Source organism: Blastococcus sp. OS1-29 (assembly GCF_057628075.1).
Genome location: NZ_JBXXJK010000002.1, coordinates 628,929 through 684,944, shown reverse-complemented (window position 1 = coordinate 684,944; position 56,016 = coordinate 628,929). Strand labels below are relative to the sequence as shown.

General features: G+C 73.0%; 59 protein-coding genes (2 of these 59 running past the window's edge). 34 read left to right on the top strand and 25 right to left on the bottom strand.

Going from position 1 to position 56,016, the window contains the following annotated elements; genetic code table 11:
- The 4 genes in view from AC2H4J_RS07895 to AC2H4J_RS07880 are tightly spaced (at most 32 nt apart) and all read right to left on the bottom strand, a layout consistent with a single transcriptional unit that may run on beyond the window.
- Positions 1-203, bottom strand: the 5' portion of a protein-coding gene (locus tag AC2H4J_RS07895) for an amidohydrolase (RefSeq protein ID WP_487464304.1). The gene continues 1,057 nt to the left of window position 1, outside the view; the window shows 203 of its 1,260 coding nt (coding positions 1-203); the start codon lies at positions 201-203; its stop codon lies beyond the left edge, outside the window.
- Positions 200-1,174, bottom strand: a complete 975-nt coding sequence (locus tag AC2H4J_RS07890) for a transporter substrate-binding domain-containing protein (protein WP_487464303.1) — start codon at positions 1,172-1,174, stop codon at positions 200-202. The genes AC2H4J_RS07895 and AC2H4J_RS07890 overlap by 4 nt, the downstream gene beginning before the upstream one ends.
- 32 nt (positions 1,175-1,206) lie before the next feature.
- The gene (locus AC2H4J_RS07885; RefSeq protein WP_487464302.1) at positions 1,207-2,118 is read right to left on the bottom strand and encodes an amino acid ABC transporter permease; all 912 of its coding nucleotides are present in this window, start codon (positions 2,116-2,118) and stop codon (positions 1,207-1,209) included.
- Positions 2,115-2,936, bottom strand: coding sequence for an amino acid ABC transporter ATP-binding protein (locus AC2H4J_RS07880; protein WP_487464301.1), 822 nt, complete (start codon positions 2,934-2,936; stop codon positions 2,115-2,117). Before AC2H4J_RS07880 ends, AC2H4J_RS07885 begins: the two co-directional genes overlap by 4 nt.
- 116 nt (positions 2,937-3,052) lie before the next feature.
- On the opposite strand from AC2H4J_RS07880, the gene AC2H4J_RS07875 reads away from it, so the two are divergent.
- The 3 genes from AC2H4J_RS07875 (at position 3,053) to AC2H4J_RS07865 (ending at position 6,196) form a co-directional block, all read left to right on the top strand.
- The gene (locus AC2H4J_RS07875; RefSeq protein WP_487464300.1) at positions 3,053-3,952 is read left to right on the top strand and encodes a LysR family transcriptional regulator; all 900 of its coding nucleotides are present in this window, start codon (positions 3,053-3,055) and stop codon (positions 3,950-3,952) included.
- Positions 3,953-4,103: 151 nt separating this feature from the next.
- Positions 4,104-4,964: an amidohydrolase family protein gene (locus AC2H4J_RS07870; RefSeq protein WP_487464299.1), complete on the top strand. Its 861-nt coding sequence runs from the start codon at positions 4,104-4,106 to the stop codon at positions 4,962-4,964.
- A 233-nt stretch (positions 4,965-5,197) separates the two neighbouring features.
- Positions 5,198-6,196 (top strand): patatin-like phospholipase family protein, encoded by a 999-nt coding sequence (locus tag AC2H4J_RS07865; RefSeq protein WP_487464298.1) that lies wholly within the window; start codon positions 5,198-5,200, stop codon positions 6,194-6,196.
- A gap of 32 nt (positions 6,197-6,228) precedes the next feature.
- Here the strand turns inward: AC2H4J_RS07865 and AC2H4J_RS07860 are convergent, their stop codons facing one another.
- From AC2H4J_RS07860 to AC2H4J_RS07850, 3 genes are read right to left on the bottom strand one after another with little or no spacing between them, the layout of a single operon-like run.
- The gene (locus AC2H4J_RS07860) at positions 6,229-6,960 is read right to left on the bottom strand and encodes a GAF and ANTAR domain-containing protein (RefSeq protein WP_487464297.1); all 732 of its coding nucleotides are present in this window, start codon (positions 6,958-6,960) and stop codon (positions 6,229-6,231) included.
- A gap of 57 nt (positions 6,961-7,017) precedes the next feature.
- Positions 7,018-7,722 carry a GAF and ANTAR domain-containing protein gene (locus tag AC2H4J_RS07855; protein WP_487464296.1) on the bottom strand — a complete coding sequence of 235 codons (705 nt, stop codon included), beginning with the start codon at positions 7,720-7,722 and terminating at the stop codon, positions 7,018-7,020.
- Between the two features lie 30 nt (positions 7,723-7,752).
- Positions 7,753-8,253 (bottom strand): ATP-binding protein, encoded by a 501-nt coding sequence (locus AC2H4J_RS07850; RefSeq protein WP_487464295.1) that lies wholly within the window; start codon positions 8,251-8,253, stop codon positions 7,753-7,755.
- A gap of 284 nt (positions 8,254-8,537) precedes the next feature.
- Between AC2H4J_RS07850 and AC2H4J_RS07845 the strand changes: the two genes are divergently transcribed.
- Positions 8,538-9,299, top strand: coding sequence for a GAF and ANTAR domain-containing protein (locus AC2H4J_RS07845; protein WP_487464294.1), 762 nt, complete (start codon positions 8,538-8,540; stop codon positions 9,297-9,299).
- Between the two features lie 388 nt (positions 9,300-9,687).
- Here AC2H4J_RS07845 and AC2H4J_RS07840 read toward each other — a convergent pair whose 3' ends face one another.
- Genes AC2H4J_RS07840 through AC2H4J_RS07830 form a run of 3 tightly spaced genes read right to left on the bottom strand, consistent with a single transcriptional unit; the run spans position 9,688 to position 12,917 of the window.
- Complete coding sequence (locus AC2H4J_RS07840) at positions 9,688-10,536, bottom strand: glycosyltransferase family 2 protein (protein ID WP_487464293.1); 849 nt, start codon at positions 10,534-10,536, stop codon at positions 9,688-9,690.
- Positions 10,537-10,554: 18 nt separating this feature from the next.
- Positions 10,555-11,874, bottom strand: coding sequence for a UDP-glucose dehydrogenase family protein (locus AC2H4J_RS07835; RefSeq protein WP_487464292.1), 1,320 nt, complete (start codon positions 11,872-11,874; stop codon positions 10,555-10,557).
- 20 nt (positions 11,875-11,894) lie between these two features.
- Positions 11,895-12,917, bottom strand: a complete 1,023-nt coding sequence (locus AC2H4J_RS07830) for an NAD-dependent epimerase/dehydratase family protein (RefSeq protein ID WP_487464291.1) — start codon at positions 12,915-12,917, stop codon at positions 11,895-11,897.
- Between the two features lie 201 nt (positions 12,918-13,118).
- On the opposite strand from AC2H4J_RS07830, the gene AC2H4J_RS07825 reads away from it, so the two are divergent.
- Genes AC2H4J_RS07825 through AC2H4J_RS07785 form a run of 9 tightly spaced genes read left to right on the top strand, consistent with a single transcriptional unit; the run spans position 13,119 to position 23,168 of the window.
- Entirely contained in the window at positions 13,119-14,777 is a 1,659-nt protein-coding gene (locus AC2H4J_RS07825) for a carbamoyltransferase family protein (RefSeq protein ID WP_487464290.1), read from the top strand.
- Positions 14,770-16,299 carry an HAD-IIIA family hydrolase gene (locus AC2H4J_RS07820; protein WP_487464289.1) on the top strand — a complete coding sequence of 510 codons (1,530 nt, stop codon included), beginning with the start codon at positions 14,770-14,772 and terminating at the stop codon, positions 16,297-16,299. The genes AC2H4J_RS07825 and AC2H4J_RS07820 overlap by 8 nt, the downstream gene beginning before the upstream one ends.
- Entirely contained in the window at positions 16,296-17,318 is a 1,023-nt protein-coding gene (locus AC2H4J_RS07815; protein ID WP_487464288.1) for a glycosyltransferase family 9 protein, read from the top strand. Before AC2H4J_RS07820 ends, AC2H4J_RS07815 begins: the two co-directional genes overlap by 4 nt.
- Entirely contained in the window at positions 17,315-18,283 is a 969-nt protein-coding gene (locus AC2H4J_RS07810; protein ID WP_487464287.1) for a glycosyltransferase, read from the top strand. The genes AC2H4J_RS07815 and AC2H4J_RS07810 overlap by 4 nt, the downstream gene beginning before the upstream one ends.
- Complete coding sequence (locus AC2H4J_RS07805) at positions 18,283-19,518, top strand: glycosyltransferase (protein ID WP_487464286.1); 1,236 nt, start codon at positions 18,283-18,285, stop codon at positions 19,516-19,518. Before AC2H4J_RS07810 ends, AC2H4J_RS07805 begins: the two co-directional genes overlap by 1 nt.
- Complete coding sequence (locus AC2H4J_RS07800) at positions 19,515-20,111, top strand: D-sedoheptulose-7-phosphate isomerase (protein ID WP_487464285.1); 597 nt, start codon at positions 19,515-19,517, stop codon at positions 20,109-20,111. Before AC2H4J_RS07805 ends, AC2H4J_RS07800 begins: the two co-directional genes overlap by 4 nt.
- Positions 20,108-21,409: a PfkB family carbohydrate kinase gene (locus AC2H4J_RS07795; RefSeq protein WP_487464284.1), complete on the top strand. Its 1,302-nt coding sequence runs from the start codon at positions 20,108-20,110 to the stop codon at positions 21,407-21,409. Before AC2H4J_RS07800 ends, AC2H4J_RS07795 begins: the two co-directional genes overlap by 4 nt.
- Positions 21,406-22,392, top strand: a complete 987-nt coding sequence (locus AC2H4J_RS07790) for a glycosyltransferase family 9 protein (protein ID WP_487464283.1) — start codon at positions 21,406-21,408, stop codon at positions 22,390-22,392. The genes AC2H4J_RS07795 and AC2H4J_RS07790 overlap by 4 nt, the downstream gene beginning before the upstream one ends.
- A complete protein-coding gene (locus tag AC2H4J_RS07785) occupies positions 22,389-23,168 on the top strand; it encodes an SDR family NAD(P)-dependent oxidoreductase (protein ID WP_487464282.1) in 780 nt (259 codons plus the stop codon). Before AC2H4J_RS07790 ends, AC2H4J_RS07785 begins: the two co-directional genes overlap by 4 nt.
- An 18-nt stretch (positions 23,169-23,186) precedes the next feature.
- Here the strand turns inward: AC2H4J_RS07785 and AC2H4J_RS07780 are convergent, their stop codons facing one another.
- From AC2H4J_RS07780 to AC2H4J_RS07765, 4 genes are all read right to left on the bottom strand, one after another.
- Positions 23,187-24,188 carry an NAD(P)H-dependent glycerol-3-phosphate dehydrogenase gene (locus AC2H4J_RS07780; RefSeq protein WP_487464281.1) on the bottom strand — a complete coding sequence of 334 codons (1,002 nt, stop codon included), beginning with the start codon at positions 24,186-24,188 and terminating at the stop codon, positions 23,187-23,189.
- Between the two features lie 107 nt (positions 24,189-24,295).
- Positions 24,296-24,958 carry an SRPBCC family protein gene (locus tag AC2H4J_RS07775; protein WP_487464280.1) on the bottom strand — a complete coding sequence of 221 codons (663 nt, stop codon included), beginning with the start codon at positions 24,956-24,958 and terminating at the stop codon, positions 24,296-24,298.
- Between the two features lie 5 nt (positions 24,959-24,963).
- Positions 24,964-25,782: a DUF6544 family protein gene (locus AC2H4J_RS07770; RefSeq protein WP_487464279.1), complete on the bottom strand. Its 819-nt coding sequence runs from the start codon at positions 25,780-25,782 to the stop codon at positions 24,964-24,966.
- A 206-nt stretch (positions 25,783-25,988) separates the two neighbouring features.
- On the bottom strand, positions 25,989-26,993 hold the full coding sequence (locus tag AC2H4J_RS07765) for an SDR family oxidoreductase (protein WP_487464278.1): 1,005 nt from the start codon (positions 26,991-26,993) through the stop codon (positions 25,989-25,991).
- Positions 26,994-27,262: 269 nt separating this feature from the next.
- Between AC2H4J_RS07765 and AC2H4J_RS07760 the strand changes: the two genes are divergently transcribed.
- Positions 27,263-27,685: a MarR family winged helix-turn-helix transcriptional regulator gene (locus AC2H4J_RS07760; RefSeq protein ID WP_487464277.1), complete on the top strand. Its 423-nt coding sequence runs from the start codon at positions 27,263-27,265 to the stop codon at positions 27,683-27,685.
- A 112-nt stretch (positions 27,686-27,797) separates the two neighbouring features.
- Positions 27,798-27,932, top strand: a complete 135-nt coding sequence (locus tag AC2H4J_RS07755) for a hypothetical protein (protein WP_487464276.1) — start codon at positions 27,798-27,800, stop codon at positions 27,930-27,932.
- Positions 27,933-27,936: 4 nt separating this feature from the next.
- On the opposite strand, the gene AC2H4J_RS07750 is transcribed toward AC2H4J_RS07755, so the two are convergent.
- On the bottom strand, positions 27,937-28,368 hold the full coding sequence (locus AC2H4J_RS07750) for a universal stress protein (RefSeq protein ID WP_487464275.1): 432 nt from the start codon (positions 28,366-28,368) through the stop codon (positions 27,937-27,939).
- Positions 28,369-28,647: 279 nt separating this feature from the next.
- Between AC2H4J_RS07750 and AC2H4J_RS07745 the strand changes: the two genes are divergently transcribed.
- Positions 28,648-30,537, top strand: coding sequence for an MFS transporter (locus AC2H4J_RS07745; protein WP_487464274.1), 1,890 nt, complete (start codon positions 28,648-28,650; stop codon positions 30,535-30,537).
- A gap of 33 nt (positions 30,538-30,570) precedes the next feature.
- Here AC2H4J_RS07745 and paaE read toward each other — a convergent pair whose 3' ends face one another.
- The 5 genes from paaE to paaA form a co-directional block, all read right to left on the bottom strand.
- On the bottom strand, positions 30,571-31,647 hold the full coding sequence (gene paaE, locus AC2H4J_RS07740; RefSeq protein ID WP_487464273.1) for a 1,2-phenylacetyl-CoA epoxidase subunit PaaE: 1,077 nt from the start codon (positions 31,645-31,647) through the stop codon (positions 30,571-30,573).
- Positions 31,647-32,165, bottom strand: a complete 519-nt coding sequence (gene paaD, locus AC2H4J_RS07735) for a 1,2-phenylacetyl-CoA epoxidase subunit PaaD (RefSeq protein WP_487464272.1) — start codon at positions 32,163-32,165, stop codon at positions 31,647-31,649. The genes paaE and paaD overlap by 1 nt, the downstream gene beginning before the upstream one ends.
- Entirely contained in the window at positions 32,162-33,070 is a 909-nt protein-coding gene (gene paaC / locus AC2H4J_RS07730) for a 1,2-phenylacetyl-CoA epoxidase subunit PaaC (RefSeq protein WP_487464271.1), read from the bottom strand. The genes paaD and paaC overlap by 4 nt, the downstream gene beginning before the upstream one ends.
- A gap of 105 nt (positions 33,071-33,175) precedes the next feature.
- Positions 33,176-33,544, bottom strand: coding sequence for a 1,2-phenylacetyl-CoA epoxidase subunit PaaB (paaB, locus tag AC2H4J_RS07725; RefSeq protein ID WP_487464270.1), 369 nt, complete (start codon positions 33,542-33,544; stop codon positions 33,176-33,178).
- Positions 33,541-34,497, bottom strand: coding sequence for a 1,2-phenylacetyl-CoA epoxidase subunit PaaA (gene paaA, locus AC2H4J_RS07720; RefSeq protein ID WP_487464269.1), 957 nt, complete (start codon positions 34,495-34,497; stop codon positions 33,541-33,543). Before paaA ends, paaB begins: the two co-directional genes overlap by 4 nt.
- 200 nt (positions 34,498-34,697) lie before the next feature.
- On the opposite strand from paaA, the gene paaK reads away from it, so the two are divergent.
- The 5 genes from paaK (at position 34,698) to AC2H4J_RS07695 (ending at position 40,694) form a co-directional block, all read left to right on the top strand.
- Positions 34,698-36,038 (top strand): phenylacetate--CoA ligase PaaK, encoded by a 1,341-nt coding sequence (gene paaK / locus AC2H4J_RS07715; RefSeq protein WP_487464268.1) that lies wholly within the window; start codon positions 34,698-34,700, stop codon positions 36,036-36,038.
- Positions 36,035-36,637, top strand: a complete 603-nt coding sequence (locus tag AC2H4J_RS07710; protein WP_487464267.1) for a TetR/AcrR family transcriptional regulator — start codon at positions 36,035-36,037, stop codon at positions 36,635-36,637. The genes paaK and AC2H4J_RS07710 overlap by 4 nt, the downstream gene beginning before the upstream one ends.
- Before the next feature lie 44 nt (positions 36,638-36,681).
- The gene (gene paaZ, locus AC2H4J_RS07705) at positions 36,682-38,724 is read left to right on the top strand and encodes a phenylacetic acid degradation bifunctional protein PaaZ (RefSeq protein WP_487464266.1); all 2,043 of its coding nucleotides are present in this window, start codon (positions 36,682-36,684) and stop codon (positions 38,722-38,724) included.
- Positions 38,725-38,904: 180 nt separating this feature from the next.
- Positions 38,905-40,434: a tannase/feruloyl esterase family alpha/beta hydrolase gene (locus tag AC2H4J_RS07700; RefSeq protein ID WP_487464265.1), complete on the top strand. Its 1,530-nt coding sequence runs from the start codon at positions 38,905-38,907 to the stop codon at positions 40,432-40,434.
- Positions 40,435-40,508: 74 nt separating this feature from the next.
- Complete coding sequence (locus AC2H4J_RS07695; protein WP_487464264.1) at positions 40,509-40,694, top strand: hypothetical protein; 186 nt, start codon at positions 40,509-40,511, stop codon at positions 40,692-40,694.
- Between the two features lie 18 nt (positions 40,695-40,712).
- Here AC2H4J_RS07695 and AC2H4J_RS07690 read toward each other — a convergent pair whose 3' ends face one another.
- Positions 40,713-41,489 (bottom strand): alpha/beta fold hydrolase, encoded by a 777-nt coding sequence (locus AC2H4J_RS07690; RefSeq protein ID WP_487464263.1) that lies wholly within the window; start codon positions 41,487-41,489, stop codon positions 40,713-40,715.
- Positions 41,490-41,580: 91 nt separating this feature from the next.
- Between AC2H4J_RS07690 and AC2H4J_RS07685 the strand changes: the two genes are divergently transcribed.
- The 13 genes from AC2H4J_RS07685 to gcvP all read left to right on the top strand — a co-directional run bounded on the left by AC2H4J_RS07685 (position 41,581) and on the right by gcvP (position 53,806).
- Entirely contained in the window at positions 41,581-42,033 is a 453-nt protein-coding gene (locus tag AC2H4J_RS07685; RefSeq protein ID WP_487464262.1) for an SRPBCC family protein, read from the top strand.
- A 57-nt stretch (positions 42,034-42,090) separates the two neighbouring features.
- Entirely contained in the window at positions 42,091-42,291 is a 201-nt protein-coding gene (locus tag AC2H4J_RS07680; RefSeq protein WP_487464261.1) for a DUF1918 domain-containing protein, read from the top strand.
- A 12-nt stretch (positions 42,292-42,303) separates the two neighbouring features.
- Entirely contained in the window at positions 42,304-44,370 is a 2,067-nt protein-coding gene (locus AC2H4J_RS07675) for an elongation factor G-like protein EF-G2 (RefSeq protein WP_487464260.1), read from the top strand.
- A 146-nt stretch (positions 44,371-44,516) separates the two neighbouring features.
- Complete coding sequence (clsA, locus tag AC2H4J_RS07670) at positions 44,517-45,134, top strand: cardiolipin synthase ClsA (RefSeq protein WP_487464259.1); 618 nt, start codon at positions 44,517-44,519, stop codon at positions 45,132-45,134.
- Positions 45,135-45,141: 7 nt separating this feature from the next.
- Positions 45,142-46,047 (top strand): DUF881 domain-containing protein, encoded by a 906-nt coding sequence (locus AC2H4J_RS07665; protein ID WP_487464258.1) that lies wholly within the window; start codon positions 45,142-45,144, stop codon positions 46,045-46,047.
- 3 nt (positions 46,048-46,050) lie between these two features.
- The gene (locus AC2H4J_RS07660; protein WP_029336354.1) at positions 46,051-46,383 is read left to right on the top strand and encodes a small basic family protein; all 333 of its coding nucleotides are present in this window, start codon (positions 46,051-46,053) and stop codon (positions 46,381-46,383) included.
- A complete protein-coding gene (locus tag AC2H4J_RS07655) occupies positions 46,380-47,345 on the top strand; it encodes a DUF881 domain-containing protein (RefSeq protein WP_487464257.1) in 966 nt (321 codons plus the stop codon). Before AC2H4J_RS07660 ends, AC2H4J_RS07655 begins: the two co-directional genes overlap by 4 nt.
- A complete protein-coding gene (gcvH, locus tag AC2H4J_RS07650) occupies positions 47,342-47,776 on the top strand; it encodes a glycine cleavage system protein GcvH (RefSeq protein ID WP_487464256.1) in 435 nt (144 codons plus the stop codon). The genes AC2H4J_RS07655 and gcvH overlap by 4 nt, the downstream gene beginning before the upstream one ends.
- Positions 47,777-47,994: 218 nt before the next feature.
- Entirely contained in the window at positions 47,995-48,513 is a 519-nt protein-coding gene (gene odhI, locus AC2H4J_RS07645) for an oxoglutarate dehydrogenase inhibitor Odhl (protein ID WP_487464255.1), read from the top strand.
- 8 nt (positions 48,514-48,521) lie between these two features.
- The gene (ftsR, locus tag AC2H4J_RS07640) at positions 48,522-49,253 is read left to right on the top strand and encodes a transcriptional regulator FtsR (RefSeq protein ID WP_487464254.1); all 732 of its coding nucleotides are present in this window, start codon (positions 48,522-48,524) and stop codon (positions 49,251-49,253) included.
- A gap of 84 nt (positions 49,254-49,337) precedes the next feature.
- Complete coding sequence (locus AC2H4J_RS07635) at positions 49,338-49,826, top strand: bifunctional nuclease family protein (protein ID WP_487464253.1); 489 nt, start codon at positions 49,338-49,340, stop codon at positions 49,824-49,826.
- Positions 49,827-50,086: 260 nt separating this feature from the next.
- Entirely contained in the window at positions 50,087-50,659 is a 573-nt protein-coding gene (locus tag AC2H4J_RS07630) for a MerR family transcriptional regulator (RefSeq protein WP_487464252.1), read from the top strand.
- Positions 50,660-50,821: 162 nt separating this feature from the next.
- Positions 50,822-53,806, top strand: a complete 2,985-nt coding sequence (gcvP, locus tag AC2H4J_RS07625; protein WP_487464251.1) for an aminomethyl-transferring glycine dehydrogenase — start codon at positions 50,822-50,824, stop codon at positions 53,804-53,806.
- 6 nt (positions 53,807-53,812) lie between these two features.
- On the opposite strand, the gene AC2H4J_RS07620 is transcribed toward gcvP, so the two are convergent.
- The 4 genes in view from AC2H4J_RS07620 to AC2H4J_RS07605 are tightly spaced (at most 22 nt apart) and all read right to left on the bottom strand, a layout consistent with a single transcriptional unit that may run on beyond the window.
- Positions 53,813-54,100, bottom strand: a complete 288-nt coding sequence (locus AC2H4J_RS07620) for a hypothetical protein (protein WP_487464250.1) — start codon at positions 54,098-54,100, stop codon at positions 53,813-53,815.
- Complete coding sequence (locus tag AC2H4J_RS07615) at positions 54,097-54,507, bottom strand: VOC family protein (protein ID WP_487464249.1); 411 nt, start codon at positions 54,505-54,507, stop codon at positions 54,097-54,099. Before AC2H4J_RS07615 ends, AC2H4J_RS07620 begins: the two co-directional genes overlap by 4 nt.
- 10 nt (positions 54,508-54,517) lie before the next feature.
- Positions 54,518-54,982, bottom strand: a complete 465-nt coding sequence (locus AC2H4J_RS07610) for a helix-turn-helix transcriptional regulator (protein WP_487464248.1) — start codon at positions 54,980-54,982, stop codon at positions 54,518-54,520.
- A gap of 22 nt (positions 54,983-55,004) precedes the next feature.
- Positions 55,005-56,016 carry the 3' end of an ATP-binding cassette domain-containing protein gene (locus tag AC2H4J_RS07605; RefSeq protein WP_487464247.1) on the bottom strand. Its footprint extends 1,379 nt past the window's final position, so only the last 1,012 of its 2,391 coding nucleotides appear in the window; the start codon falls outside the window, past its right edge; its stop codon occupies positions 55,005-55,007.

The following is a 56,016-nucleotide window of genomic DNA, read 5'->3' as shown; positions in this document are numbered from 1 at the left end:
CCGTGCATCCCGACGTCCAGGTCGAAGCCGTGCTTTCCGACCAGGTCACGGACCAGCTGGACCGACCGGTGCTCGGCGAACCCGAGCTCGGCGGCGTCGTGGACCTCGTGGCTGAGGCGGACCAGGTCGGCCGCGCTTGCTTCGATGACGGCGCCCGCAGTGGCGGCCGGCGCCGCGACCGTCGTCGCTCCGGTGGCGCTCAACTCGTCGCGCCGTTGACGGTGATCGTGTCCAGGAGGCCCGTCGTGATGCCGTAGGCCTTCATGGTCGTGCCGTAGGTGCCGTCGTCCACGAGCTTCTGGTAGGCCTTCGCCAGCGCGTCGATGAGCTCCTTGTGCTCGCTGTTGAGAAGTACGCCGACGGGGACCTTCAGCTCCTCGACGTAGGCGATGGTGAGCTTGCCCTGTGACTGCTTGACCGCGTTGATGGCGATCGGCTCGCCGGTGACCAGGGCGTCGGAGCGGCCGGCGGTCAGGGCGGAGATCGCGGAGACGCTGGTGTCGGCCTGCACGGGCACCGGAGCGCTCTTGCCGGCGTCCGCGCAGAGCTTCAGCAGCGAGCCGGGGGCGGCGGGGTCGGTGAGCTGGGCGAGCTGCACCGTCCCCACGGCTGCGCCGATGTTCAGCCCGCAGAGGTCCTCGGTGCTCGTGATGTGCTTCGGGTTGCAGGGCTGGGTGAGCGCCGCGCGTGACCCGTTGGAGTAGTCGATGAACGTGCCGAGCTTCTCCCGCTCGAGGGTGTCGGTGAACGCGCCCGCGATGCCGTCGACCTGCCCGGCGCTGTAGGCCTGGAGAGCGTTCTGGCTCTCCTGGAACTGGACCGTGACGCCGACGAGTTCGCCGGCGGCGCGCAGCAGGTCGGCCTCGTAGCCCCGCTGCTCGCCGTCCTTGCCGAAGTTCACCGGCGGCAGGTCCGGCGCGACGCCGATCACCAGAGGCGTGGCCCGGACCTGGTCGGAGACCGCGGCGGACAGATCCGGATCGGCCTTCTGGTGCTTGAGCGCAGGGGCCGCGAAGGGATCGCCGGAGATGTCCGGGTCGTCGCAGGCGGCAGAGCTGCCGGCGGCCGCGCCGGTCTGCTGCGGGTCGTCGACCTGCGCGCCGCAGCCGGCCAGCAGGGCGGCGGCCAGCGCCGCGGGGACGAGAGCGGACAGGGATCGGCGGCGCAGGGACACGTGTGCTCCTAGGGGTGGGGGAGTGCGGGAGGTCAGCGGCGGGTGGCCGAGCGCGCGACGAGGCGCTCCAGACCGATCTGGAGAAGGGTCAGCACAGCGGTCAGGACCAGGTACCAGAACGTGGCGACGAGCAGCAGCGGCGTCTGCTGGAGGTTGCGTGCGCCGATCTGCATGACCGCCGAGAACAGGTCGGTCACCGAGGCGAGGATGACGACGGCCGTCGTCTTGGTCATCGCGATGACGTTGTTGAACAGCGGCGGCAGGACCACGGGCAGGATCTGGGGCGCGAGCACCCGGCGCCGGATCTGGCCCGGCGTCATCCCCACCGCGCGAGCTGCCTCGAGCTGGCCCGGGGGAACGGCCGCGATGCTGCCGCGCAGGATCTCAGCCATGTAGGCCGACTCGTTGAAGCTCAGGCCGATGATGCAGCCGACGATCGGGGCGACCAGGAGGTTCGTGTCGTAGAAGGCGAACTCCGGCCCGAACGGGATGCCGAGTGAGATGACCGGGTAGAGCTGGGCCAGGTACACCCAGAAGATCACCTGGACGATCACCGGCACGCCCCGGAAGAACCAGATGTACCAGGCGGCGATGGTGGACAGCACCCGGCTCGAGGACATCCGAAGCCCGGCGATCACCGAGCCCACCAGCAGACCGCAGACCATGGCGCCGAGCGTCAGGACGATGGTCGTCCCGATGCCGCCCAGCACCGTGTCGTCGAAGAGGTAGGCGCCCACGACGTCCCAGCGCCAGCGCTCGTTGGTGAGCACGCTGTTGGCGAGCATCGCCAGGACCAGCGCCAGCATCGCGTAGCTGACCACCCGCCAGGGGTGCCGGCGGCGGACCAGCGGCAGGCCCGGAAGTGTGGGCTCGGTGCCCTCGCGGGAGATCGAGGTGGGGACGGCGGTGCTCACGGCGGCTCCCGGGACGGTTTCGACGGTCATGCGGACGCTCGCTGGACCCGCGCCAGGAACTCCCGCGTGCGCGGGTGCGTGGGGTTGCCGAAGACCTCGGCGGGGGTGCCGTACTCGACGATGCGGCCGGCGTGCACGAAGGCCACGCGGTCGGCGACCTCGCGGGCGAAGGCCATCTCGTGGGTGACCACGACCATCGTCATGCCGCCCTCGGCCAGCTCCTTCATCACGCCAAGCACCTCGCCGACGAGCTCGGGGTCCAGCGCGCTGGTCGGCTCGTCGAAGAGCATCAGCGCGGGCTCCATCGCCAGCGCCCGGGCGATGGCCACCCGCTGCTGCTGGCCGCCGGAGAGCTGGCGGGGGTAGGCACCGGCGCGGTCGGCGAGGCCGACCCGCGCCAGCAGCTCCTGCGCCCGCCGCCGGGCCTGCTCCTTCGGGACGCCGGCGACGACCACCGGGCCCTCCATGACGTTCTCCAGCGCCGTCCGGTTCGGGAAGAGGTTGAACTGCTGGAAGACCATGCCGATGTGCCGCCGCTGCGCCGCCGCCTCGCGCGGGGACAGCTCGTGCCGGCGGCCGTCGCGCAGCCGCACGCCGATCGGCTCGCCCTGAACCTCGATCACGCCGTCGGTGGTCTCCTCGAGGCCGTTGACGCAGCGCAGCATGGTCGACTTGCCCGAGCCCGAGGCGCCGATGACGCAGACGACCTGACCCCGCTCGATGGTCAGATCGATCCCGCGCAGCACCGCGAGCGGGCCGAACGACTTCCAGACGTTGCGGAACGCGAGCATGGGCGCTGCCCCGCGATCCACGTCCGGTCGTGCCGGCGCCTGCGTCGGCTGTCCCACGATCGGCCACCTCTTCTCTCTCGCACGGCGTTTCCGGGAACAGTGGCCGGGTCGGGCTAGACAGTCCAATGCCGATTTCGCTTTCCCGTCATGCCGATCCGGCATAGGTTGACGTCGTGGACCTGCGGCGTGTCGAGCACTTCCTGGCGGTCGTCGACGCGGGCACGGTCACGGCCGCCGCCGAGCGGATCCGGCTCGCGCAGCCGGCACTGAGCCGGCAGCTGCTGCAGTTCGAGCGGGAGCTCGGCATCCAGCTCTTCGACCGGACCCACGGACGCCTCGCGCTCACCCCGGCTGGGCGCGACTTCGTGCCCGTGGCCCGCGAGCTGGCGGCGCTGGCCGAGCGCACGCACGCCGCGGCGCGGACCCTGGCCGAGGGCGTGCTGCACCGGCTGCTGATCGCCGCGCCGACGGCGACGATCACCGAACTGGTGGCCCCTTTCCTGGGCACCCTGGGCCGCGACGACCCGCTCGTGCTCGTGCGCGAGGCGTCGCCGTCCCGCGCCTACGCCGCCCTCGAGACGGGTGCGGACCTCGCGATCTCACCGGCCCCGGTGACCGGGAATCTGTCGCACTGCCGGCTGGGGGCGGTGCCCCTGCGTGCGCACGTGGCGCCGGACCATCCCTGGGCGGCTCGCCGCACGGTTCACCTGGCCGAGCTCGTCGCCGAGCCGCTCTTCCTGCTGCCCCAGGACAACACGTCCCGCGTCGAGCTCGACCTCGCCGTCGCCCGCGCGGGCCTGTCCTACGACCGGGTGGAGGAGTGCGACGTCGCGCGGGTCATCCAGGCGCACGCCGCCACCGGCCGAGGTGTCGGCGTCGTCACCGACTTCCCGCGGTTCGGCGCGCACAGCCTGTTGATCGCCGACCCGCGGGCGCCCGACTCCGCGCCTTTGCATGTCGTGCTCAACGCGGCCTGGGATCCCGCACACTTCGCCGCCGAGGCCATCGAGTCCCTCGCCGGACGGATCGGGACCTTCCTCGGCACGGTCGCCGGCGTCGCGTCTGGCGAGTGATCCTCCTCGGATGCGCCTGCGAACCCGGAGCAGGTGATGTCTACACCAGGCCTGCTACCCTGCAGCAAGATGTAGAACGTCGTTGTCACGTCAGAGCTCTACGGGAACGGCCCCGCGAGAGCTGAGCCGACGGTCAGGGCAGGATCGACCCATGCTGGATGGACACGTCCTGGTGGACGCGCACGTGCACGTCCCGGTGCTGGGTTCGCTCGCACCCGCCTGGGTGGACTGGGCCCGGCAGTTCGGCCGGGACGGCGTGCTGGAGGAGATCTGGCGAGCCGACGGGACGCCGGAGCCGGCGGCTCTGGACCGGCTGTTCGCCGAGGAGGGCGTGGACGTCGCCCTGCTGTTCTGCGAGTACAGCCCGAAGGCGACGGGGTACCAGTTCTTCGACGACCTGCTGCCGCTGGTCGAGCACAACCCGCGGCGGTTCCGGCCGGTGGCGAACGTCAACCCGCATCTGCACTTCCCGATCGCCCAGGAGCTCACCCGCCAGCTCGACCACGGCGCGGCGGCACTGAAGATCCATCCCGTGCACGGCGGCTTCCGGGCCGACGACGCGGCCCTCTACCCGGCTTACTCGGTGCTCGTCGAGCGCGGCGTACCGCTGGTCGTCCACTGCGGCACGAGCAGCTTCCCTGGGTCGACCAACGCCTACGCCGACCCGCAGCTCCTGGACGCCGTCCTGCGCGACTTCCCCGACCTGAACGTCGTGCTGGCGCACGGCGGGCGGGGCTGGTGGTACGACGCCGCGGCGTTCCTCGCGATGTCACGGCCCAACGTGTGGATCGAGTTGTCCGGGCTGCCGCCCAAGCGGTTGCCGGAGTACTACGCGCGCTTCGACCTGGGTCGCCTGGCGCGGAAGTGGATCTACGGCACCGATTGGCCCGGAGTGCCGGGACAAGCCGCCAACGCGCGGGCGGTCGCCTCCATCGGTGTTCCCGAGGATGTGGTGCCGCTCGTGCTCGGCGGGAATGCCCTGCGGGTCTACTCGGGCCTGGACCCGGCCTGAGGCCGCGCGACCGACGGACGTCGGCGGCTCGCGACGGCGACGCGGCCGGACGGAACGCGGTTGTGCACCGTGTCGCGGGTGTGCGAGCGTTTCCCCGATCGTGATCCATCGGCAGGAGGTGAGCCCCATGAACGCAGGGTCCGTCACCGGTGCTCCCACGCCGTCCACGATCGCGCGACCGAGGTAGTCGCCACCGGGAGCGCCTCTCAGGCAATCCGCGAAAGGCGACTCCCATGAACGCAGCACTCTTCTCGACCCGGCACGTCACGACCACGACGTCCATCAGCGGGAACGGGTCCGAGCACGACCTGCCGCGGCTCGACGCCAGGGGACGCGTGCGTGCCCCCGGTGAGCGGGCGCTGGTCCTCGGTGGTGGCGGCTCGGCCGGCAACGCGTGGGTGATCGGTGTCGTCGCCGGTCTGTCCGCCGCCGGGCTCGACGTGACCGAGGCCGACCTGATCATCGGGACGTCGGCAGGATCGACCGCCGCGGCCCAGCTCACCGGCGCCTCCCCGGCCGAACTGCTGGCCGACATCCTCGCCCGCCCTGCCCCCCAGCCAGGGACGGGACCCGCCGGACCGGGCCGTGGACGCGGGCCGGTCAGACCCGCGACGAACCACCTCGAGAGAACGAACGCGATCATCGCGGCCGCCGTGGATCCGGTCGACATGCGCCGCAGGCTGGGTGCGGCAGCCGTCGGACTGCACGCGGCGTCCGACGGCTCCGGGCAGACGGGGTGGCGCGCCACCGTCGCCGCGCGGCTGCCCAGCCGGCGCTGGCCGGAGCGCGCGGTGCTCATCACAGCGGTCGATGCGCGAACCGGCGAACCGGTGGTGTTCGACCGCCACAGCGGCGTCGAGCTGGTCGACGCCATCGCGGCCAGCTGTGCCAGCGGGTCGCCCTACACCATCGGCGGCGAGCTGTTCATCGACGGCGGTTACCGGCGCAGCAGCGAGAACGCCGACCTGGCGGCCGGCTACGCCCGGGTGCTCGTGCTGTCGCCGTTCGGCGGCAGGTCCCGGGCGCCGGAGGGATGGGGCATGAATCTTGCCGCGCAGGTCGACGAACTCCGCGCGGCCGGCAGCACCGTCGAGACCGTCCTCCCGGACGCCGCCTCCCGCGATGCGTTCGGCGACGACATGATGGACCTCTCCAGGCGTCCGCTCGCCGCTCGAGCCGGCCACGACCAGGGCCGGGCGCTCGCCGAGCACCTCACCCGATTCTGGCGGTGATGCCTGCACCGGCCGCCGTGACGACGTCGGATTCACTGCTCCACGGCACGGTGCAGGTCGCCATGGTGCAGCGTGCCGCCCACGACGGCCTCGGCGACCTTCGTCAGCTGGCTGCCGGTTCGGCGCGCGTGGGCGCGCATGCGGCTGAACGCCTCGGCGACGCTGATCCCGGCGCGCGCCGACAGGACCCCTTTGGCCTGCTCGATGACGATCCGGCTGTGCAGGGCGGTCTGCAGCTGCTCGGCCAGGAGGACGTGGTCCCGGAGCGCCCGCTCGTGCAGCAGGCCGATGGTGGCGATGTCCGCCATGCCTTGGACGACCGCGAGGTGCTCCTGGGTCAGGGCGGTCCGATCGACGCTGAACAGGTTGAGCGACCCGAGTACCTGACGCCGCAGCCGCAGGGGGAGGGCGTGGCTGTAGGTGAACCCGATGCCGAGTGCCGCCTCCGTGAACACGGGCCAGCGCTGCCGGGACTCGGCCAGGTCGACGTTGGCGATGACCCGGCCGGTCGCGAAGCAGTCCAGGCACGGACCTTCGGCCCGCTGCAGCTCGAAGAGCTCGAGCAACCGGGCCGACTCATGGGTGTACGCGACCAGCTGGAGGTGCCCACGCTGGTCGTCGAGCATCAGCCCGGCTGCGTCCGTGTCGACCAGCTCCACGCACCGTTCGGTGAGCATCTGCAGGAAGTCGACGACGTCGAACTCCTCGACGAGCGTGTCGGCGAGTTCGACGAAGACCTCGGCGAGGCGCTGTTCGCGGGCCATCACACCCTCCCGGTCCGGCCGTCGCCTCGCCGCATGTCCAGCCGTCCGGTGCTGCGGTCAACCATCCGCGTCGCCCTCCGAGAACGCGAACGTGCCGGCGAGCACCTCGCGCGCCACGTCGCCCACGGGCCGTCCCTCGGCGAACGCTCGTGCGCGCAACAGCACCAGAGCGTCGGCCAGGCCGACCCCGGCCTGAACGGAGACCACCCCCGTCGCCTGGTGCACCTCCGCCCGGTCGTCGAACACCGCAACAGCGTCTCTCATGGGCCCCCCATCGCGCCCGTGGAGCAGGACCAGGGTCGCTACGTCGGCGTACGAGAGCGCCTCGGCGAGTTGCTCGGGAGACAGCGCGCCCGCACGGTTGCGGTAGAGATCCAGCACGCCCAGCCGGATGGCGCCCACGCGCAGCGGAAACGCGAACACCGCGAGGATTCCGGCTGCGAGAGCTCCTCCGGCGAACGCCGGCCAGCGCCGCGGGGCCGTACGTGCCAGGTCGGGCTGGAGCACCGGGCGCCCTGTCTGCGAGGCGTCGACGCACGGCCCCTCACCGAGGGTGAACTGCAGTTGCTCCAGCTCGACCGCTGCGCCGTCGGTCGCCGCGACGATTCCCGCCGGACCTTCGTCGGTCATCAGGGCCAGGCCCACCCCGGTGATCGGCAGGGATCGGACACAGCAGGCAGCCAGAGTGCCCGGGAGGCCCGCGACGTCCGGAGAACGGCTCCAGACCTCGCGGACGATCCGGTCCACGCGTCGTGATGGCACGTCCGCCTCCTGGATCGCCGGCGCCGGCGATCAGGGTGCCGCACGCTGACCGGGTGACCGTGCGCGATTGCGCAGCACCATCGTCGTGCCCCTCGCCCCGACGGTGAGGGTCGCCTCGGCCAGGGCGCGCATCATCCGCAGGCCCCGGCCGCGGTCACCGACAGCCGGGGCCGTGCGCCAGCGACCGTGGTCCTGGATCACGATGACGGCTTGGTGCTCACTGACATCGCTCAGCACGTCGAAGCACGGCAGGGTCGGGAAGGTGGCGTGCTCCACGGCGTTGGCGGCGGCCTCGACAGCCGCGAGAACCAGGTCGTCGAGCACGTCCTCGGGCAGGCCGGAGAGATCGAGGAACGGGCGCAGCTCCGACCGCATGGCGCGCAGCGATTCCGGAACGGACGGCCAGCGCCACTGCCGATGTTCCGACCACGGTGGTCCGGCGGTCGAGAACCACGTCGGTGTCCACGCTCCGCAAGGTGTCGCCGGGTAGCCGGCGAAGCTGGGGTCGTCGGGGGCATGAGAGGTGGACACGTAACTCTCCCGAAGAAACCGGTCAGGTCGCCGGGTCCGGGGCCACCCAGGAGCGGTCGATCCTGCCGCTCCGTGTGTCAGGCACAGTACGCCCTTGCCGAGCGGGGCGAGAGTCCTTCGGCCGCGGGCGCGGTTCCCGGAAGGCCGCGAGTCCGCGAAGTTCGCGACTGCCCTGCGGGCTCCGTCCTCGGCGTACGTTCAGCGGGAGGTCGAGGGAGCGGCCGCGATCGGTTCACGAACGCGGATGTCGGTGTTCACCGCGACACATCAGGTGAGGTCTCCTCATGTCAACGCCATCTCCGGGAACCTCCGCCGAAGACCTCGTGGACGTCTACACGTCCATGGCTGCGCGGCTGCGGTCCTTCAACGGCGAGGTCGACGCCGCCTCGGCGATGACCGCCACGGTGGTGGCGCTGGTGCCCGGAGCGGAATACGCCGGCCTGACCCGGGCACATTCCGGGGGTTCGTTGACGACGCTCGGCGCGACCGCGCCGCTCGTCGACGAGGTCGACCGGGTCCAGTACCAGCTCGTGAGCGGTCCCTGCGTGGACGTGCTGGTGTCCGAACGGCCGGTCGTCGCCAGAGATCTGCGCAGCTCCCGTGAGTGGCCGGACTTCGGCCGCCGGGCCGCCGAGCTCGGGGTGCTGTCGATGTTGTCGTACCGGCTGCACCTGGAGGACGACGAGGACGACGCCGGGACGCGCGTCCTGGGTGGGATGAACCTGTACGCCCGCCGGCCAGATGCCTTCGACCTGCCTCGGGTCCTTCCGGTGATCCCGGTGCTCGCCTCGTTCTGCGCCCTGTCCATCTGGGGCGGCAGCATGGCCGAGCAGGCCCAGAAGCTGGAGGTGGCCTTGGCCAGCAGTCGCGACATCGGTGCCGCGCAGGGCATCCTGATGGAGCGGTACAAGGTGACCCGCGAGGAGGCTTTCGGCCTCCTGGCGACGGTCAGTCAGCGCACGAATCGCAAACTCCGGGACGTGGCCGTGCAGTTGGTGGACACCGGTGAGGTGCCGCTGCCCCCGCCGCGCCGGCATCGCGGCTGAGGGGCGGCGCCGAGGCCCGTCGCCACAGCCCTGTGCGGGCGCCGGCCCAACCCCGGGTCCGGTCGGCGCCAAGGCCCCGTCCGTCCAGACATCGGGCGGACGGGGCCGACTGCCCTCCGTCGTCCTCGGTCGCTCTCAGCCGTCCCGGCCTGACGCAGCCAGCGGCGGACGGACCTCGGCGAATCCCGGTCTCCGGCCACCGGGAGGACCGCGGCCGAATCGACACCCGCCGGACCGGTCCGGGGGGGAGGGGCGAGCGCCGACCGGGGACGGTACGACGTCCGCCGTCCAGCCTCCCCACCCTGAGCCCTGCACCCGCGCGTCCGAACTCCACCGCCGGCAGCAGATGCGCCACCACGGACCCGACCGGGGCCGGTCATGGACCCCGTCAACCTCCACCCTGGAGTGTGCGGAGGTCGCCGAGCACCGACGGGGGCACCACCCGGCGGTTGCGCAGGGCGGCGGGGACGTCGGCGAGCGATGCGCGGATCCCTGCCCTTCCCGGAGCACCTCCGGCCACCGCCTTCCGGAGCGTCCGCAGGACGTCGGCCCACGGGAGCCGCATCACCGCGGTGAGCAGGCGGCTCCGCCAGATGGCGGCCTGCCGCGCGGCAGGGGAGTGCCGCGCCTGGGAGGGATGGTGGTGGACGGTCACCGAGTCGACGTAGGAGATGCCCCAGCCCGCGGCGGCCAGGTCGAGGGCCAGCCGCTCCTCCTCGCCCGGGAACCGCACTACCCGATCGAAGCCGCCGACCGCCGTGAAGGCCTCCGCCCGGACGAGAGTGCCGCAGGCGATGAAGCCGAGCAGCGCCGGCCCGGGCAGGTCGCGCGGCGTACCCAGGGAGCTCTCGGCCATCTGCGCGCACACGGGGTCGAGGCGCTGCTCGGGTCCTACGAGCACCCGGGCGACCAGCACCGCCAGCCGCGGGTGCGCGCGCATGATGTCGACGGCGCGCGCGAGGTCGCCGGGCGCCCACCACGAGTCGTCGTCGGCGAAGGCGACGAACGGGGTGGCGGCACACGCGACTCCCACCGTGCGCGCCGCGGCCCCCAGGTTGCGCGCCTGTGGCAGCACCGTGACGTCGGGATGGGCCGCCCGGACGGCCGCCACGGTGCCGTCGGTGGAGGCATTGTCGACGAGGATCACCGGCGCCTCGTGGCGCGGGAGACTGGCCAGCAGGTCGCTGCGCCGGTTGCGGCTGGCGACGACGACGGTGACGTCGGCGGACGTCGTCACGGCCCGGACCGCCCCCCTTCAGCGGCCCGGCCGGCCGAGCGCCCGGTAGGACCAGCCGGCCGCAGCCCACGCGCCGCCGTCGAGGGCGTTGCGCCCGTCCAGCACTCGCTTGTGGGCGACCATGCGGCCGAACGCGAGCGGGTCCAGGTCTCGGTACTGCCGCCACTCGGTGAGCACCAGGACGGCGTCGGCCCCCTCGGCCGCCTCCTCGGCGGTGGCGGCGTAGCCGAGCTCGGGACAGACGGCGCGGCTGTTGTCGATCGCGGCAGGGTCGGTCACCCGCACGACAGCCGCGTTCCGGTGGAGTTCGGCGGCCACGGCGAGGGCAGGGGAGTCGCGGACGTCGTCGCTGTCGGGCTTGAACGACGCGCCCAGAACCGCGATCCGCCGTCCGTGCAGCGACCCGTCGCACAGCTCTCGGGCCAGATCGACCATCCGGCTGCGCACCCGCAGATTGATGCCGTCGACCTCGCGCAGGAAGGTCAGCGCCTGGTCGGCGCCGAGTTCGCCGGCGCGGGCCATGAACGCCCGGATGTCCTTGGGCAGGCAGCCGCCGCCGAAACCGAGGCCGGCGCCCAGGAACTTGCGGCCGATCCGGTCGTCGTGACCGATCGCGTCGGCCAGCTGCGCGACGTCGGCGCCGGTGACCTCGCACAGCTCCGCCATCGCGTTGATGAAGGAGATCTTCGTGGCGAGGAAGGAGTTGGCGGCGGCCTTCACCATCTCGGCCGTGGCGTAGTCGGTGACGACCAGCGGGGTGCCGCTGTCGACGATCGACCGGTAGACCTCGTCCAGGAGGGCACGGGCGGCCGCTCCGGCCGGGCCGGACGGGAGCCCGTAGACCAGGCGGTCGGGATGCAGGGTGTCGTGGACGGCGAACCCCTCCCGGAGGAACTCGGGATTCCAGGCCAGCATCGCGCCGGGCGCCTCGTCGTCGACGAGCGCCGCCAGGCGTGCGGCCGTTCCCACCGGGACCGTCGACTTGCCGGCGACCAGGTCGCCGGGCGCGAGCACGGTGAGCAGCGACCGGGTGGCCTCTTCGACGTAGTGCAGGTCGGCGGCGTACTCGCCCCGCTTCTGCGGCGTCCCGACGCACAGGAAGTGCACGCGGGCGCCCTTCGCCGCGGCGATGTCCGCCGAGAACTCCAGGCGGCCGGCGGACAGGGCGCGGGCCAGGAGCTCGCCGAAGCCCGGCTCGTAGAACGGCGGCACGGCCCGCGACAGCGCGTCGAGCTTCCGGTGGTCGACGTCGATGCCGACGACCTCGTGGCCGAGTTCGGCCATCGTCACGGCATGGACGGCGCCGAGGTAGCCGCAGCCGAGGACGGAGACCTTCACTGGCGCGCGCCCGACCTGGGTCAGCCCACGGAGGAGGTCTCGTGGGCGCGCCCGTCGGAGGCAGGCGTCGGCTCCTGCTCCGCAGCGGGATACGCGGGCGGGGTCGCCCGGAACCACGCCACCGTGCGGGCCAGTCCCTCGCCGAAAGCGACCTGCGGCTCCCAGCCGAGCTGCGTGCGGATGGCGGTGATGTCGGGGCAGCGGACGGACGGGTCGTCGGTCGGGCGGCCGATGAACTCCTCGGGCACGTCGGCACCGACGGCGTCGGCGACGGCCCGGGCGATGGCGAGGACGGTGCGCTCCTCGGGATAGCCGACGTTGAACGGGCCGGTCAGGTCCGACGACGCGACGGCGAGGATGCCGCTCACCGTGTCGTCGACGTAGCAGACCGAGCGGGTCTGGCTGCCGTCCCCGGCCACGGTCATGGGCTGGCCGGACAGCGCCTGGGAGATGAAGGTGGGGATGGCCCGGCCGTCCTCCCGCCGCATCCGGGGGCCGTAGGTGTTGAAGATGCGCACGATGGCGGTGTCGACCCCGTGCGCCGTCCGGTACGCCGTGGTGAGCGCCTCCCCGAAGCGCTTCGCCTCGTCGTAGACCCCGCGTGGCCCCACCGGGTTGACGTGCCCCCAGTAGCTCTCCGGCTGCGGGTGGACCTGCGGGTCGCCGTAGGTCTCCGACGTCGAGGCCAGGACCATCCGGGCCCCGGTCCGGCGGGCGGCCTCCAGGGCGTGCCAGGTGCCGACGCTGCCCACCCGCAGCGTCTCGACCGGCAACCGCAGGTAGTCCGCCGGTGAGGCGGGGGAGGCGAAGTGCAGCACGAGGTCGACGTCGTCGGCGGTGGCGAACGGCTCGCTGACGTCGTGCCGGACGAACGTGAACCCCTCGTCGCCCCGGAGGTGGGCGATGTTGCTCCCGTCGCTGGTGCACAGGTCGTCGATGCATGTCACCCGGGCACCCGCGGCGAGCAGCCGCTCGCACAGGTGTGAACCCAGGAAGCCGGCGCCGCCGGTGACGACCGCATGGCGCAGGGTGCTCGTGGGCATCGGCGAGGCCCCTTCCGGACGAGGACGGCTCGTTGTGGTGGAAGTTAGCCGCCGTCGCCCACCCCGGCGACTTGGTCGACGGCAACGAACCGACATGCGAAGTGCCTGGACAGAAGTAAAGATCACCGGGACGGCTCGATCGAGCAGAGGCAGGGCCGTCCGTGTCCGGTCGCTCGCGCGGGCCGGCAATGCGAGGTGACCGTGCGCGTACTCGGGATCAATGCTCTGTTCCACGACCCGGCTGCTGCTCTGGTCGTCGACGGTCGCGTGGTCGCGGCCGCCGAGGAGGAGCGGTTCAGCCGGCGCAAGCACGGAAAGCGCCCGGTGCCGTTCTCCGCGTGGGAGACCCCCGACCTCGCGGCGGCGTGGTGCCTGGCCGCCGGCGGCATCGACGCCGAGTCGCTCGACGCCGTGGCCTACTCCTACGACCCGGCGCTGCACCGGATGCCCGAGGAGCTCGGCGTCCACGACCCGTGGGACCACCTCCGGCTGACCTACGCCCAGCACGCCCCCGGCTTCCTGGCCGAGGCGCTGCCGGGCCTGGACCCGGACAAGGTGCGGTTCGTGCGGCACCACGTCGCGCACGCCGCGTCGGCCGCGCTGGCCGCACCCTGGAAGGGCAGCTGCGCGGTGCTGGTGCTGGACGGCCGGGGGGAGCGGCACAGCCACCTGGCCGGCGTCTACCGCAACGGCGTCCTCGAGGTGCTCGCCAGCCAGGAGCTCCCGCACTCGCTGGGGCTGCTCTACGAGGACGCGACCGCGCACCTGGGGTTCCTGCGCAGCTCCGACGAGTTCAAGGTCATGGCCCTGGCCTCCTACGGCACACCGCGGGACGCCGACGTGCTGCGGGAGGCCGTGCACGCCACCGGGGACGGCGGCTTCCGGGCGGCGGGCGTCGACTTCGCGGCGCTGGCCAAGCCGCGGCGTCCCGACGAGGAGTGGACCGCCGAGCACGCCGACCTCGCCGCCGCCGTCCAGCTGGTCACCGAGGAGGTGCTGCTCGACCTGGCCCGCTGGCTGCACGCCACGACCGGCGAGACCCGGCTGGCCCTGGCCGGCGGCGTGGCGCTGAACTGCGTCGCCAACACCCGGCTCGCGGTCGAATCCGGATTCGACGAGCTGTGGGTGCAGCCGGCCGCCGGCGACGCCGGCACCGCACTGGGCGGCGCGCTGGAGCTGTCCTGGGCCGCCGGGCAGCCGACGGAGGCCTTCCCCGGCGCCGACCTGGGCCGCGGCTGGTCCGACGAGGAGATCGAGGCGACCCTGCAGACCGCCCAGGTGGCCTACCGCCGCAGTGACGATGTCGCCGAGGAGGTCGCTGCGGCACTGGCGGACGACGCGATCGTGGCCTGGTACCAGGGGCGCAGCGAGTTCGGCCCCCGGGCGCTCGGCCACCGCTCGCTGCTGGCCCACCCCGGGCCGGCGGCCAACCTGGAGCGGCTCAACGACGTCAAGGGGCGCGAGCAGTTCCGGCCGGTCGCGCCCATGGTCCTGCTCGACCGGGCCCGGCAGATCTTCAGCCGCGGCCCGGTGCCGAGCCCGTACATGCTCTTCGTGCACGACGTCGCTCCGGAGTGGCGCGAGCGCATCCCGGCGGTGGTGCACGTCGACGGGACGGCGCGGGTCCAGACCGTCGATCCCGCCGAGGAACCGCTGCTCGCCCGGATGGTCGGGGCCTTCGAGCGGCGCACCGGGCTCCCGGTCGTCGTGAACACCAGCCTGAACACCGCGGGCCGGCCGATGGTCGACAGCCCTCGTGATGCGCTGGAGTGCTTCGGGTCCGGGCCGGTCGGGCTGCTCGCGATCGGTCCCTTCGTGGTCCATCGGCGGTGGGCCTTCGAGGGGGCGGCTCGTGGCTGACCTCCGGTACGCCGTCGTCATCCCCTCGCTGGGCCGGCCCTCCCTGCGGGCGCTGCTCGATGCGCTCGCGGCCGCCGAGGGGCCGCGGCCGGAGTGGCTCGTCGTGGTCGACGACAGGAGGACGCCCTCGCCCGAGCCGGTCGTCGACGTCCGGGAACTGCCGCAGACCATCGCCGCCCACGTGCTGGTGCTGGCAGCGGGAGGACGGGGTCCCGCCGCTGCCCGCAACGTGGGCTGGCGGGCCGTACCCGCCGACGTCGACTGGGTCGCCTTCCTCGACGACGACGTCCTGGTGCCCGGGGACTGGTGCGCCCGGCTCGCCGACGACCTGGCGGCGGCCGATGCCGGCGGTCTGGCGGCCAGCCAGGCGGTCATCGACGTGCCGCTGCCCGCGCACCGGCGGCCCACCGACTGGGAGCGCGGCACCGCGGGGCTCTCGGATGCGTCCTGGATCACGGCCGACATGGCCTACCGCCGGGACGCCCTGGCCGCCGTCGGCGGGTTCGACGAGCGGTTCCCGCGTGCGTTCCGGGAGGACGCCGACCTGGCGCTGCGGGTGCAGGACACCGGCCGCCGGCTGGGCAGGGGCAGGCGGCGCACCACGCACCCGGTCCGCCCGACCGGCCGGTGGACCAGCCTGCGGCAGCAGCGCGGCAACGCCGACGACGTCCTCATGCGGCGGGTGCACGGGCCGGACTGGGCGGAGCGCGCGGGCGCCGCGACCGGCCGGCGCCCGGGGCACGTGCTGATCACCGCCGCCGGGTTCCTGGCGGTGGGCGGTGCACTCGCCCGACGCCCGCGGGTGGCCGCGGCGGCCGCGCTGGCGTGGGCGGCCGGCACCGCGGAGTTCGCCTGGGCGCGCATCGCACCGGGGCCGCGAACCCGCGCCGAGGTGACGGCGATGGTCGCCACCTCGGTGGCCATCCCGCCTGCTGCCGTCTGGTGGTGGCTGCGCGCGGCGCTCCGGGCCACCCCGCCGCCGATGACGGCACCGGAGGCGGCCCCGCTCAAGGCGCTGCTGTTCGACCGGGACGGGACGCTGGTCGTCGACGTCCCGTACAACGGCGACGCGGCGCTGGTCGAGCCGGTCCCGGGGGCTGTCGAGGCGGTGGAGGAGGTGCGGGCCGCCGGCCTGCCGGTCGGCGTGGTCACGAACCAGTCGGGGCTGGCCCGGGGCCTGTTCTCGGCCCAGCAGATGGCCGCCGTGCACGCGCGCATCGAGGAGCTGTTCGGCACGTTCGACGCATGGGCGGTGTGCCCGCACGGGCCCGACGACGGCTGCGACTGCCGGAAGCCCGCGCCGGGGTCGGTGCGCGCCGCGGCCGAGCGGCTCGGGGTCGAGCCGGAGACCTGCGCGCTCGTCGGTGACATCGGCGCCGACCTCGAGGCCGCGCGCGCCGCGGGGGCGCGCGGACTCCTGGTGCCCACGGCGGCGACCGAGACCTCCGAGGTCGCCGCCGCTCCGACGGTGTGCCGCGACCTGGGCACGGCGGTCGCCCATCTCCTGGGAGCCTCAGGATGACGCCGCGGGGGACGGGCGGCCGGGTGCTCGTCGCGCGGCTGGACAGCATGGGCGACGTCGTGGTCTGCGGGCCCGCCGTGCGGGCCGTCGCCGCGGAGGCCGGGCACGTCACCGTGCTCGCCGGTCCCCGGGGTGCCGAGGCGGCGCGGTTGCTGCCCGGCGTCGACGACGTCCTGGTGTTCGACGCGCCCTGGATCTCCCCGGACGGCGGTCCCGTCGATCCCGCCGCCGTGGACCGCCTGGTCGAGGAACTGCGCGACCGCTTCGACGCGGCGCTCGTGCTCACGTCCTTCCACCAGAGCGCGCTGCCCACCGCGCTGCTCCTGCGGCTGGCCGGCGTCCCGTGGATCGCGGCGGTCAGCACCGACTTCCCGGGCACCCTGCTCGACGTCCGCCTGCCCGAGCCCGGGGACGCCCCGGAGCCCGAGCGGATGCTGGCGATCGCGGCCGGAGCCGGCTGGCCCCGGCCGGCGGGGGACGACGGCGCACTGCGGCTGCGGCCGGACCTGCCGGTTGTCGCCGGCCTGCCCGAGCGCTACGTCGTGGTGCACCCCGGCGCCGACGCCCCGGCCCGCGCGTATCCCGGGGACCAGTGGGCGGGCGTGGCCACCGCCCTGGCGGCGGACGGGTGGCCTGTCGTCGTGACGGGCAGTGCCGGAGAACGCGCGCTGACCGCGACCGTCGCGGGGTCCGCCGCGCTGGACCTGGGCGGGCGACTCGACGTGGCCTCTCTCGCCGGCGTGATCGCCGGCGCCGAGGCGATCGCCGTGGGCAACACCGGCCCCGCACACCTGGCCGCCGCGGTCGGCACCCCGGTGGTCAGCCTGTTCTCCCCGGTCGTGCCGCTGATCCGCTGGGCTCCGTACACCACGGCCCGGATCGTCCTGGGCGACCAGTCGGCAGGCTGCGCGGGCAGCCGCGCGCGGCTGTGTCCCCTCCCCGGCCACCCGTGTCTGGCCGGCGTGCCGCCGGTCGCGGTCGCCGGCGCGGTCCGCAGCCTGGCGGGGGTGGCGGCATGAACGTCCTGGTCTGGCACGTGCACGGGTCCTGGCTCACCGCCTTCGTCCAGGGGCCGCACCGGTACCTCGTGCCCCTGGTGCAGCAGCACGGCTCGTCCGAGCGCAGCCCCGACGGGTTGGGCCGTGCCCGCACGTGGAACTGGCCGGAGTCGGTCGTCGAGGTCACGCCTGAGCAGCTGCGGGACGAAGCCGTCGACGTCGTCGTGCTGCAGCGGCCGCGGGACCTCGAGCTGCTGCGGGAGTGGACCGGCTGGTCGGCCGGCGTCGACGTGCCGGCCGTCTACGTGGAGCACGACACCCCGCCCACGCCCACGTCGTCCAGGCACCTCCTCGCCGACCGCGCCGACATCCCGCTGGTGCACGTCACCCACTTCAACCGGGTCGCCTGGGACGCGGGGACCGCGCCGACGCACGTGATCGAGCACGGCGTGATCGATCCCGGGCCGGTGTGGACCGGCGAACTGCCACGAGCCGCCGTCGTCAGCAACGATCCGGTGTCCCGGGGGAGGACGGTCGGCACGGACCTCATCGCGCCGTTCGTGCGCGGGGGGATCGCCGTCGACGTCTTCGGCATGCGGGTCACCGGACTGGCCGGCGCGCTGGGCGTGCCCGTGTCCGAGTACGAGGACCTGTCCCAGGCGGCCATGCACGACGAGCTCGCCCGCCGCCGGGTCTACCTGCACCTGACCCGCTGGACGTCGTTGGGCCTGTCACTGGTCGAGGCGATGACGATCGGCATGCCGGTCGTCGTCCTCGCGGCCACGGAGGCCGCGGCCGTCGTCCCACCGGCGGCGGGGGTGGTCGCCACCGATGTCGACCGGCTGGTCAGCGGCGCGCGTGCCCTCCTGGCCGATCCGGATGCGGCGCGCGCAGCGGGCGAGGTCGCCCGGGCCACTGCGCTCGCCCGGTTCGGCCTGGACCGATTCCTGTCCGACTGGAACACCCTGCTGAAGGAGGTCGTCTGATGGGCGCACCCAGCATGGACGTCGCGATGCTGTCCGAACACGCCAGCCCGCTGGCCACCTTGGGCGGGGTGGATGCCGGCGGGCAGAACGTGCACGTGGCGATGCTGGCCCGCGCGCTGGCCGACCGCGGCCACCGGGTCACCGTCTACACCCGTCGGGACTCCCCGGCACTGCCCGACCGCGTCCCGTTCGCGCCACGAGTGGTCGTCGAGCACCTCGACGCCGGACCACCGGCCCCCCTGCCGAAGGACGAGATCTGGCCGCACGTCGGGGAGCTCGCCGCGTCCCTCCGCTCGGCCCTCACCGCCGCGCCCGCCGACGTGGTGCACGCGCACTTCTGGATGAGCGGCAAGGCCTCCGTCGACGCGACCCGGAGTCTCGGGATCCCGGTCGTGCAGACGTTCCACGCGCTGGGCACCGTGAAGCGTCGCTGGCAGGGCCCGGCGGACACCAGCCCCGCGCCCCGCATCCGCGTCGAGACGATGGTCGCCCGGTCGGTGGCGGGAGTGATCGCGACCTGCGCCGACGAGGTGGTCGAGCTCCAGGCGATGGGGGTCGATCCCCGCCGGGTCAGCATCGTGCCCAGCGGCGTGGACACCGACAGCTTCACACCCGACGGCCCCACGGCCGCGCGCACCGACGCGCCCCGCCTGCTGGTGATCGGTCGGCTCGTGGCCCGCAAGGGTCTCGGAGACGTGCTCGCGGCGCTCACCCGGCTGCCGGGCGTCGAGCTCGTCGTGGTCGGCGGCCCGGATGCCGGGGACCTCGCGAGCGATCCGGCCGCCGCAGCCGTGGTGCAACAGGCCGAGGGGCTGGGGGTCGCCGACCGGGTACGGCTGGTCGGACGGGCCGACCGGGGCGAGGTGAGCGCCTGGATCCGGTCGGCCGACGTCGTCGTCTGCGCCCCCTGGTACGAGCCGTTCGGCATCGTGCCGCTGGAGGCCATGGCCTGCGGGGTGCCGGTCGTCGGCACGGCCGTCGGTGGCCTCGTCGACACCGTGGTCGACCGGGTCACCGGCCTCCTGGTGCCGCCCCGGTGTCCCGAGCGACTCGCCGCGGCCCTCGGCGACCTCCTCTCCGACCCGGAGCGGCGGGCCCGGCTGGGTGCCGCGGGCAGGTCCCGGGTCGTCGCCGGGTACGGCTGGCCGGAGATCGCACGCAAGACCGAGATCGACTACCGGCGGATCATCCGGTCGGCGGCCACCCCGTCGGCCAGGCGGGTGGCGACGCCGTGACCGAGCTGCGCACACCGGTCGGCGTCGAGCACGTCCGGTACCTCTCCGACGCCCTGGCGGCGAGCGGTCCCGCGGTGGAGACCGCCACCCGGTGGGGTCGTGAACTCGCGCGCCTGCTGCCGGCCGGTGCCCGCCTGTTCGCGGCCGGCAACGGCGGGAGCGCGGCACAGGCCGCCCACCTCACCGCGGAGCTGGTCGGCCGCTACCGGGACGACCGGCGGCCGTTCTCGGCGGTGGCCCTGCACGCCGAGGTCTCGGCGCTCACGGCGATCACGAACGACTACGGGCACGACGAGGGGTTCGCACGGCAGCTGGAGGCGCATGCGCGACCGGGCGACGTCGCGGTGCTCCTGTCCACCTCGGGGGGCAGCCCCAACGTGGTCCGCGCGGCCCACCGTGCCCGGGAGTGCGGAGTGCACTGCTGGGCCATGACCGGTCACGGACCGAACGACCTCACCGGGGCCGCCGACGACTTCCTCACCGTTGATTCGCCGTTCACCGCGACCGTGCAGGAGGTCCACCTGATGCTGCTGCACGTGCTCTGTGCCGGGCTGGACGCCGAACTCGACGCACGCCTGGGGCCGCTGCCGTGACCGCCCGCACGCTCGTGGTCGTCGGCGACAGCCTGCTCGACGTGGACACGGTCGGCCGGGCGGCGAGACTGTCACCGGACGGCCCGGTCCCCGTCGTGCAGACGACCGAGGAGCAGATCCGGGCGGGGGGAGCCGGACTGACCGCGGCGCTCGCGGCCCGCGACGGCGGCCGCGTGCTGCTGGTGACACCGCTGGCCGACGACGCCGACGGGGCGGCGCTGCGCGCGGCCCTCCCGCCCGAGGTGGAGCTGATCGCCGTGCCGTGGCAGGGATCGACGCCGGTGAAGCACCGGATCCGCGCCTCTGGCCAGACCGTCGCGCGGGTGGACCGCGGCGGTGCGGCCGGGGCGATCGGACCGCTGCCGGGCGAGGTGGCCGCGGCGCTGGCGCAGGCCGACGCGATCGTCGTGGCCGACTACGGCTACGGCGCCACGGCCGATCCGGCGCTGCGGGCGCTGCTGACCGTGGCCGCGCGCCGGCGGCCGGTCCTCTGGGATCCCCATCCGCGGGGCGCGGACCCGGTGCCCGGCTGCCGCCTCGTGACCCCGAACGCGGTCGAGGCCCTGGGGCACGACCCGGGGCCGAGGCCGGACGTCGCGGTGGTGGCCGACCGGGCGATCGCGCTGCGGTCGACCTGGGGCGCCGGGACCGTCGCGGTCACACTCGGCGCCGCCGGCGCGCTGGTGACGGTGGGGGAGGACGGCGTGCTCGCCGTCCCGTCGCCTCCGGTCGTCGCCGTCGACACCTGCGGCGCGGGTGACCGCTTCGCCGCTGCGGCCGGCTGGGCTCTGGCCGGAGGCGCACTGCCCAGTGAGGCGGTGGGCGCCGCGGTGGCCGCCGCCTCCGCGTTCGTCGCTGCGCCCGCGTCCCCACGGAGGCCGGGCACCGGCGTGCTGGTGGCCACGGGTGGCTGCTTCGACCTCCTGCACGCCGGCCACGTCGCGACCCTCGAGGCGGCCCGCGCGCTCGGCGACCGGCTGGTGGTGTGTGTGAACTCCGACGCCTCGGTCTCGCGGCTCAAGGGGCCGGGCCGGCCGCTGCAGTCGGCGGAGGACCGGGTCCGGATCCTGCGCGCGCTGGCCTGCGTGGACGACGTGGTGGTCTTCGGGGAGGACACGCCGGAGGAGGTGCTGCGCACGCTGCGCCCGAAGCTCTGGGTCAAGGGTGGCGACTACTCCGGCGTCGAGGTCCCCGAGGCCGCCGTGCTCGCCGAGTGGGGCGGACGCGTGGTCACGGTGCCCTTCCTCGACGGGCGCTCGACCACGACGCTGGCCGAGCGCGCGACCGCCCGCTCATGAGCGAACCGACCGTCGTCGTCCTCCGTGCCATCGGTCTGGGAGACATGCTGACCGGGCTTCCCGCCATGGCCCTGCTCCGCCGGGCGGTGCCCGGGCACCGGATCGTCGGCGCGGTCCCGGCGCGCTTCGCCGGGCTGCTGACCGGCGCCGGGCTGATCGACGACGTGCTGGCCACCGAGGGGCTGGAACCGCTCCGGGGCGCCCCGCCGGCGCCGGACCTGGCCGTCGACCTGCACGGGAACCGCCGGCCCTCGCGCGACCCCCTGCGCGCGCTCGGTCCGCGCCGGCTGATCGGCTTCGTGCGTGCGGAGGACGACGCCCCGGAGGGCCTGTCCGCCTCGGTCTGGGACGACGACGAGCACGAGGTGGCCCGCTGGTGCCGCCTGCTCCGGGAGCACCTGCCGGGCGCCGGCGAGGCCCCGCCCGTCTGGTCGGTCCTGCCGGCGCCGCCGCCGGTGCTCCCGGGAGCCACCGTGCTGCACCCCGGCGCCGCGGCGGGATCGCGCCGATGGCCGGTCGAGCGATGGACGGCGGTCGCGCGGGCGCTGGTGGACGACGGGCACCAGCTGGTCGTCACCGGCACACGCGGCGAGCAATCCCTGGTCGACGCCGTCGCCGGCCCGGTCGGCGCCCGGAGCGCGACCCGGCTGGACGTCGAGGAGCTCTTCGGGCTGGTCGCCGCGGCGTCGCTGGTCGTCTCCGGCGACACCGGCCTGGCGCACGTGGCATCGGCCTTCGGCACGCCGTCCGTGGTCCTCTTCGGCCCTGTCTCTCCGGCCCGCTGGGGGCCGCCCGACCGTCCGCGCCACCGGACCCTCTGGCCGGCGCCCCACCGCGGGTACCGCGGCGACCCCCACGGGAGGGATCCCGATCCGGTGCTGCTGCGCATCTCGGTGGACGACGTCCTGTCGGCGGTGCCCGAGGCGATCCGCGGAGCGGCCGACCTCGCCTCATCGTCATCAACGAGCGGAGGACCGGAATGAACGGGACCGGAGCCCTGGGGGGACGGGTCGCCCTCGTGACGGGAGGCGCGAGCGGGCTCGGCCGGGCCACGTGCGTGGCGCTGGCCGAGGCCGGCGCGCACGTGGCCATCGCCGACGTCGATGCGGCCGGCAGCGAGGAGACCCGGAGGCTGGTCGCCGACCGTGGCGGCTCGGCCCAGGTCGCGGCCCTGGACGTCACGGACGACGAGCAGCGCCGGGCCGTGGTGAGCGGGCTGTTCGACGAGCACGGGGCCGCCTTCGACATCCTGGCCAACGTCGCCGGCATCGACCGCCCGGGGTACATCACCGACATCGGCCTGGCCGACTACCGCCAGGTCCAGGCAGTGAACTTCGAGGGACCGGTCTTCCTCACCAGCGAGTTCATGAAACGGGTGCAGGACCTGCCCGAGGGCCGGACGGCCGACGTCGTCCACATCGTGTCCCTGTCGGCGATCACCGCGGGCAGCGGCGCCATCTCCTACAACGGGTCCAAGGCGGGCTTCCTCAACGCCACCCGGTGCATCCAGCGCGAGCTCCGGGAGAAGGCCGTCCGGCTGCCCGACGGCACCGAACGCCCGTTCCCGTGCCGGGTGCAGGCGGTCGTCCCCGCCGCGATGGACACCCCGATGATGGAGCAGTGGGGCATCCCGGGGCACCTGATGATGCCGCCGTCCGTCGTCGCCGAGATGGTGCGGACCCTGGTGCTCCTGCCGCCGTCGAGCTTCGTGCCGGAGATGCAGATCGTGCCCCGGCTCGAGCCCAACTTCCCCCGCTGACGACCGTGACCGGGCCGGTCAGCCCGGGTCGGATTCGTGGCGGGCGGGGACCGCGCGCAGCAGTCCGCGGTAGGCGTCCGCGGCCTTCAGCTTGCCGCTGACCACGTCGTGGATGGTCCGCGCGATCGGCATCGGCACGTCGTGCTCGTCGGCGAGCTCGACGACGGTCGAGACGGTCTTCACGCCTTCGGCGACCATGCGCATCTCGCCGAGCACCTCGTCGAGCGACCGGCCCAGGCCGAGCTGCTCGCCGACGTGCCGGTTGCGGCTGTGCGGGCTCATGCAGGTGGCCATCAGGTCGCCCATGCCGGCGAGGCCCGCCAGCGTCGGCGCCTCGCCGCCCATCGCGACGGCCAGGGTGGTGAGCTCGGCCAGCCCGCGGGACATGACGGCCGCCCGGGTGTTGTCGCCGACCTTGAGCCCCTCGGCCATGCCGGTCGCGATCGCGACGACGTTCTTCAGGGCGCCGCCGATCTCGCAACCGATCACGTCGTGGTGGGTGTAGACGCGGAACATGCCCCGGCGGATCACCCGCTGCAGGGCCGTGGCCACCGAGAGGTCGTCGGTGGCGATCACGCTGGCCGCTGCCTGGCCGGCCATGATCTCCTTCGCCAGGTTGGGGCCGGTGAGCGTGGCGGCGGGCCGGCCCGGGAGCACCTGCTTCACCACCTCGGTCATGCGCAGGTGGGTGTCGCGCTCGAGCCCCTTGCTCAGGCTGATCACCGGGATCCAGGGGGAGAGGTAGGGGCGGGCGTTCTGCAGCGTGTCGCGGAAGGCGCCGGTCGGCACCCCGACCACCAGCAGCTCGGCGTGGCGGGCTGCCTCCTCCAGGTCGGCCGTGGCGCGCAGTGGCCGGGGCAGCTCGGCGTCGGGCAGGTAGTCCGCGTTGGTGTGCTGGTCGTTGACCTCGGCGGCCACCTCCGGGTTGCGCGCCCACAGCAGCACCTCGTGGTCGCGGCGGCACAGCAGTGAGGCGACCGTCGTCCCCCAGGAACCCGCTCCGAGCACGGTGACCCTCATCGTCGTCCCTTCTGCGGGCCGACGTCATGACCGCCCAGCCGGGACAGGATGGCCGCCGGCGGCCGACTCGGCCAGTCGTCGCGGCCGCCGGGTGTGGCTGCGACGACTCAGGAGTGCCCGGGCTCAGCCGCGCCGGGGGCGGCACGCCCCCGTTCGGCGCGTTCCTTGATGCCGTGCAGCATGCGGCGGGTCATCACCAGTGTCACCGGCTCGCCCACCCGAGTGGCGATGCGCAGGCCTGGTCGGGCGGCGACCTCGGTGCGCGAGCGCGAGAGCAGCCGGCACCGGCCCTCGCCGTCCGGCCGGACGTGGAAGGACCACACACCGTTCCACGGGTGTTCCGGCGGTGCCTGCCGCAGCACCAGCGCGCGCGGCGGGTCGACCCGGGCCACCCGGAAGGCGTATCCGGCGGGCATCGGCCCGTAGCCCTCGGGGACGACGACGACGCGGTCGCCGTCGGCGAGGTGCTGCCACTGTTCCCGGATCACCTCGGCGCTGTGGATCCGCAGTCCGACGAGGTTCTCCAGCCAGTCGTAGCTGTACATGCCACCGCGGTCCTGGCCGATCTGGACCAGCCAGGACCACACCTCCTGCGCCGGGGCGGCGACGGTCACGGCCAGCGTCGTGTTCTCGGCCGGGTCGGCAACGAGGTCGTCCCCGGGCAGCGATGCCGAGGCCTCCTCGGCGGTGGCACCCCAGTTGCGGCGGGCGTGGAGGACCTGCATGCCGAGCGCTGCCGCTCCGAGGCAGAGCGCGAGAGGACGGAGCACGGTCCTCACCGTCCCGGCGGGACGTCGAGATCGAGACCGCGCAGCGTCATCTCGCCGTAGCGGAACGCCCCGTCGGGCAGATGCCAGATGGCGGCCCCACCGGTGGGTCGCGGGCGCCCGTCGGTGACGGTCCAGCCGGCCACGGGAGTCGTCCAGGGGGCCCGCACCGGCCCGCCGGGCAGGTCGGCCCAGCGGTCGGTGGTGCGGAAGTCCCGCGGTCGCCCGTCCTCGTCCAGGAACACCTCCGCGCTGACGGTGCTGCCGGCGTCGGTCACCGACACGCGGAAGCTGTCGTCACCTGCGGCCGCCCAGGTGGTGCGGGGGTGCAGCAGCATGCCGGGGGCAAGGGAGACCGCGTCGTCGAGCCAGGTGGTCAGCTCGCTGACGTCGAATTCCGGGCCGGAGCCGTCGGCGACGGTCACCAGACCCAGCGCCTTGCCCAGCATGCGGCCGCGGCCGTCGCGGTAGCTGTCCCAGCCCCACATCGGCAGCACGCGGGCCACGGTCAGCCGCATCCGGAACAGCCGGGCGACCTCCAGGCCGGAGTTGTACTGCCAGGCGTCCAGAGGCAGCCACGGCTGATGCGGCCCTCGCCGGAACCGGCCGGTGAAGTGCGCGCGCAGCGACCACGTCCGTGGCTGGCCGACGACGCCCATCGCCCGCAGATAGCGCGCGGCGACCGGCGGCAGGGGAACGAGGTCGTCCTCGGTCACCGGTGGCATCGGCGCCGGCCGGGCGGGGAGTCCGGCCGCGGCCAGCCGCCGGCGGAAGGCCCCGGGCGGCCGGGTGCCGATCGCAGCACGGTCGGACAGGGAGACGGACATGGGGACTCCGGCGGTCGGGCGGGATCGTGGCGGGCGGTCGCGGACCAGCCTGTTCGGCACGGCCCCCGGCGGGCAGGACCGACGGTCCCGGGTGGGCAGGACCTCCGGTCCCGCATCGAGTGCACGGGGCGCAGGTCGTGGAAAGGATCAGTCCGGTGCCGCCGACACCCGCACGCCCCCGTCGTCGTCGGTCATGGGCCCGTGGTTCACGTCCGGCTGCGCCGCCAGGTGAGCAGCCCGGCGAGCACCGCCCCGGCGCCGGCGGCGAGTGGCCCGTGGTTGCGGGACGCCCAGAGCTGGGGATCCCAGGTGCGCGACTTCGCGTCGAACTCGCCGTGCGCCCCGAAGTCGTGTCCCCGGGGGCTGTCCGCGGGGGAGAACAGGTTGTCCGGCGCGTTCGGGTCGTGCGGCTGATCGGTCTGCTGGGAGTCGAAGCCGGTCTTGCCGAGGTAGCGGTCGAGCAGACCCGGCGCGACGGCGTTGGCAGTCAGCGTGGCCATCGTCGTCGAGCCGACCCAGTACTCCCGGCGGCGGGGGTGGTCGGCGGCGTAGAGGACGTTCCGGGCGACGGTCTCCGGCTGGTAGATGGGCGGAACCGGCTGCGGGTGGCGGGGCAGCTTGGAGCGCACCCACGAGAACTGGGGGGTGTTCACCGCCGGCATCTGCACCATCGTCACGTGCACGTTGCTCTTCTCGTGCAGCAACTCGCAGCGCAGCGCCTCGTGAAAGCCCTGGATCGCGTGCTTGGCGCCGCAGTACGCCGTCTGCAGCGGGATGCCGCGGTAGGCCAGCGCCGACCCGACGTGCACGATCGTGCCGCGGTCGCGGGCCTTCATCCGCGGCAGCACCGCCTGGGTGGCGTAGACGTAGCCGAGATACGTCACCTCGGTGACCCGGCGGTACTCTTCCGGCGTGATCTTGTCGAAGGGGGAGAACACCGAGGTGAAGGCCACGTTCACCCACACGTCGATCGGCGATACCTCCGACTCCATCTTCTCCACGGCGGCGAAGACCTGGGCGGGGTCGGAGACGTCGGTGGGGAGCAGGACGGCGGTGCCGCCCCGCTTCTCGACGTCCCGGGCGGCCCCGTCCAGGCCGTCCTGGCCGCGGGCGATCAGGCCCACGGTGGCGCCTCGGGCTCCGAAGGCGACGGCGACGGCGCGGCCGATACCAGCGCTGGCGCCCGTGACCACGACTGTCTGAGGTTTCACCGGGTCCTCTCCTTCTCTCCCCGTCGGACGACGGGCGGGTGATGCCATACCCGCAGGTCGACGACTGCTGCACATCGGTCGGCGCGTCGTTCCGCCTCCGCGCCCCCTGTGGCTGCCGCTGAGATGGTCGGGCCGGTCGTCCTCGCCTGGCGGGTCGGTTGCGGTCGCGCGGAAAACACTTGCCGTATGGCAAGAGTAGGAGCCGACCGACCGCCGTGCAGGTCGGGCGGGAGCGGGCGGACATGGCAGGCTGAAGCCGTGGAGAACGAGTGACGACTACGTCGGCGGAACACGTCCTGCTGGCTCTCGCGCGCATGGCGATGGACGCGTCCGTACGCGCGGCCGACGAGATCGGCGGCCTGTCCCCGGTGCAGCTGCGGGCCCTCACGGCCCTGCGCCAGCTCGGGGAGGCCAACCTGGCGCAACTGGCCGCCGAGATGGGGGTGACGGTGTCCACCTCCAGCCGGCTCGTCGACCGGCTCGTCGCGGCCGACCGGGTGCACCGGGCGCCGTCGGCCACCAACCGCCGCGAGATCAGCCTGACGCTCACCGACGGCGGCATCGAGCTGCTGCGACGGTACGACGAGCGACGGGTCGAGTTGCTCAGGCAATGCCTCGACCGCCTGCCGGCCGAGCGCCAGGACGGCGTGATCCACGCGCTGGCCGACCTGGCCCAGGTGGCGCACGCCTGAAGCCCCCCGGGGACTCAGCACCACCCGGCCGGCTCACCCTCGGCACTGCGAAGACCGCGTCGTCCCCGGCCAGGGGGCCCAATCCGCGCACGTCCTCGCCCGGCTCGACTGGGTGCTCGGCGGGCTGCCCGTCGAGGCGCTGAGCACCGGGCTGCGCGACGCCGTCGTCCCGGGCCGTGCCGACGACTACGTCGCGCTGCTCGTGCGCCGCTGCTTCCCGTCCGGCCCGCGTTCAGGGAAGCAATGAGCCGTCAACGGACGACGGCCACCGCGCATTGGGCGTAGGCGGAGACGTGCTGGCTGACCGAGCCGAGCACCAGCCCGGCGAAGCCGCCGTGCCCGCGGGTGCCCACGACGAGCAGGTCGGCTTCCGCCGACTCCTCTATGAGGACCTTCGCGGGCGGCCCCTGCCTCACTCGGGGCTGGACCAGTACCTTCGGCTCGTCGCCGAGTTCCTCCTTGATCACCCGGACGAGGTCGTCGGCGGTGCGCTGGCTGGGGTCCGGGACGAACTTCTCCGACACGCTGACGCTGCCCATGGGCGGCATCAGCGTGTGCTCCCACGCGTTCACCACGACCAGATCCGCCCCGTGCTCGGCCGCCTCGGCCGCCGCCCAGGTCAACGCGACCCGACTGGCCGGTGAGCCGTCGACGCCGACCACGATCGTCTTCCATTCGCTCACCGTCGTCTCCCTTACGAGTGTCGACGCACCCGGCTCTGCTGGGACGCACCGTGAGCCGGGCGGATGGCGTGCATCCTCCCGCGCCGGACGCCGGATCCGCACCCGGAAGCGCCCGGGGACGTTCCGGTCCGCCACCCGGCCCGGCGGCCCGGCCCTGCCGTTTCCCAGGGACAAGCCGCGGTCGAAGGGCCGTCCCTGTTCCGATTGGCGGGCCGCACGCGCCAGGTCTAGCGTCCGCGACGCAGGTCGGACCTAGCCAGCGTCGGCAAAGGGGTCGTGATGACCACCACCGCATCCGAGACGGTCTCCACGGCGAGTGACGGGCAGGTCGAGCGACGGCCGATCATGTCGACCAGCGCGATCCTGATGATGAACCTGGGGTTCTTCGGGGTTCAGTTCAGCTTCGGCCTCACCCAGTCGGCGGTGAACCCGCTGTTCCTGCTGATCGGGGCGAAACCCGATCAGCTGCCGATCCTCAACCTCGCCGGCCCGATCACCGGACTGCTCATCCAGCCGTTGATCGGTGCGATCAGCGACCGGACCTGGAGTCCCCGGTGGGGTCGTCGTCGCCCCTTCGTGACCGCGGGCGCGCTCCTCTGCTCCGTCATCCTGTTCGTGTTCCCGTTCGTCGGCGTCCTGTGGCTGGCCGTGATCTGCTTCTGGCTCCTCGACGCCGGCAACAACACCTCCATGGAGCCCTACCGGGCCTTCATCTCCGACCGCCTCCCCAAGTCGCAGCTGGCCCGCGGCTTCCTGACCCAGAGCATGTTCACCGGGGCCGGTGCGGTGCTCGCCAACCTGTCGCTGTTCTTCCTGCAGAAGGTCGGGGCGCTGGACAAGACCGCCGGCAACGGCGTGCCCTACTGGATGTACGTCTGCTTCATGATCGGCACCTTCTGCATCCTGCTGACGGTGCTGACCGCGATGGCGCGGACGAAGGAGATCGCCCCGTCGGACGAGGAACTCGAGGAGATCCGCAACGCGCCCCGCGGGCTCCACCACGCGATCAACGACATCCGCGAGGCCGTCCGCGCCATGCCGGTCGCCATGCACAAGATCGGCCTGGTCTTCCTCTTCCAGTGGTACGCGATGTTCATCTACTGGCAGTTCCTGGCGGTCAGCCTCGGGGAGACGGTGTTCAACGCCACGCCCGAACGGGGAGGGCGCGCCTGGAACGACGCGATCGCCTGGAGCGGGCTGGAGAACGGCGCATACAACTTCATCACGATGATCTCCGCGCTGTTCCTCGTCGGTCTCGCCGTCCGGATCGGCGCCAAGCGGGTGCACGCCATCGCCCTCGGCCTGGCGGCTGGGGCGCTGATCTGGCTGGCACACATCCACAACCAGTACCTGGCGCTGGTGCCGATGATCGGGCTCGGCATCTTCTGGGCCAGCGCCGTCGGCGTGCCGTACCTGATGGTCGCCAGCATGGTCCCGGCGAAGCGCACCGGGGTCTACATGGGCATCCTCAACATGATGATCGTCGTGCCGATGCTGATCGAGACGGTCACGTTCGGCTGGATCTTCACGCACCTGCTCGACAGCAAGGGCAGCAACGCAATCACCCTCGCCGGCGTGCTCATGGGGATCGGTGCCGTCGCGATGCTGTGGGTGAACCCGCCCGACGAGGCGGACGAGTCGCCGATCATGCCGCTCGGAACCAAGCGCAGCATCACGGTGTACGACCGCGTCGTGGTCGGGTCCGACGGAACGCCCACCAGCCTGTACGCGGTCGACCGGGCGGCGGAGCTCGCCGAGGCCGCCCAGGCGCGGCTCGTCGTCGTCACCGCCTACCAGGACGACGGCGGCGCCGCGCCGAGCCCGGGCGATCGGGTGCATCACGATCTGCACGGTCTCCAGGCGGCCACCAAGGCCCTGAACAAGTCGGTCGCCGGCCTCACCAGGGAGCGGGTGCGATACATCGACCAGCGGCTGGTCCGCGGCGACGCGGCGCAGGCGCTGCTCGAAACGGTCGGCCGGAACCCGGCGAACCTCATCGTCGTGGGCAACCGCGGCCTCGGGGCCAAGGACGGCCAGCTCCTGGGATCCGTGCCCGGTGACGTTGTGAAGAACGCCGTCTGCGACGTCCTCGTCGTGCAGACCTCGGCCCTCGACGAGGACCGGCTCTTCGCCGCGCATCCCACCGACGCCGCCGTCCCGGGTGGCTGAGCGGCGCGGTGACCGACCGGGACGTCGCGCCGCTCAGGCGTCGAAGTCGACCGTGACCGCCTCGGACACCGGCAGGGTCTGGCAGGTGAGCACGTAGCCGGCGTCGACCTCGGCAGGCTCGAGCGCGTAGTTGCGGCGCATCGTGACCTCGCCGTCGGTGACGCGTGCCCGGCAGGTGCCGCAGACGCCGCCCTTGCAGGCGAACGGCAGATCGCCGCGCACCTTCTGTGCGGAGTCGAGCACGGGGACGCCCTGGGGGAGGGCCATCGTCGTGGACCGGCCGTCCAGGACGATCGTCACCTGGCTGCTGGGTCCGACGACGGTCTCCTCGTCCCCGCGCACCGGCTCCGGCGGCACGTCGTCGACGTAGAAGAGCTCCTGGTGCACCTTCTCCGTCGGCACCCCGAGCTCGGCGAGCAGGGCGCGGGCGTCATCGACCATCCCGTGCGGACCGCAGAGCCACCAGTGGTCCACCCGCTCGGCGTCGACCAGGTTGTCGACCAGGGTGCGCAGGCGGGCGCCGTCCAGGCGTCCGCTGGTGAGATCGGCGTCGCGCGGTTCGCGGGAGAGCACGTGCACCAGCTGCAGCCGCGTGCCGTACCGGTCCTTCAGGTCGGCGAGCTCGTCGGCGAACATCACCGTGTTGGTGCGACGGTTGCCGTAGAAGACGGTGACCGTCGACTTCCCGTCCCGCAGCACCGTGCCGGCCAGCGACAGCACGGGCGTGATGCCGGAGCCCGCCGCGACGAAGACGTGGTCGCCCGGCACGTCGAGGTCGGCCGTGAACGTGCCCGACGGCGGCAGCACCTCGATGGTGTCGCCCGGCCGCACCTGGTGCACGAGGTAGGAGGAGAAGAAGCCGCCGGGCACCTCGCGGACGCCGACCCGCGGCTGGGCGCCCACGGGTGCGCAGATCGAGTAGGACCGGCGCTCGTCGCGACCGTCCTCCACGCGGCGCAGGGTGAGCGCCTGGCCCGGTTTGAAGTCGTAGTCCCCGGCCAGGTCGTCGGGGATGTCGAAGGTGACCGCGACGGCGTCGTCGGTCAGTTGCTCGACGCGCGCCACCGTCAACGGGTGGAACTGCGGTCGGCGCCGGGCGGGGGCGCTCATCAGATCTCCTTCATGTGCTCGAAGGGCTCGCGGCAGCTCCGGCAGCGGCGGAGCGCCTTGCACGCGGTCGCGCCGAACTCGGAGATCTCCTCGGTGTCGGACGACCCGCACACCGGGCAGGCCGCCGTCCGCCGGGTCGGGCCGAGGCTCAGTGGCACGGGTCCGCTCGAGCGGACCGGGGCATCGCCGGGCGGGGCGATGCCGCCGGCGGCGAGCTTCCGGCGCCCCTCGGCGCTGATCCAGTCGGTGGACCAGGCGGGGGAGAGGACGGTGCGCACGTCGACGTCGCCGAAGCCGGCGCGGTGCAGCGCGTGCACGAGGTCTGCGCGCATGACGCCCATCGCCGGGCAGCCGGTGTAGGTCGGGGTGATCTCGACGACCACGGTGCCCTCCTCGACCCGGACGTCGCGCAGCACGCCGAGGTCGGCGAGGGTGAGCAGCGGCAGCTCCGGGTCGGTGACCGTCGCGGCCACCTGCCACGGGTCCGTCGTCGTCCGTTCCGCCGTTCCGGCGCTCACCACGTCGCCGCCGGGTGCTCGCGGGCGAGGCTCTGCAGCGGCCCGAGGAGCTCGGCGAGCTCGGGGCCGTGCTCCCCGAGGCGGCCGCGGGGAGGCGCGTCGGCCGGCCAGGCCGGCACGGTCAGGGTCGCGCGCTCCAGCACCTGGGTGAGGACGTCATGCACCTCGCCGCGGACGGACGACGGGTCGACGGCCACCCCGGCCGCGGTGAGCCGGAGCTCGAGCTCGGTGGGGGAGAAGACGTCGTCGAGCAGGGGCCACACCGCGTCGGCGCCGGCCTGCGCCCGGCGGTGCGACTCCTCCGTGCCGTCGCCCAGGCGCAGCACCCAGCGACCGGCGTGGTCGCGGTGGTAGGTCAGCTCGTTGACGCCCTTCGCGGCGATCGCGGCCAGCACCGGGTCCCGCGAGTCCCGCAGCCGCGCGAACACGGCGAGCCGGACGGTCGAGGCCGCGAGCAGCCGGACCACCGTCTGCGCGAAGTCGCCGTTGGGCGCGGCCACGAGGGCGGTGCTGCGGAACTCGTCGGGGTCCCGGAAGTAGGCCAGTGCGTCCTCGTCGGGGATCGACTCGGTGGCCTGTGTCCGGGAGCGGCCCAGGACGCCGACCGAGCCCGCCCGGGCCAGCAAGAGCCGGGCCTGGCCCAGGAGGTCGAGGGCGATGTTGCCGATCGCCACCTCCTCCTCGAGCTCGGGGGCCGAGGTGATCCACTGCGTCAGCCGCTGGGCGAGGACGAGTGCGTCGTCGCCCAGCATGAGGCAGTACTCGCCGAGGTCGGCCGGGTCGACGCCGTCGGGCACGGTGGTGTCGACGCCGGCCAGCGGCTCGTCGAAGCCGGTGCCGAACGCCCAGTGCCCCTCGCCGCTGTCGGCGTGGTCGAGCGCGTCGTACACGGTTTCTTCATGCATGGGGACTCCTTGAGGAGGCCCCCGTGCAGGGGCCCGGCGCGAGCCTGCGAGCGGTGGGGGGCACGGGGGTCCTTTCCGAGCGGTGGTGGGGAGGAGGTGGGTCCTTCACATGTGGGGGACGTTGTCGGGGATCTCGTAGAAGGTCGGGTGGCGGTAGACCTTGTCGCCGCTGGGCGCGAACATCGGGTTCTTCTCGTCCGGGCTGGAGGCGGTGATGTCGGCGGCCTTGACCACCCAGATGCTCACGCCCTCGTTGCGCCGCGTGTACAGGTCGCGGGCTGCGTGCACGGCCATCTCGTCGTCCGGGGCGTGCAGCGAGCCCACGTGCACGTGGTTGATGCCGCGCTTGCCCCGCACGAAGACCTCGTAGAGCGGCCAGTCCCGGCGGCTGATCGACTGCTTCGGCTCGACCGGCACCTCCGGCCCGGTGGGAATCGCGCCGTGGCCGCCCTCGGCGGTGACGTCGGTGCTCATGCGGCGGCTCCCTCGTGCTTGCGGGCGTACGCGGTCGCGGCCTCGATGACCCAGGCGTTGTCGTCGCGTGCGGCCCGGCGGCGCCGGATCCGCTCGGCGTTCGCCGGCCCGTTGCCGCTGACGACGCGCTTGAACTCGTCCCAGTCGATCGCCCCGAACCGGTAGTGGCCGGTCTCCGGGTCGAGGGAGAGCTCCGGATCGGGCAGCGTCACGCCGAGGACCTCGGCCTGCGGCACCGACATGTCGACATAGCGCTGGCGCAGCTCGTCGTTGCTGTGCCGCTTGATGCCCCACGCCATCGACTGCGCCGAGTTCGGGCTGTCGTCGTCGGGCGGGCCGAACATCATCAGCGACGGCCACCACCAGCGGTCGACGGCGTCCTGCACCATCGCCCGCTGCGCGTCGGTGCCGCGCATCATCGTCAGGAGCAGCTCGTAGCCCTGGCGCTGGTGGAAGGACTCCTCTTTGCAGACGCGGATCATCGCTCTCGCGTACGGCCCGTAGGAGGAGCGGCACAGCGGCACCTGGTTGCAGATCGCCGCACCGTCGACCAGCCAGCCGATGACCCCGACGTCGGCGTAGGTGAGCGTCGGGTAGTTGAAGATCGAGCTGTACTTCTGCCGGCCCTCGATGAGCTTGTCGGTGAGGTCGGCCCGGTCGGCGCCGAGCGTCTCGGCCGCCGAGTACAGGTACATGCCGTGCCCGGCCTCGTCCTGCACCTTGGCGAGCAGGATCGCCTTGCGCCGGAGGCTCGGCGCGGCCAGCAGCCAGTCGCCCTCGGGCTGCATGCCGATGATCTCGGAGTGCGCGTGCTGCGCGATCTGGCGCACCAGCGTCTTGCGGTAGCCCTCGGGCATCCAGTCGCGGGGTTCGATCCGGTGCTCGGCGGCGATTGTGGCGTCGAACTGCGCCTGCAGCTCCGCCTCGTCGACGCGGTCCAGGGTGGAAGTCATGCACTCACCTCGAGGTCGGAACATTACTGACCGAGTGGTCGGTAATTAGTCTGCACGAGGTGCGCCATCGACACAAGTGCTGGCGGGAAACGTTCCGCCGGACGTCTTGACACGGGCCTGGTGGAAGGAGTTGATTACTGACCACCCGGTCTGTAATTGATGCCCGGGCACGACGTCGCGCACCCATGGAGGGGCCCCGGATGACCGCATCGACGAGCCAGCAGACCCGCAGGTTGGGCACAGCGCCCGCCCCCGAGTTGCTGGACCCCGCCGAGCGGATGGGCATCGACGAGCTGCGCGCCGTCCAGCTCGAGCGCCTGCAGTGGACGCTCCGGCACGCCTACGAGAACGTGCCGCACTACCGGGGCGCCTTCGACGCCGCCGGCGTGCATCCCGACGACTGCCGTGAGCTGTCCGACCTGGCGAAGTTCCCCACCACCAGCAAGTCCGACCTGCGCGACAACTACCCGTTCGGGATGTTCGCCGTCCCGCAGGAGCAGGTGCGCCGTGTGCACGCGTCGAGCGGCACCACCGGCCGGCCGACGGTGGTGGGCTACACCGAGCGCGACATCGACACCTGGGCCACCGCGATGGCCCGTTCGATCCGCGCGGCCGGCGGGCGGGCGGGGGACAAGCTGCACAACGCGTACGGCTACGGGTTGTTCACCGGTGGGCTCGGCGCGCACTACGGCGCGGAGAAGCTCGGCTGCACCGTCATCCCCGTCTCCGGCGGCATGACCCCGCGCCAGGTCCAGCTCATCAACGACTTCCGACCCCGCGTGATCATGGTGACGCCGTCCTACATGCTCACCGTCATCGACGAGTTCGAGAAGCAGGGTCTCGATCCGCGGTCGAGCTCCCTGGAGATCGGCATCTTCGGCGCCGAGCCCTGGACCGAGCAGATGCGGCAGGAGATGGAGGAGCGCCTCGACATCGAGGCCGTCGACATCTACGGCCTGTCCGAGGTCATGGGCCCGGGCGTCGCGCAGGAGTGCGTGGAGACCAAGGACGGCCTGCACATCTGGGAGGACCACTTCTACCCGGAGATCCTCGACCCGCTCACCGGCGAGGTGCTGCCCGAGGGGGAGAAGGGGGAGCTGGTCTTCACGTCCCTGTCCAAGGAGGCCATGCCGGTCATCCGGTACCGCACCCGCGACCTCACCCGGCTCCTGCCGGGCACCGCTCGACCGGGCATGCGGCGGATGGAGAAGGTCACCGGCCGCACCGACGACATGATCATCCTGCGTGGGGTGAACCTGTTCCCGACCCAGATCGAGGAGATCGTGCTGCGGACGCCGGGGCTGTCGCCGCACTTCGCCCTCGAGCTGACCACCCGCGGCCGCATGGACCACTTGATCTGCCGCATCGAGGCGCGCCCCGAGTGTGCTGCCGACCGGCGGAACCCCGCGGCCGCCGAGGTGCAGAAGGCCGTGAAGGACGTCGTGGGCACGAGCATCGAGGTGCTCGTCGTCGACCCCGACACGCTCCCGCGCTCGGTGGGCAAGCTGCAGCGGCTGGCCGACCACCGGACGCACGGGTGAGCGTGGACGAACGGGTCCCGGCCCGACGGGGCCGCCCCGGGCACTCCCTGGACACCCTGCTCGACGCGGCCGTCGCGCTGTTCAACGAGCGCGGCTACGAGGCCACCAGCGTCGACGAGGTCGCCGGTCGGCTCGGCGTCACCAAGTCGGCGGTCTACCACCACGTGCCGAGCAAGGTCGAGCTGCTGCGGCTGGCGCTGGACCGCGCGCTGGACGCGCTGTTCGCCGTCACCGAGGAGACCGGGGCCACCACCGGCCCCGCGATCGGCCGGCTCGAGTACGTCGTCCGCGGGTCCGTGCGGGTGCTGACCGCCGAGCTGCCGTTCGTCACGCTGCTGCTCCGGTTGCGTGGCAACACCGAGATCGAGCGGACGGCGCTGCACCGGCGCCGCGAGTTCGACCGGGTGGTCGCCGGGCTCGTGCGCGCGGCCGAGCACGAGGGGGACGTGCGCAGCGACGTCGACCCCGCGGTCATCAGCCGGCTGCTGTTCGGCACCGTCAACTCGCTCACCGAGTGGTACCGCCCCGGCGGTGACCTCTCGCCCGAGGACCTCGCGGACGCCGTCGTCACGATCACCTTCTCCGGCCTCCGCACCTGACCACCGAGGACTTTCTGTACAGGAAGTCCCGAGAGGAGCCTTCGATGACCACTGCACCGATGCTGGAGAGCTACGTCGCCGGCGGTTGGTTCGCGGCCACGGACGACGGCGCCCCCGTCGCCGACGCGGTGACCGGGGAGACCGTCGTCCGGGTGAGCAGCACCGGCCTCGACGTGCCAGCGATGCTCGACCACGCCCGCACCGTCGGGGGGCCGGCGCTGCGCGAGCTCACGTTCCACCAGCGCGCGGGCCTGCTCAAGCAACTGGCGCTGCGGCTCATGGCCGACAAGGACGCGCTGTACGCGCTGTCGCACCGCACCGGTGCCACCGACCGCGACAGCGCGGTCGACATCGACGGCGGGATCGGCACCGTGCTGTCCTACGCGAGCAAGGCCAAGCGCGAGCTGCCGGACGACACCGTCGTGCTGGACGGCGCGGTCGAGCCGCTCGGCAAGCGCGGCACGTTCGCCGGTCAGCACCTCTGGACCCCGATGCGCGGTGTCGCGGTGCAGATCAACGCCTTCAACTTCCCCGTGTGGGGCTTCCTGGAGAAGCTCGCCCCCGCGTTCCTCGCCGGCGTCCCGTCGATCGTGAAGCCGGCCAGCCAGACCGCCTACCTGACCGAGGCGGTGTTCCGCCGCATCATCGACAGCGGCCTGCTGCCCGAGGGGACGGTGCAGTTGCTCGCCGGCAGCGCGGCCGGGGTGCTCGACCAGCTCACCGGCCAGGACCTCGTGTTCTTCACCGGCTCCGCCGCGACCGCACGCAAGCTGCGCAGCACGCCCTCGGTCGTCGGGAACTCGGTGCGGTTCAACGCCGAGGCGGATTCGCTCAACTGCTCGGTGCTCGGCCCGGACGCGACGCCGGACACCCCCGAGTTCGGGCTGTTCGTCGACCAGCTGGTCACCGAGATGACGGTCAAGGCCGGGCAGAAGTGCACCGCGATCCGCCGTGCCTTCGTCCCGCGCGAGCTGATGGACGACGTCGCGGAGGCCACCCGCGCGCAGCTCGCGGACGTCGTCGTCGGCGCGCCCGGGGCGGACGGCGTGACCATGGGCGCGCTGGCGAGCCTGGACCAGCGCCAGGAAGTGCTGCGTGCGGTCAAGGCGCTGCGCGGCGTGGCGGAACTGCTGACCCCCGAGGACGTCGAGGTGATCGGCGCGGACAAGGACCGCGGAGCCTTCCTGCCGCCGATGCTGCTGCGCTGCGACGACCTGGCCGCCGCCGAACCGCACGACATCGAGGCGTTCGGACCGGTCAGCACCCTGCTGCCCTACGACGGCGTCGCACAGGCCGTGGAGCTCGCCGCCCGCGGGCAGGGCAGCCTGGTCGGCTCGGTGGTCACCCACGACCGGCGGTTCGCCCGCGAGTTCGTGCTGGGCGCCGCCCACGCGCACGGCCGGATCCTGGTGCTCGACCGGGACGACGCCCGCGAGAACACCGGCCACGGCTCGCCGCTGCCGGTGCTCGTGCACGGCGGCCCCGGCCGGGCGGGCGGCGGCGAGGAGCTCGGCGGCATCCGCGGCGTGCTGCACCACATGCAGCGCACCGCCGTCCAGGGCTCGCCCGACATGCTCACCGCGGTCGGCGGCCGGTGGGTGACGGGCGCGGAGCGGCACGAGGACGGCGTCCACCCGTTCCGCAAGTCGCTCGCCGAGCTGCGGGTCGGCGACTCGGTCACGGCCGGACCCCGCGCGGTGACGCTCGAGGACATCGAGCACTTCGCCGAGTTCACCGGCGACACCTTCTACGCCCACATGGACGAGGCGGCCGCCGCGGCCAACCCGCTGTTCGGCGGCCGGGTGGCGCACGGCTACCTCATCGTGAGCTGGGCGGCCGGCCTGTTCGTCGACCCCGACCCGGGCCCGGTGCTGGCCAACTACGGCGTGGACAACCTGCGCTTCCTGACACCGGTCAAGCCGGGGGAGGAGCTGACGGTCACGCTCACGGCCAAGCAGATCAGCCCGCGGGGCGGAGCCGAGCACGGCGAGGTGCGGTGGGACGCGGTCGTCGTCAACGGCGAGGGGAAGCCGGTGGCGACGTACGACGTCCTCACCATGGTCGCGAAGACCTGGCCGGCGGCCTGAGGGCTCCTGCTCGACGGCGTCCTCCAGTCATACGAACTCGTGGCCATCGGGCGCTCGGGTTCAAGGGGTCGATGCAACACCCCGGTGATTTGGGGTGGCGTCCGGTGGCGTGCGGCGTCACCTCCGGCGGAACGGCTCGTTGACCAGTGCCGCTGCTGCCGCCTCCCGGAGGAGACGCCGATGTCCGCACGGAACCGCCTGCTTCTCCTGCCGCTCGTCCCGCTGCTGCTCGCCGCCTGGGTGACCCCGGCGGGGGCCGCGCCGGCCGACCCCTGCGCGAACCAGGGCTCCCTCACGGTGCCCGGCGCCGAGCACCAGCAGGTGTCGTGCGAGACCGATCTCTCCGCCACCGTCCTGTCGACCAAGGGACTCAGCGACGCCAGCGACTGGGAGGGGCTCCACTCCCAGAAGACGGTGAACCCGCCGGCCGGCGGTGGCATCCAGATCGACGGCTACTTCCCCGACGACTCGACGACGAACGCGACCCACGGCTGGAACCACGACTCCCAGTTCGTGATCCGGCTGCCCGCGAACTGGAACGGCCAGCTGGTGGTCACCGGGGCGCCCGGTGTCCGCAAGCAGTACGCGCCCGACTACATCATCAGCGACTGGGTGCTGTCCCAGGGCTACGCCTACGCGTCGACCGACAAGGGCAACACGGGGACGTCGTTCTACGAGAACGGTGCCCGCTCGGCACCCGGCCAGGCGGTGCGCGAATGGCACGACCGCGTCACGGAGCTGACGCGCGCCACCAAGGAGGTCGTCGCCCAGCGCTACGGCTCCGCCCCGACCCGCACCTGGATGACCGGCATCTCCAACGGCGGCTACCTCACCCGCTGGCAGCTGGAGAACCACCCCGAGCTCTACGACGGCGGTGTCGACTGGGAGGGGACGCTGATGACCCCCGACGGGCCCAACCTCTTCACCTACCTGCCGACGGCGCTGAAGCAGTACCCGCAGGCCGAGGTCGACCCGGCCGCCAAGCAGGCGATGTACGACGTCGGCTTCATGCCCGGCTCCGAAGTGCTCTGGCCCGACCACTACGGCGAGTACTGGGACCTCACCCAGCGGACCTACCGGGAGGCCTTCGACCCGGACTACGACGGCGCGACGAAGGCCGGGTCGCCGTTCTGCAAGATCGGCACCGCACCGGGCACGCTGGGTGCCTGCGACGCCGACTACGACTACGCGAGCCGGCCGCCGGCGGTGCACCAGGCGGTGGGTCTGGTCTCGCTGACCGGCCGGATCGGCAAGCCGATGATCACCCTGCACGGCGACCTCGACGCGCTGCTGCCGATCCGGACCGACTCCGACGTCTACGACCGCATGATCACCCAGGCCGGACGGGGCAAGCTGCACCGCTACTACACGATCCAGGGCGGCAACCACGTCGACGGCCGCGCCGACCTCTACCCGCAGCAGCTCCGGCCGATCCTGCCCTGCTACCGCGAGGCCTTCCTCCGACTGACCGCATGGGTCACCACCGGGAAGCAGCCGCCGGCCACGCAGACCGTCGCCCGTCAGCCCACCAGCGACGAGGCCAACACCTGTCCGCAGCTGGCCGCGACGTCCTCGGGCGGCGGGCACGGGAACGGCCACGGGAACGGCCACGGGAACGGCCACGGGAACGGGAACGGGAACGGGAACGGGAACGGGAACGGGAACGGGAACGGGAACGGGAACGGCACACCGCCCCGGCGCGACCGCTGACCGGCAGCCTCTTGCCACGGTCCTGCCGGGCGGCCACGCTGGGCAGCGGGATCCCGCACTCCCGAGGAGACATCGTGGAGCAGCGACAGGCGCAGCAGCGGCCGGATGAGGCCCCGGCCGACTACGAGTACGACGAGGCGCACGACCGGTCGGCCCACGAGGCACCCGTGCACGTGCCGCAGCCCAGGCCGGCCCGGGCGCCGGAGGGGCGATGGGAAGCCGACGGCGACATGGGGTACGACGAGGCCCACGGCTTCTGATCGAGGCCGCTGCCGGGGTCAGGCCGGCGCGGTGCCGCGGGCGCGGCGGATCGGCGCGACCGTCGGCACGGGCTCGGTGGTCAGGAAGTCCAGCACCAGGGCGTTGACCAGGTGCGGTTTCTCCTGGGTGAGGAAGTGCGAGGTGCCCGGCACGATCGCGAGCTCCGCATCCGGCAGCGCGTCGAACATCTGGACGGCGTGCCCGAGCGTCATCAGGTCGTCGTCGGCGAACATCACCAGTGAACGGCAGGGGATCCTCGCGAGCTCCGCGGGGTCGACGTGCGGCTCGTTCCGCATCATCGCGGCGATCTTGTCGACGACGACGGGGAAATGCGCCTCGCCGTCGGGGGACACCTCCCCGTAGGCCGGCCCGAGGAATCTCACCACCTCGTCGGCGTCGAAGGCGATGTCCGCGGCCTCGCCGGACTTGTCGAATCCGCCGCTGATCATCACCAGCCGGCTGATCAGCTCCGGCCGGTGGATGGCCACGAGCATCGCGACGACGGCCCCGTCGCTGTGCCCGACCAGCGCCGCCGGGCGGCGCACCACCTGCTCGAGGAACGCCACGGTGTCGTCGGCCATCACCTGGTACGTGATCGGGCCCTCGACGTCCGGCGTGTGCCCGTGTCCGCGGCGCTCGGGCATGTAGACGTGAAACCGCTCCGTCAGCGGCGCGAGGTTCGGTGCGAACCACCGCGAGTCCACCAGGCCGCCGTGCAGCAGGACGAGCGGATCGCCCTCCCCGTGCTCGTCGTACCAGGTCCGCACCCTCCCCAACTGCACGTACTGCGCCATGGCGTCGCCTCCGCGAGGCATTCGACACCCGCCGGGAGTCCCGATGGGCGTTCCGGTTCACGGGAGCCGTAACCGATGGAAGGGTCGGTGCGTGACCCCGCCGGGACCGTTCGAGTTGACGCTCGACCGCGTCCTGCGGGCGTCCGCGGAGCGGGTCTTCCAGGCGCTCACCCGCCCCGCCGACATCGCGCGGTGGTGGGGGCCGGACGGCTTCGAGATCCCCGAGGTGGAGCTGGATCTCCGGGTGGGCGGTGGTTACCGCTTCACCATGCAGCCGCCAGTGGGCGAGGTCTTCCACGTGTCCGGCGAGTACCTCGAGATCATCCCGCCGTCCCGCCTCGCCTACAGCTTCCGCTGGGACGAGCCCACCCCGGACGACCGCGAGACGGTCGTGACGCTCACCCTCGAGGGCCGGGACCGGGGCGCGAGGCTGTCGCTGCGGCACGGGAGTTTCGCGACCGAGGAGAGGCTCGAACTGCATCGCGGTGGATGGACCGACAGCTTCGGCAAGCTCGCGGCACTGCTCGCGACGACGCCCCCTTGATCGGTCTCCCGTCGACGGGCAGGCTGTGAGGGACACCACATCGCGCCGGAGGCTGCCGTGGAAGCTCATGTCGGAGACCGCATCGTCGTCCACTCCACACACCAGGGGGAGGCGGAGCGCGTGGGTGAGGTCCTGGAATGCCACGAGCCGGACGGCGGCCCGCCGTACAGGGTGCGCTGGGAGCCCGATGGTCACACCGGGCTCTTCTACCCGGCCGGGACTGCGGCCGTGGTCCACCACACCGGCCCCTCGCACTGAGGGGCCGTACTCATGGCCAAGGACACCGCGACGGCGCCCGCCCCCCGGCCCGCCGGCAAAGTACGCAACGTGGCCCTCGTCGGCCACGCCGGGTCGGGGAAGACCACCCTGGCCGAGGCCCTGCTCGTCGCCACCGGCGCCCTGCCCCGGGCCGGCCGGGTCGAGGACGGCACGACCGCCCTGGACACCGAGGACGTCGAGATCCGCCAGCAGCGCTCGGTGTCCCTCGGCGTGGCCACCGTCGAGCACGAGGGTCACAAGATCACGCTGCTCGACACCCCCGGGTCGCCGGACTTCGTCGGGGAGCTGCGGGCCGGCCTGCGGGCCGCGGACGCCGCCCTGTTCGTCGTCTCCGCCGTGAACGGGGTGGATGCCACCACCGTGCAGCTGTGGGAGGAGTGCGCCGCAGTCGGCATGCCGCGGGCCGTCGTCATCACCCAGCTCGATCGGGCCCGCGCCGACGTCGACGACGCCGTCCGGACGTGCCAGCGGGTGCTGGGGGAGGGGGTCTACCCGGTCCACCTGCTCGACCGGGGTCCCGACGGCGCCGTCCGCGGCGTGGTCTCGCTGCTCGATCCCGACGTCGACGCCCCGGACGCCGACCGCCTGCGGTCCGAGCTCATCGAGGGGATCATCGGCGAGAGCGAGGACGAGGCGCTGATGGAGCGCTACCTGGCCGGCGACCAGCTCGTCCAGGACGACCTGATCTCCGACCTGGAGACCGCCGTCGCCCGGGCCCACTTCCATCCGGTGCTGCTCGCGGCCCCGCTGAGTGGCGTCGGCATCGACTCCCTCCTGGAGCTCATGGTGGCCGGCTTCCCGTGCCCGGCCGAGCACGGCTGCCCGGTGGTCACCCGGCCCGACGGCTCGCCGGCCCCGCCGCTGGCCTGCGACCCGGACGGGCCGCTGGTCGCCGAGATCGTGAAGACGACGACCGACCCCTACCTGGGCCGGGTCTCCCTGGTGCGCGTCTTCTCCGGCACCCTGAGCCCCGACATCCCCGTGCACGTGTCGGGCCACGGCCTCGCCGACCGGGGCCACCCCGACCACGACGTCGACGAGCGGGTCGGCGCCATCTCCTCACCGCTCGGCGCCACGCTCCGGCCGGTGGCGTCCTGTCCGGCGGGGGACATCTGCGCCATCGCCCGGCTGGTCAGCGCCGAGACCGGGGACACGCTGTCCTCCCCGGACGATCCGCGCCTCGTCCCGCCCTGGGACCTGCCCACCCCGCAGCTGCCCGTCGCCGTGGAGGCCGCCTCGCACGCCGACGAGGACCGGTTGGCGACGGCGCTGGCCCGGCTGGTCGCCGAGGACCCGACGGTGCGGCTCGAGCGGCGTGCCGACACCGGGCAGCTGCTGCTGTGGACGGTGGGGGAGGCGCACGCGGAGGTCCTGCTGGAGCGGCTGCGCACGCGGCACGGCGTGGCGGTGAACACCGTGCCGGTGCGCGTGCCCATGGTCGAGACCCTCGCCGGACCCGCGCAGGTCACCGGCCGGCACGTGAAGCAGTCCGGCGGGCACGGCCAGTACGCCGTCGTCGTCGTCGAGGCCGAGCCCGGACCGCCCGGGTCGGGCGTCGTGTTCGAGCAGCGCATCGTCGGCGGCACGGTGCCCAGCCAGTTCCACGGCAGCGTGGAGAAGGGCATCCGCACCCAGGCCCAGCGCGGCATCAGCGGCGACCGGCCGATCGTCGACGTCCACGTGACCCTGGTCGACGGCAAGTCGCACTCCGTCGACTCCTCCGACGCTGCCTTCCAGGCCGCCGGGGCGCTGGCGCTGCGCGAGCTGGCCGCGGCCGCCGGCACGCGCATCCTCGAGCCGTGGGTGGAGGTGCAGGTCGTCGTCCCGGGGGAGTACGTGGGCGCGGTGATGAGCGACCTGTCCGGACGGCGCGCCCGGGTCACCGGCAGCGAGGCCGACCCGGTTCGCGACCGGACGACGGTCCGCGCCGAGGTGCCCGAGATCGAGCTGCTCACCTATCCGGGCGTGCTGCGCTCGGTGACCCACGGGACGGGCAGCTTCACCCGCGTGCCCCTCGGCTACGAGCCCGCCCCGGCGAACCTGGCCGTGCCCGCCTAGGAACGGCCCGGTCCAGAGGCTCGCCGCGAGCCTGCGAGCGGTGCGGAGGACCGGGGCCTGTCGGCTAGCCTCGGACACGGTGTGTCGCGGGTGGTGGGGCTGGAGGGGTTGTGACGTCGTCGAACGGTTCCCCGGCGGCTGCGCCCGTGTCCCGGGGAGCCCCCGCCGTCCTGGACCGCGACGACCTGCCCGACCGGGTCTGGACGCTGCCGAACGCCCTCTCCGTGCTGCGCCTGCTGGGCGTCCCGCTGTTCCTGTGGCTGCTCCTGGGCCCGGAGGAGGACGGGTGGGCGCTGGTCGTCCTGATGGTGTCGGGCTTCACCGACTGGCTGGACGGCAAGCTCGCCCGCTGGCTGGACCAGGGCAGCCGGCTCGGCGCCCTGCTCGACCCGGCCGCCGACCGCCTCTACATCGTCTGCACGCTCGTGGCCCTGGCGATCCGGGACGTCGTGCCGGTGTGGGTGGTCGTCGCGCTGCTCGGCCGCGAGCTCGTGCTGGGCGTTCTGCTCCTGGTCCTGCGCCGGTACGGCTATCCGCCGCTGCAGGTGCACTACCTCGGCAAGGCCGCGACGCTGCTGCTGCTCTACGCGTTCCCGATCCTGCTGATCGCCGACGGCGAGGGAACGCTCGCCCGCGTCGCCGAGCCGTTCGCCTGGGCCTTCACCATCTGGGGCACCGCGCTCTACCTGCTGGCCGGACTGTTCTACGTCGTCCAGGTGGCCGGCATCGTGCGGTCCGAGCGGACAGCGTCGACCGTCCCGTGACCACGCCGTGACCGCACCCCCGCGCGCCAGCGCGCCCCGCTCCCTCGGCGCATCCCTGCTCGACGCCGTCCTCGCCGAGACCCTCGACCCGGCCTACGCCCAGGCCGCGCAGGCCCGCGCGGCCGGCCGGCCGCAGCGCCCCCGGTGGCGCGGCCGGGCACTGGTGGCGCTGACGATGGCGATCGCGGGCCTCCTGGTGGCGGTCACCTACGACCAGGCGGCGGCGGGGGCGGAGGGACGCGAGCAGGTCCGGCAGGCACTGATCGGGGACATCGACAAGGAGTCCTCGGTCAGCGACGACCTGCAGCACCAGCTGGAGTCGCTGAGCACGCAGGTGACCCGCACCCGCGACGAGCTGCTGGCCCACAGCACCGTGGGTCAGCGGGCGCTGGACGAACTGGACCGCGCCGAGCAGGGGTCGGCCGCCGTCAAGGTCACCGGCCCGGGCCTGCTGATCACCCTGGCCAACGCCGAGCCGACCGCCGGCGGCGACCCGGTCGGCGGCACCGCGGAGGACAACCCTCAGGGGAGGGTGCAGGACGGCGACCTGCAGATGGTGGTCAATGCCCTCTGGGCCGCCGGGGCCGAGGCGGTCAGCATCAACGGCCAGCGCCTGGGTCCGCTCACGGCCATCCGGTTCGCCGGCGAGGCGGTGCTCGTCGACTTCCGGCCGGTCACCAACCCTTATCTGGTGAGTGCGATCGGCGACCCAGACACGCTCGCCGGCAAGTTCCTCACCGTCCCGGAGGTCATCCAGCTGGCCGGGTACTCCAAGGCGTTCGGCCTGCGCTTCGACTACGCCCGGAAGGACAAGCTCACCCTGCCTGCCGCCTCCATCCCCGAGCTCCGCAACGCCGTGCCGGAGGCCCCCACCGGGGATGCCGCCGCCACCGACCCCACGCCGGGAGGCTGACCCGTGATCCCGATCCTCGGACTCGCGGCGGGCGTCCTGCTCGGCTTGTTCCTCGACCCGACCGTGCCCCTGGCCCTGCAGCCCTACCTGCCGATCGCCGTCGTCGCGGCCCTGGACGCCGTCTTCGGCGGCTTCCGCGCCCGGCTGGACGGGATCTTCGACGCGAAGGTGTTCGTGATCTCGTTCGTGTCCAACGTCGTCGTCGCCGCGCTCATCGTGTTCCTGGGTGACCAGCTCGGCGTCGGGGCCCAGCTGTCGACGGCGGTCGTCGTCGTCCTCGGCATCCGCATCTTCGGCAACGCCGCAGCCATCCGACGGCACGTGTTCCGGGCATGAGCGAGGAGCAGCCCACCGGGCGCGCCGGCTCGCCGGAGCCGGCCGAGGACGCCGTGCCCGAGCCCCCGGACGAGCAGGTGACGGACGCCGAACCGCAGCCGGACGCCGAACCGCGGCCGGCCGCCGAGCCAGAGCCGGACGCCGAACCGCAGCCGGACGCCGAACCGGAGCCGGTACTCGCGGCAGACCCTCAACCCGAACCTGAGGTAGAGGGTGCGGAAGGACCGGTCGCCGAGCCCACCCGCGACCGGCCGGCGGTGACCGTCCGGGCCCGGCGGGGCCGCGACCCGCTGGCCGCCGCGCTGATCGGCGTTCTCACCCTGCTGCTCGGGTTCGCCTTCGCCGTCCAGGTCCGCAACGTCGGCAACGACCAGGCGCTCAGCGGCGCCCGCGAGGAGGACCTCGTTCGCATCCTGGACGACCTCAACGCTCGCGAGGAGCGGCTCCGCGAGCAGATCACCGACCAGCGCACGGCCCTCGGGCAGCTCTCCAGCACCGACAGCCGGTCGGCGACGGCGCTGGAGGAGGCGCAGAAGCGCGCCGAGGCGATCGGCATCCTCAACGGCACCGTGGCCGCCGAGGGACCCGGCATGACGATGACCGTCCGGGATCCCGATCGCGCCGTGCGGGTCGCCGACGTGCTCGACGCGATCCAGGAACTGCGCGGCGCCGGGGCCGAGACGATGCAGATCGACGGCGTCCGCGTGGGTGTGTCGACGGCGGTCACGGGGTCCCCCGGGAACCTGATGATCGACGGGCGGCCGATCACCTCGCCCTACGAGTTCGTCGTCATCGGCTCCCCGCAGGACATGGAGACGGCCATGAAGATCCCCGGCGGTGTGGCGCCCCGATTCACCAGCCGGGGGGCGACGGTCGACATCAAGCAGTCGGACAAGGTGGTCGTGGATGCGTTGCGGCCGCTCGACGTGCCTCAATACGCTTCGCCGAACACCGGCAAATGATCGACGACCCCCTGGAGACGCACCCCATGGCCACACCGGACGACCGCCGCTACACCGACCAGCACGAGTGGGCGCTGGTCCAGGGCAGCGACGGCACGTCCAGCGTCGTCCGGGTGGGCATCACCGACCACGCGCAGGACGCTCTCGGCGACATCGTCTTCGTCCAGCTTCCCGCGGTCGGCGACGAGGTGGCACCCGGCACGCCGATCGGCGAGGTGGAGTCCACCAAGTCCGTGTCGGACGTCTACGCGCCGGTGGCCGGTGTCGTGGCCGCCGTGAACGAGCTGCTCGACAGTGCTCCCGAGACCGTCAACGCCGACCCGTACGGCGAGGGCTGGCTCGTGGAGATCAGCGTGCCGGGCGAGGGCGGCGACCCGATCGGGCAGCTGCTCGACGCCGACGCCTACCAGGCGCTGGTCGACGGCTCCTGACCGGGCCGCTGCCAGGCTGTACCGAAGGGAGATCACTATGATCTCCTCAGCCTGCACGTCCGGTTGACCCTCGGGCCGACCGGCTGGTTCCATGACCCACGGCCCGCCGCTCAGCTTGCGGCAGCCGACCCTCGACGGGCTGCCCGGTCCGTCGTCCGCCGGCCGCCCGCGGCCCTTTCGAGGCCCGCGGCGGGCCCCCGCACCGGAGGAGACGCAACGTGCACTGCACTCGATGTGGCCATGAGAACCCCGAGGGCAGTCGCTTCTGCGCCCAGTGCGGATCGGCTCTCTCCCAGGAGCGGGTCGGTGAGTCGACCAGCGTGATCCCGAAGGTCGGCGGCGACGAGACCGGCGACCAGGCGGAGGTCGTCGAGTCGGCGGCCGACGCGCACGCCGGTGCCGTCGAATCGCTCCCGGCCGGTTCGGCGCTGCTGGTCGTGAAGCGCGGCCCCAACGCGGGCAGCCGGTTCCTGCTGGATCAGGACGTCACCACGGCGGGCCGGCACCCCGACAGCGACATCTTCCTCGACGACGTCACCGTCAGCCGCCGGCACGTGGAGTTCCACCGCGAGGGCGGCGGGTTCTCGGTGCACGACGTCGGGAGCCTCAACGGCACCTACGTCAACCGCGAGCCGGTCGACGTCGCGACCCTGGCCGGCGGTGACGAGGTGCAGATCGGCAAGTTCCGGCTCGTGTACCTCACCGGCCCGCGCACCGGCGAGCCGGCCGCTCGCTAGTGACGGCCGTGCCCGAGCGCGAGAACGCGCTCGGGGACGCCGTCGACCAGCACGCGCCACGCCTCACCATCGGTGAGGTCCTGGCGGTTCTTCGCGACGACTTCCCCGACGTGACAATCAGCAAGATCCGCTACCTCGAGTCCGAGGACCTCGTCCACCCGCAGCGCACGCCGTCCGGGTACCGCAAGTTCTCCCGGGCCGACGTCAGCCGGCTGCGCTACGTGCTGACCGCGCAGCGCGACCACTACCTGCCGCTGCGGGTCATCAAGGAGCACCTCGAGGCCCTCGACCGGGGCGAACCGTTGCCGCCCGGCGCCGCGAGCGGTGCTCCCGTGCCGCCGCCGGCCCAGGACGACGACGGCTCCGGCGTGCCGCCGCTGACCCCCGAGCAGTTCGCCCGGGCGGCCGGGCTGGAGCCGGGGCAGCTGGCCGACTGCGTGCAGTTCGGGCTGTTGGCGACGGACGCCGACGGGCGCCATCCGGCGGGCGACCTCCCGGTGGCGCGGGCGGCCGCCGGGCTCGCGCGCCACGGCATCGAACCGCGCCACCTGCGCGTGTACCGGACCGGCGTCGAGCGGGAGGCCGGCCTGGTCGAGCAGCTCGTCGCCCCGGTGCTGCGGGCCCGCTCGGAGGAGGCCCGGACGCGGGCCACGGAGAAGCTCCGCGAACTGGCCGTCCTGTCCGCGCAGCTGCACACAGCGCTGCTCGAGGCGCGCCTGCGGGACCTGCTCCGGCCCTGAGTCGGGCGTACCGTGAACGTCGTCGGCGAGACCCCGTCCGATGCCTGAGACCTGTCCACCGACCTTCGCCCAGGGAGCCGCACCGTGCAGGAGCTTCGAGTCGTGGGCGTCCGGGTCGAGCTGCCCGGAAACCAGCCGATCCTGCTGCTCAAGGAAACGCAGGGGGAGCGGTACCTGCCCATCTGGATCGGCGCCGTCGAGGCCGCGGCGATCGCGTTCGAGCAGCAGGGCGTCCGGCCCGCCCGGCCGATGACGCACGACCTGCTGCGCGAGGTGGTCCGCACCCTCGGCGCGACGCTGGAGGCCGTCAACATCACCGAGATGCGTGACGGCATCTACATCGCGGAGCTCGTCTTCGGTGACGACCGGATCGTGAGCGCCCGCCCCTCCGACGCCGTGGCGCTCGCCGTCCGCACCGGGGCGCCCATCTTCGGCGCGGAGGACCTCCTCGACGAGGTGGGCATCGAGATTCCGGACGAGCAGGAGGACGAGGTCGAGAAGTTCCGGGAGTTCCTCGACCAGATCTCGCCCGAGGACTTCGGTGCAGGCTCCGGCTCGGGGGGTGCCGCCTGAGGCGGTCGGAACGCCCCAGCAGCCCCACCCGTCACATTTCGGGCAAGTTCTGATGATCGGCAGGACCCGAGGTGTTCTCCACTCGAAATGATGAGCGGGGCGACACGCCGCCCCGCTCAGTTGACCGGCTCCAGTGCCCGGCTTACGGTCGGCGAACAACAACGGTGTGACATCTGATGTCAGTGGGTGAAAGACCCGATCGGATGCGAAGCCGTCGACCCGGACCGGACGGGGGTCCGGGACCAGAGGAGGACGCTGACGTGAGCGACCAGAGCACCGGCTCCCAGGGTCAGCTCTTCAGCGACGCCGCAGTCGGTGCGCCGCGCTACGACGAGGTCGACACCGACCTCGTCGGTTACCGCGGCCCGACGGCGTGTGCCGCTGCAGGCATCACCTACCGCCAGCTCGACTACTGGGCCCGTACCGGCCTGGTCGCGCCGTCGGTCCGCACCGCCACCGGCTCGGGCACGCAGCGGCTGTACTCCTTCCGCGACATCCTCGTGCTCAAGGTCGTCAAGCGGCTGCTCGACACCGGCGTCTCCCTGCAGAACATCCGCAAGGCGGTCGACCACCTCCGCAACCGCGGCATCAAGGACCTCGCGAACGTCACCCTCTTCTCCGACGGCGCCACCGTGTACGAGTGCACGTCCGCCGAGGAGGTCGTCGACCTGCTCGCCGGCGGCCAGGGCGTCTTCGGCATCGCCGTCTCGGGTGCGCTGCGGGAGCTGTCCGGGGAGCTCGCCGAGCTGCCGGCCGAGCGGCTCGACGGCGGCCCGGCCCACGCCGGCGACGACGAGCTCTCCGTCCGCCGCCGCGCCCGCGCCGCTGTGTGATCTGTCGTGACATTGCGGTCCTCCGGACCGCACCGCGGCCACGAGCCGTACCCCCGCGCCGCTGAGCCCTATCCCGTTCCGTCTCCGGGACCCTCCGGGCCCACTCGGCGCGCACCGTGTGGCCCGGTCGGCCAGTCCTCCCGCGCTGGTAGCGTTCGAGTAATGGTCGACCGCTCGTTGCCGTCACTGAGCTCACTGAATCCGGCTGGGTCTTTCGCCGGGCGGCACATCGGCCCCCGGCCCGCCGACACCGCGGCGATGCTCGCGACCATCGGCCATCCGTCGCTCGAGGAACTGGTCGACTCCTGCGTGCCCGAGGGCGTGCGCGACCGCACCCCGCTGGACCTGCCGGCCGCGCAGGACGAGCGCGCGGTCCTGGCCGCGCTCCGCGAGCGGGCCGAGGCCAACGACGTCTACACCTCGATGATCGGGTTGGGCTACTACGGCACGGTCACCCCGGCCGTCATCCAGCGGAACATCCTGGAGAACCCCGCCTGGTACACCGCCTACACGCCGTACCAGCCCGAGATCAGCCAGGGCCGGCTCGAGGCGCTGATCAACTTCCAGACGATGGTCGCCGACCTCACCGGCCTCGACGTCGCCGGCGCCTCCATGCTCGACGAGGCGACGGCCGCCGCCGAGGCGATGACCCTCGTCCGCCGCGCCGGACGCGCGAAGCCCGAAGCCGTCTTCGTCGTCGACGCCGACACGCTGCCGCAGACGCTCGGCGTGCTGCAGACCCGCGCCGAGCCGCTGGGCATCCGGCTGCACGTCGCCGATCTCTCCAGCGGGTGGCCGATCGACCTGCCCGAGGCCGGTGCCTTCGGAGTGCTGCTGTCCTACCCCGGCGCGAGCGGCGCCGTGCGCGACCACCGCGCGCTGGCCGCCGCCGCGCACGCGTCCGGCGCGTCGGTCGTCGTCGCCGCCGACCTGCTGGCCCTCACGCTGCTGGAGGCGCCGGGGGAGTGGGGCGCCGACGTCGCCTGCGGCACCAGCCAGCGCTTCGGCGTCCCCATGGGCTACGGCGGCCCGCACGCCGGTTACCTGTCCGTCCGCGAGGGCCTGGCCCGCCAGCTGCCCGGCCGCCTGGTCGGGGTGTCCCTGGACGCCGACGGCGACGTCGCCTACCGGCTGGCGCTGCAGACCCGCGAGCAGCACATCCGCCGCGAGAAGGCGACCAGCAACATCTGCACCGCGCAGGTGCTGCTCGCCGTGATGGCCGGTGCCTACGCGGTGTACCACGGTCCCGAGGGCCTCGCGGCGATCGCGGCACGCGTCCACCGCGTCGCCCTGGCCCTCGCCGGATGGCTGCGTGCGGGCGGCCTGGAGATCGTGCACGAGCACTTCTTCGACACCCTCGAGGTCTCGGTGCCCGGACGGGCCGACGAGGTGGTGGCGGCTGCGGCGCAGCGCCGGATCAACCTGCGCCGGGTGGACGCCGACACGGTTGCCGTTGCCTGCGACGAGACCACGACGGTCGACGTCCTGCGGTCGGTGGCCGAGGCATTCGGCGTCGAGGCGGGGGAGCCGGAGGACGACGGCGCCGACGCCCTGCCGGCCGCGCTCCGCCGCCAGACGCCCTACCTCACCCACCCCGTCTTCTCCGCGCACCGCTCGGAGACGGCGATGCTGCGCTATCTGCGCGCGCTCTCGGACAAGGATCTGGCGCTGGACCGCACCATGATCCCGCTGGGCTCCTGCACGATGAAGCTGAACGCGGCGACGGAGATGGCGTCGATCACCTGGCCCGGCTTCGCCGACATCCACCCCTTCGCACCGACCGAGCAGGCCCGCGGCTACGCCCAGCTGATCCGGGAGCTGTGCGACGCCCTCGCCGAGGTCACCGGCTACGCCGCGGTGAGCGTGCAGCCCAACGCCGGCTCGCAGGGCGAGTTCGCCGGCTTGCTGGCCATCCGCGGCTACCACCGCTCGCGCGGCGAGGAGCAGCGTGACATCTGCCTGATCCCCAGCTCCGCCCACGGCACCAACGCGGCCAGCGCCGTCATGGCCGGCATGCGGGTCGTGGTCGTCGCGTGCGACGAGGCCGGCAACGTCGACGTCGCCGACCTGCACGCCAAGGTCGGCCAGCACGCCGACCGGCTCGCCGCGATGATGATCACCTACCCCTCGACGCACGGGGTGTTCGAGCTCGACATCCAGGAGATCTGCGCCGCGGTGCACGACGCCGGTGGCCAGGTCTACGTCGACGGCGCGAACCTCAACGCAATGGTCGGGCTGGCCAAGCCCGGTCGGTTCGGCTCCGACGTCAGCCACCTCAACCTGCACAAGACGTTCTGCATCCCGCACGGCGGCGGCGGCCCGGGCGTGGGCCCGATCGGCGTCCGCGAGCACCTGGTGCCGTTCCTGCCGGGTCACCCGCTGGTCGACACCGGCACCTCGGGGCCGGTCGTGTCCGGGGCGCCCTGGGGCTCGGCGGGCATCCTGCCGATCTCGTGGGCCTACGTCCGCCTGATGGGTCCCGACGGACTGCTGGCCGCGACCGAGCACGCGATCCTCGCCGCCAACTACGTCGCCGCTCGGCTCCGGGACCACTTCCCGGTGCTCTACACCGGTCGCGACGGCTTGGTGGCGCACGAGTGCATCCTCGACATCCGGCCGCTGACGAAGGCGACCGGCGTGACCAACGACGACATCGCCAAGCGGCTGATCGACTTCGGGTTCCACGCGCCGACGATGAGCTTCCCGGTTGCCGGCACCCTGATGGTCGAGCCCACCGAGAGCGAGGACAAGGCGGAGCTCGACCGGTTCATCGAGGCGATGGTCACCATCCGCGGCGAGATCGAGAAGGTCGCCACCGGCGAGTACGACCGCACCGACAACCCGCTGCGGAACGCGCCGCACACGCTGGAGATGGTCGCGGGGGAGTGGGGGCGCCCCTATCCGCGCACCACCGCGATCTATCCGGTGCCCGGACTGCAGGGGCGCAGCTACCTGAGTCCGGTCCGCCGGATCGACCAGGCCTACGGCGACCGCAACCTGGTCTGTGCGTGTCCATCGCCCGAGGCGTTCGCCGAACACGACTTCTCCGACCACGCCCCGGCCGAGAACGGGTCGACGCCGCGTCGCCCGGCGGGCTCCCCGGACGACCTCGGGACGACGGCCGACGTGGTGGGCGCCCAGAACTAGTACCGGTCAGCCCAGCCCGCGGTGCGCCGCCCAGAGCTCCGCGGCGCGGCCGGCGGCGTCGGAGATCAGCGCCGCGAGCTCGGGCCGGTCGGGCACCGGGAAGGAGACGTACGCGCCGCGGCCGCCGGCGACCGGTCGGCCGTACGCCTTGGCCGCCAGGTGCCCGTCCCGCAGCAGCCGGACGTTGAGCGTGGTGAGCTCGAACTCCTGACCGCGTCGGCTGTCGCGCCAGCGGAGCGCCTCGGGGATCGCCACGTTGATCGCCAGCGCGCTCACCTCGACGCCGCCGGTCACCTCGCCTCGTTGATCCGGATGAGGTTGCCGGCGGGGTCGCGGAAGGCGCAGTCGCGGACGCCGTAGGGCTGCACGGTCGGCTCCTGGACGACCTCGGCGCCACCAGCGACCAGCTTCTCGAACGTGCCGTCGAGGTCGGTCGTGGCCAGCATGATCCAGCCGTACGTGCCCTTGGCCATCATCTCCCGGACGGTGCGGCGTTCCTCGTCGGTGATCCCGGGGTCGACGGCGGGCGGCGCCAGAAGGATGGAGGTGCCGGGCTGGCCGGGCGGCCCGACCGTGATCCAGCGCATCGTGCCCTGGCCGACGTCGGTTCGGACCTCGAAGCCGAGGACGTCCCGGTAGAAGGCGAGGGAGGTCTCCGGGTCGTCGTGCGGCAGGGGCGTGGTGTGGATGGTGAGGTCCATGTCGATCACGCTAGGTGCGCACGGGAAGCTGAGCTTTTCGATTCCTGATCGGGCGGGTGACCTGCTTCGCCACGCAGGACGGCAGGCCCGCCGTCGAGTGCGCCGCCTCGCGACGGTAGGCGCTCGGCGGCATGCCGACCAGTTCGGTGAAGCGGGTGCTGAAGGTGCCCAGCGACGAGCAGCCGACCGTGAAGCAGACGTCGGTGACGCTCAGGTCACCGCGGCGCAGCAGGGCCATCGCACGCTCGATGCGCCGCGTCATGAGGTAGCCGTAGGGCGACTCCCCGAAGGCGCGCTTGAACTCCCGGCTCAGGTGCCCGGCGGACATGTGCGCGCCGCGGGCGAGCGCCTCGACGTCCAGCGGCTGGGCGTACTCGCGGTCGATCCGGTCGCGGACGCGCCGCAGCCGCACGAGGTCGCGCAGGTCCTGCGTGGCGCCGCTGGTCACCTGCCCGATCGTGCCACGGATGCACATGCCCGCCATCCCTCTCTCGTGGTCACACGCCCACGTAGGCGGCGAGGTGCTTCCCCGTGAGGGTCGAGCGGTCCGCGACCAGGTCGGCCGGCGTGCCCTCGAAGACGATCCGCCCGCCGTCGTGACCGGCGCCGGGGCCCAGGTCGACGATCCAGTCGGCGTGCGCCATGACGGCCTGGTGGTGCTCGATGACGATCACCGACTTCCCGGAGTCGACCAGCCGGTCGAGGAGGCCGAGCAGGTTCTCGACGTCGGCCAGGTGCAGGCCGGTGGTGGGCTCGTCGAGCACGTAGACGTCGCCCTTCTCCGCCATCTGGGCGGCCAGCTTGATCCGCTGGCGCTCGCCCCCGGAGAGCGTGCTGAGGGGCTGCCCCAGGGTGATGTACCCGAGCCCGACGTCGACGAGCCGGTCGAGAACCGTGTGCGCGGCCGGTGTCCTCGCCTCACCGGCGCCGAAGAACTCCTCGGCCTCGACCACCGACATCGCGAGCACCTCGGCGATGTTGCGGCCGCCCAGCGTGTACTCGAGCACGGAAGCCTGGAAGCGCTTGCCCTCGCACTCCTCGCAGGTGGACTCGACGGTGGCCATCACGCCGAGCTCGGTGAAGATCACCCCGGCGCCGTTGCAGGCGGGGCAGGCGCCCTCGGAATTGGAGCTGAACAGCGCCGGCTTCACACCGTTGGCCTTCGCGAACGCCTTCCGGATCGGCTCGAGCAGGCCGGTGTAGGTGGCCGGGTTGCTGCGCCGCGACCCGCGGATCGCGCCCTGGTCGACCACGACCACGCCGTCCCGCTCCGCGACCGACTCCTGGATCAGGGAGCTCTTGCCCGACCCGGCCACGCCCGTGAGCACCACCAGCACGCCCAGCGGGAGATCGACGTCGACGTCGTGGAGGTTGTGCGTGCTCGCGCCGCGGATCTCGAGCGCTCCGGTGGAGCTGCGCACGGCGTCCTTGAGTCGCGCCCGGTCGTCGAGGTGCCGCCCGGTGACGGTGTCGCTGGCCCGGAGCCCGTCGACCGTGCCCTCGAACGTC

Coding starts and splice junctions, on each gene's coding strand:
- AC2H4J_RS07655 (WP_487464257.1), top strand. CDS start 46,380: ATGAGCGAGGAGCAGCCCACCGGGCGCGCCGGCTCGCCGGAGCCGGCC.
- AC2H4J_RS07860 (WP_487464297.1), bottom strand. CDS start 6,960: ATGGCCCGCGAACAGCGCCTCGCCGAGGTCTTCGTCGAACTCGCCGAC.
- AC2H4J_RS07690 (WP_487464263.1), bottom strand. CDS start 41,489: ATGGCGCAGTACGTGCAGTTGGGGAGGGTGCGGACCTGGTACGACGAG.
- AC2H4J_RS07615 (WP_487464249.1), bottom strand. CDS start 54,507: ATGGACCTCACCATCCACACCACGCCCCTGCCGCACGACGACCCGGAG.
- AC2H4J_RS07780 (WP_487464281.1), bottom strand. CDS start 24,188: ATGAGGGTCACCGTGCTCGGAGCGGGTTCCTGGGGGACGACGGTCGCC.
- AC2H4J_RS07865 (WP_487464298.1), top strand. CDS start 5,198: ATGAACGCAGCACTCTTCTCGACCCGGCACGTCACGACCACGACGTCC.
- AC2H4J_RS07815 (WP_487464288.1), top strand. CDS start 16,296: ATGACGCCGCGGGGGACGGGCGGCCGGGTGCTCGTCGCGCGGCTGGAC.
- AC2H4J_RS07845 (WP_487464294.1), top strand. CDS start 8,538: ATGTCAACGCCATCTCCGGGAACCTCCGCCGAAGACCTCGTGGACGTC.
- paaK (WP_487464268.1), top strand. CDS start 34,698: ATGACCGCATCGACGAGCCAGCAGACCCGCAGGTTGGGCACAGCGCCC.
- AC2H4J_RS07610 (WP_487464248.1), bottom strand. CDS start 54,982: ATGTGCATCCGTGGCACGATCGGGCAGGTGACCAGCGGCGCCACGCAG.
- paaC (WP_487464271.1), bottom strand. CDS start 33,070: ATGCATGAAGAAACCGTGTACGACGCGCTCGACCACGCCGACAGCGGC.
- paaZ (WP_487464266.1), top strand. CDS start 36,682: ATGACCACTGCACCGATGCTGGAGAGCTACGTCGCCGGCGGTTGGTTC.
- AC2H4J_RS07770 (WP_487464279.1), bottom strand. CDS start 25,782: ATGTCCGTCTCCCTGTCCGACCGTGCTGCGATCGGCACCCGGCCGCCC.
- AC2H4J_RS07870 (WP_487464299.1), top strand. CDS start 4,104: ATGCTGGATGGACACGTCCTGGTGGACGCGCACGTGCACGTCCCGGTG.
- AC2H4J_RS07885 (WP_487464302.1), bottom strand. CDS start 2,118: ATGACCGTCGAAACCGTCCCGGGAGCCGCCGTGAGCACCGCCGTCCCC.
- AC2H4J_RS07830 (WP_487464291.1), bottom strand. CDS start 12,917: ATGCCCACGAGCACCCTGCGCCATGCGGTCGTCACCGGCGGCGCCGGC.
- paaA (WP_487464269.1), bottom strand. CDS start 34,497: ATGACTTCCACCCTGGACCGCGTCGACGAGGCGGAGCTGCAGGCGCAG.
- gcvP (WP_487464251.1), top strand. CDS start 50,822: ATGGTCGACCGCTCGTTGCCGTCACTGAGCTCACTGAATCCGGCTGGG.
- AC2H4J_RS07675 (WP_487464260.1), top strand. CDS start 42,304: ATGGCCAAGGACACCGCGACGGCGCCCGCCCCCCGGCCCGCCGGCAAA.
- AC2H4J_RS07805 (WP_487464286.1), top strand. CDS start 18,283: ATGGGCGCACCCAGCATGGACGTCGCGATGCTGTCCGAACACGCCAGC.
- paaB (WP_487464270.1), bottom strand. CDS start 33,544: ATGAGCACCGACGTCACCGCCGAGGGCGGCCACGGCGCGATTCCCACC.
- AC2H4J_RS07745 (WP_487464274.1), top strand. CDS start 28,648: ATGACCACCACCGCATCCGAGACGGTCTCCACGGCGAGTGACGGGCAG.
- paaE (WP_487464273.1), bottom strand. CDS start 31,647: ATGAGCGCCCCCGCCCGGCGCCGACCGCAGTTCCACCCGTTGACGGTG.
- gcvH (WP_487464256.1), top strand. CDS start 47,342: ATGATCGACGACCCCCTGGAGACGCACCCCATGGCCACACCGGACGAC.
- AC2H4J_RS07700 (WP_487464265.1), top strand. CDS start 38,905: ATGTCCGCACGGAACCGCCTGCTTCTCCTGCCGCTCGTCCCGCTGCTG.
- AC2H4J_RS07785 (WP_487464282.1), top strand. CDS start 22,389: ATGAACGGGACCGGAGCCCTGGGGGGACGGGTCGCCCTCGTGACGGGA.
- AC2H4J_RS07790 (WP_487464283.1), top strand. CDS start 21,406: ATGAGCGAACCGACCGTCGTCGTCCTCCGTGCCATCGGTCTGGGAGAC.
- AC2H4J_RS07810 (WP_487464287.1), top strand. CDS start 17,315: ATGAACGTCCTGGTCTGGCACGTGCACGGGTCCTGGCTCACCGCCTTC.